We start from the raw sequence: 55,739 nt of genomic DNA on the forward strand, positions 1-55,739 counted from the left end.
CCCCCCCCCCCCCCCCCCCCCCCCCCCCCCCCCCCCCCCCCCCCCCCCCCCCCCCCCCCCCCCCCCCCCCCCCCCCCCCCCCCCCCCCCCCCGCTGCCGTCACAGCCGTGTGTCAGGGCCGGTCGTCGTTCCCGGGGGGTTCCTCCTCGGCCGCCTTCGCCTCGACCTCGGGGTCGAGCGTGGACTCGCCGCTGCCGTCCACCGACGTCAGCGTGGCCGACTCCGAGACGTCCGTGGCGTTCGGCGGTTCCACCAGCCAGTCCGGGTTGGCCTGCTTGTCCCACCACTTCCAGGCGGCGAAGACGCCTCCTGCGACGGCGCCCACGACCAGGAGCGTCTTCGCGGCCCGGCCGGCCCGGGCCCGCCGCTGCTGCTTGCGGGCCAGCTTCTGGATCTGCTGGGCCGTGACCTGGCTGCGCAGCGCGGCCAGGGCGGCGGCACTGCGGGCCGCGGCCTCCTCCTTGGCGGGCACGGCCACGGCCAGCGCCTGCTCGATCTTCGGCCGGGAGTACTCCGCCGTCTGCCGGGCGACCTTGCGGGTGCGGACGGCGGCCTCGTGGGCGGCATGGTCGAACTTCGGCGGCACGTGCGTCCGGGCCTGTTCCAGGTACGGCTGCACATAGGCGCCGTACTGGGCGCGGGCCTGCCCGGCGGCCTGCGTCACCTTGGGCGCCAGCCGTACGCGTGCCTCCTGTGCGTAGTGCGCGGCCCTGACCTTGGCCGAGTCGGCGTAGGGCGCCACCACGTCCGCGGCGTGCAGCACGCTCTCCTTCGCCGAACCGGTCGCGGCGCGCACGCTGTCGATGCGGGTCACGGGTTCCTCCTCCTCGGTGGCGTACGGTATTTCGACTTTCCACCCTTTTACGGATCATGCCTGCCGCGGCGCCGCGGGGCATGCGCGGACGGGCATCCGGGTGCCGTCGAGGCCGATCAGTGGTGGCACCGAGTGCGGTGGCGGACGGATCCGGTGCACCGGAAACCCGGTGCCGGCCCTGCCACGGGTGCGCCGCCGTGTGCCCCCGCCACGGGAGTACCCGGCCGGTTCGTCCGCAAGCGGAACAGCTGGGCCGCCCCTGGGCGGGCGGGCGACGGACGACTGCGCGCCCCGTCCGTGCGAGGATCGGGGAGTCACGGAAAGACAACGGAAGGCACATCGTGGCTGAGCAGCTCTACGCCACCCTGAAGACCAATCACGGCGACATCGAGGTTCGGCTCTTCCCGAACCAGGCGCCGATCACGGTCAAGAACTTCGTCGAGCTCGCCAAGGGCGAGCGGGAGTGGACCCACCCGCAGACCGGTGCGAAGTCCACGGACAAGCTCTACGACGGCACGGTCTTCCACCGGGTGATCAGCGGTTTCATGATCCAGGGCGGTGACCCGCTGGGCAACGGCACCGGCGGTCCCGGCTACCAGTTCGAGGACGAGTTCCACCCGGACCTGCGCTTCGACAAGCCCTACCTGCTGGCGATGGCCAACGCCGGCCCGGGCACCAACGGCTCGCAGTTCTTCATCACCGTCGCCCCGACGGCATGGCTGAACCGCAAGCACACCATCTTCGGCGAGGTGGCCGACGCCGCCAGCCAGAAGGTCGTGGACACCATCGCCTCCACGCAGACCAACCCGCGCACCGACCGTCCGCTGAACGACGTCGTGATCGAGTCGGTCGAGATCCGCGAGGGCTGAGCACCTCGTCCCCGAAGCGCGGGAGTCCGCGGAGGGGAACCAATCGCCCCGCCCATCCGTAAGGATGGGCGGGGCGGGGCTTTTCCACACGATCGAGGGGTGCCCATGGACGACCAGGCCGCCGGCAGTCCGCAGGACGCCCGGAGCGTCCCCGTCTGCTATCGCCACCCGGACCGCGAGACCGGCGTTCGCTGCACCCGCTGCGAGCGCCCGATCTGCCCCGAGTGCATGGTCGACGCCGCGGTCGGCTTCCAGTGCCCGGAGTGCGTCCGCACCGGCTCGGGCACGGGACACGCGCCCACGGCCTCCCTGCCCCGCACGATCGCCGGCGGCACCGTCGCCGCCGACCCCCGGCTGGTCACGAAGGTCCTTCTCGGGATCAATCTCGCGGTGTTCCTCGCCGTGCAGGTCAGGCCCTCGCTCCTGCGTGACCTGTACCTCGTCGGAGTCTGGCCGCCGGCGCCGTTCCTGCCCGCCGAGGGGGTGGCCGACGGTGAGTGGTACCGCTTGTTCACCTCGATGTTCACGCACGAGGAGATCTGGCACGTCGCCTTCAACATGCTCGGCCTGTGGTGGCTCGGCGGACCGCTCGAGCAGGCCCTCGGCCGTGCGCGCTACCTCGCGCTCTACCTGGTCTCCGGGCTGGCGGGCGGTGCGCTGACGTATCTGCTGTCCTCCGGGACCACGGCCACGCTCGGTGCCTCCGGGGCCGTCTTCGGCCTCTTCGGCGCGATGGCCGTACTGATGCGCCGCCTCGACTACGACATGCGTCCGATCGTCGCCCTGCTGGTGATCAACCTGATCTTCACCTTCGCCCCGGGCTTCAACATCGCCTGGCAGGCTCACATCGGGGGGCTCGTCGCCGGCGTCGTGATCGGTTACGCCATGGTCCACGCCCCGCGCCGGCGGAGGGCGCTGGTCCAGTACGGCACCTGTGCACTGGTACTGGTCGTGGTCGTGGTGCTGGTCCTGTCGAGGACGGCGCAGCTCACCTGAGCGTCAAAGTTGTCCACAGTGGGTGCTGAATCTTGTGCACAGTGTGCGGAGGCCGTGGTGTGCATCGCGGCCGACCTTGATTTGTGCAGGTCAGGCGGTTGGCGAACAAACTTTCGGTTGCCGGTGGTCTTGTCGTACCGGCGTCAGCCTCTGATGAGTTATCCACAGATCGGGGTTTGATTTCCCCATGTGGAAAACCCTGTGGATAACTTAGTGGACAGCCCTGTCCAGAGCCTGTGGACGGCTCTGTCCAGGGCTTGTGGACAGCACCGGGCGGAGCCGTGCTCACCGCACGGCGTGCCCTACTTCCACTGCGTCGAGACGCCGAACCCGGCGGCGATGAAGCCGAAGCCCACCACGATGTTCCAGTTGCCCAGGGTGTCGAGGGGCAGCGAGCCGTCGGTGACGTAGAAGACGACGATCCAGGCCAGCCCGATGAGGAACAGGGCCAGCATCACCGGCGCGACCCAGGCGCGGTTGGTCAGCTTGAGAGCGGTCGTCTGCTTCGCCGGCGGCGGCGTGTAGTCGGCCTTCTTGCGGATACGTGACTTCGGCACGAGGGTCTCTCCTGTCGATGCGCTGCGTGGCCGCGCAGGGAACTGGGTCGGCCTCGGAGCAGCGTACAAGGGGACTCTGAGCGCTCCCCCGGGCGTCCGTTAGCGTAGTGCTTCCGCGGCGCCGAAGGAGATAAGGGTACGTTGAGCAATTCTGCCGACTTCCCCGGGACGGAATCCAGCCCTGTCCGCCGACACCGTTTCCGGCCCGTGCGCGTCCTCACCGCGGGGGTCTTCGCGCTCGCGGGGCTCATCTTCTTCACCAGTTTCCACACGGCCAGGGGCACCGACATCCGCACGGACGCCTCGCTGCTGAGGCTGTCCGACCTGATCCACGAGCGCAGCCGCGAGAACGGCGAGCTGGAGGAGTCCAACAGCGCGCTGCGCGAGGAGGTGGAGGCCCTCGCCGAGCGCGACGACGGCAGCACCCGGGCGGAGGACGACAGGCTCGCCGACCTGGAGAAGCGCGCGGGCACACGGGAACTCGAGGGCGAGGCGATCACGGTCACGCTCAACGACGCCCCGCCGGACGCCACCGCGAGGCTCCCCGGCTACCCCGAACCGCAGCCCGACTACCTGGTCATCCACCAGCAGGACCTCCAGGCCGTGGTGAACGCGATGTGGCAGGGCGGGGCCGAGGGCATCAAGGTCATGGACCAGCGGCTGATCTCCACCAGCGCGGTGCGCTGCGTGGGCAACACCCTGATCCTCCAGGGCCGCGTCTACTCGCCGCCGTACAAGATCACGGCGGTCGGCGATCCGGAGAAGCTGAGGAAGGCGCTCACGGCCTCCCCGGCGATCCAGAACTACATGGTGTACGTCAATGTCTACGGGCTCGGCTGGAAGGTCGAGGACAACGGGAGGGTGACGCTGCCCGGCTACTCGGGCACGGTGGACCTGCACCACGCGGAGCCCGTCGGGTAGCGGCGGGGGAGCCGCGGGAGACCGCGGCCGCGGGAATCGAGGCGATCGCCCCCGCGCCGCGTACTCCCGGGTGCACGCACCCGGCCCGTCCGGTCCGTACACAGCCTGTGGACACCGGGGAACCGGAGGCGCCGCGCCGCTAGTCTGGTGGCCACGGCGTGGGTCTGGTGCCGTGGCGCGACGGAAGGGACGGCATGTACAGCTGGATCTGGCGGCATCTGCCGGGGAACGGATGGGTGAAGGCGCTCATCTCACTCGTGCTGGTCACCGCCGTGGTCTACCTCCTCTTCCAGTACGTCTTCCCGTGGGCCGAGCCGCTGCTGCCCTTCAACGATGTGACGGTGGACAACCAGTGAGCGCGCGCATTCTCGTCGTGGACAACTACGACAGCTTCGTCTTCAACCTGGTCCAGTACCTGTACCAGCTGGGTGCCGCATGCGAGGTGCTGCGCAACGACGAGGTGTCGACGGCGCACGCCCGGGAGGGCTTCGACGGTGTGCTGCTGTCCCCCGGACCCGGCACGCCCGAGGAGGCCGGTGTCTGCGTGGACATGGTGCGGCACTGCGCGTCGACCGGGGTGCCGGTCTTCGGGGTCTGTCTCGGCATGCAGTCGATGCAGGTGGCGTACGGCGGGGTGGTGGACCGCGCGCCCGAGCCGCTGCACGGCAAGACCTCGCCGGTCGAGCACACGGGCCGGGGCGTCTTCGCCGGTCTGCCCTCCCCCTTCACGGCGACCCGCTACCACTCGCTGGCCGCCGAACCGGCCACCGTGCCCGCGGAGCTGGAGGTCACGGCCAGGACGCCGGACGGCATCGTGATGGGCCTGAGGCACCGTGAGCTCCCGGTGGAGGGCGTGCAGTTCCATCCGGAGTCGGTGCTGACCGAGCACGGGCACCGGATGCTGGCCAACTGGCTGACGGAGTGCGGTGACGAGGACGCGGTGGCGAGATCGGCGGGGCTCGCCCCGGTGGTGGGCAGGGCCACGGCGTGACCGCGCTGCGCCCCGAGCGCGAGTCCGGCGCCGGATACGGGGAGTCCTTCACGGACCACCCGGGACACGGCGTCGGCGGCGAGCACGGGACCCCGTACGGGCAGCAGCCGTACGGGGCGCCCGGCACGTTCGGGGACGGCTGGTACGACGGCGTCCCGCAGGACCCCTACGGCGTCGGCGCCCCGCAGGACCACCACGGCACCGGCGCTCCGCCGGACCTCCACGACGGTGCCGCCGACGGCACCGCTCACCTGCCGCCCGTCGACGAGGAGACGGTGGCGCTGCGGATCCCCGGTCCGCCCGGCCCCCCCGGGGCACCGGAGCGCTCGGCCCGCGAGACCCGCGAGGAGCCCACGGCGGCTCCGGGGGGCCGGGCGGCCCGCAGGAAGGCCGCGAAGCGGCGTCAGGGGCGGCGTGGAGGCTCCCGCAGGACCGAGGGGGCTTCGGGGGGCACCGCGAGGGCGGCGAGGGCCCCTGAGGGGCCCTCGGACGCGCCGCTGTCGCGGACGGAGGCGCGCCGGCGGGCCCGGGCCCGCCGGGCGAGCCCCGCGGTCGTCGCGAGCCGCGCGATAGGCGAGGTGTTCATCACCACCGGCGTGCTGATGCTGCTGTTCGTCACCTACCAGCTGTGGTGGACGAACGTGCGGGCACAGGCACAGGCCGGCAAGGAGGTCAGCGACCTCCAGAGCGACTGGGCGAACGGCAAGCGCAATCCGGGGGCCTTCCAGCCGGGGCAGGGGTTCGCGCTGCTGCACATCCCGAAGCTGGACGTGGTGGTACCGATCGCCGAGGGCATCGACAGCAAGAAGGTGCTCGACCGGGGCATGGTGGGCCACTACGCGGAGGGCGCGCTGAAGACGGCGATGCCGGACGCGAAGACCGGCAACTTCGGGCTGGCGGGCCACCGGAACACGCACGGTGAGCCGTTCCGGTACATCAACCGGCTGGAGCCGGGCGATCCGATCGTCGTGGAGACGCAGGACACGTACTTCGTCTACAAGATGGCGTCGATCCTGCCGGTGACCTCACCGAGCAACATCAGCGTCCTCGAGCCGGTCCCGAAGGGATCGGGCTTCGAGGAACCCGGCCGCTACATCACGCTGACCACCTGCACGCCGGAGTTCACCAGCAAGTACCGCATGATCGTCTGGGGCAAGATGGACGAGGAACGGCCGCGCAGCAAGGGCAAGCCGGATGCGCTCGTCAGGTAAGGGCAGAGGAAACGTGGCAGCGACCGCCGACGACACCGGACAGCACACCGACGGGCCCGCGCCACCGCCGCCCGCGGCACGCCGCCGCACGAGCCCGGTGGCGGCCGTGGTCAGCGTCTTCGGGGAACTCCTCATCACCGCGGGGCTGGTGCTGGGCCTGTTCGTCGCCTACTCGCTGTGGTGGACGAACGTCGTCGCCGACCGCGCGGCGGGCGAGCAGGCGGACAAGGTCCGTGACTCCTGGAACCGGGAGTCCGACGGCGGCGGGGGGCCGGTCTCCTTCGACAGCAAGGACGGCATCGGCTTCCTCCACGTGCCCACCATGGCCGGGGACGAGATCCTCGTCGAGAAGGGCACGTCGATGGAGGTCCTCAACGACGGCGTCGCCGGCTACTACACCGACCCCGTCAAGGCGACCCTGCCGACCTCCGGCAAGAAGGGCAACTTCTCGCTCGCGGCCCACCGGGACGGCCACGGGGCCAAGTTCCACGGCATCCACAAGATCGAGAAGGGCGACCCGATCGTCTTCGAGACGAAGGACACGTGGTACGTCTACAAGGTCTACGGCATCCTCCCCGAGACCTCGAAGTACAACGTCGACGTCCTCGCCCCGGTCCCGGAGGAGTCCGGGAAGAAGGAGGCCGGCCACTACATCACGCTGACCACCTGCACGCCGGTGTTCACCAGCAAGTACCGCTACATCGTCTGGGGCGAACTGGTCCGCACGGAGAAGGTGGACGACGAGCGGACGCCGCCCGCGGAACTGCGCTGACCGCCTCCTGGCCGGGCGGCCGGCCCCGGCCAGGGGAGGGGCCCGGAGCCGCGACGCCCACGGGGACGCAGGCCCGGTCGCGGCTCCGGGCCCTTCTTCCGCCGGACGGGCACACGACGCGCGGGCCCGGCACCCGGCGTCCCACGGCGGCGCGCGAAGGCCTGGGCGCGAGCGGGGACGGGTGGTCCGGGACGGCCCCCGTGAATGATCCGGGACGGCCCCACGAAGGAGCCCCGGCACCCTCTGGAGAGAGGGTGCCGGGGCTCCTGGCGTACCGGGTCCGGGCGGTCAGCCGTCCCCGCGGCCGCCCGGCAGGCCGCCGAAGAAGCCGCCGCCGTTGTTGCCGCCGTTGTCGCCGCCGCCCGGGCCCACGGTGACCAGGTTGACCACGGTCCCCCGGTCGACCGGGTTGCCCTGGCCCGGGTCGGCGACGATGACGCGGGAGTTCTCGTCCTGGGAACCGTCGACGCTGCCGACGGCGAGCCCGGCCTCCTCGATCAGCCTGCGGGCCTCCTTGAGGGGCTGGCCGATGACGTTCGGGACCGTGACCTGCTGGTTCTCCTTGGCCTTGCCGACGACGATCTGGACCTGGGAGCCCTTGTCGGCCGGGGAGTTGGCGCTCGGCGTGGTCGAGATGACCTTGCCGACCTGGTTCGGGTCGTCGGTCTCCTGCTCGGTGCAGTTGCCCACCAGGTTGTTGGCCGACATCTGGGCCCTGGCCTCGTCACAGGACTTGCCGATGACGTCCGGGACGGTGGACCTGGCCTCCGCCTTGGCGATCACCAGGGTGATCGTGGAACCCTTCTCCACCTCCTTGCCGGAGGGCGGGTTCTGGTCGAGGACGCTGTTCGGCTCCTCCGAGGACTCCCGGGTCTCCGTCTCGACCTTGAGCTGGTAGTCGTCGCCCTCCAGCTTGGCCCTGGCGTCGTCCAGGCCGAGGCCGATCACACTCGGCACCGCCACCTTCGGGGCCCCGGTGGACACCACCAGGTTGACGGTGTCCCCCTTCTTGACCTCGGTCCCCGCGGTCGGGTTCTGGGAGCAGATCCTGCCCTTGCTCTGGTCCTCGCAGGGCTTCTCCTCGAAGGAGAGCTGCAGCTCCCCGTTCTCGGCGACCTGCTGGGCGTCCGCCTTCGTCTCGCCCACGAAGTTCGGGACCGCGACGGCGTCGTTGCTCACGCCGTCGCCGCTGAAGGCCCAGCGGCCGATCAGGATCGCGCCGATCAGGACCAGGACACCCGCCAGGACCAGCAATATCGTCGAGGTGTTCTTCTTCGGGCTCTGGCGGCGCCGGTCGGGGCGGTCGTCGTAGCCGTAACCGCCGTCGTCCGGGTTCATGGGCGGCAGCATCGAGGTGGCCGCGCCGGCACCGGGGTCCGAGCGCAGGGCCGTCGTCGCCTGGTCGCCGCCGTAGCCGCCGTAGCCCGCGGCGCCCATCGCCGCGGTGGCCGCGACCGGCTGGCCGTCGAGACAGGCCTCGATGTCGGCGCGCATCTCGTCGGCCGACTGGTACCGGTAGTCGGGGTCCTTGACCAGCGCTTTCAACACGATCGCGTCCATCTCGGGCGTGATCTCGGGGTCGAAGACGCTCGGCGCCTGCGGTTCCTCGCGCACGTGCTGGTAGGCGACCGCGACCGGCGAGTCGCCCACGAAGGGCGGGCGGACGGTCAGCAGCTCGTACAGCAGGCAGCCGGTGGAGTACAGGTCGGAGCGCGCGTCGACCTGCTCGCCCTTGGCCTGCTCCGGCGAGAGGTACTGGGCGGTGCCGATGACGGCGGCGGTCTGCGTCATCGTCATGCCGGCGTCACCCATCGCGCGGGCGATGCCGAAGTCCATCACCTTGACCTGGCCGTTGCGCGTCAGCATGACGTTGGCCGGCTTGATGTCGCGGTGGACGATGCCGGCCCTGTGCGAGTACTCCAGGGCCTGGAGGATGCCGATGGTCATCTCCATGGACCGCTCCGGCAGCAGCTTGCGGCCGCTGTGCAGGAGCTCACGGAGCGTGGAGCCGTCGACGTACTCCATGACGATGTACGGGATGGAGACCCCGTCGATGTAGTCCTCGCCCGTGTCGTAGACCGCGACGATCGCGGGATGGTTGAGCGAGGCGGCCGACTGGGCCTCCCGGCGGAACCGGGCCTGGAAGGACGGGTCGCGCGCCAGGTCGGCGCGCAGCGTCTTCACCGCCACGGTGCGGCCGAGACGGGTGTCATGCGCGAGGTAGACCTCCGCCATGCCACCGCGGCCGAGCACCTGGCCCAGTTCGTACCGGCCGCCGAGGCGACGCGGCTCTTCCATAGCTACCTACCAGCCCTCTCCGTCGGTCCCGGGCGACACACGCGTGCCGCCGGAGGCTGCAGTCCGGGCCTACGGTACCCGGCTCTTTTTGTGCGACCTGGTCAAGTGCGTCAGCCGATACAGGACCGGTACCGCAACGTGCACCGATGTGAAGCAGACGTGACCGGGCTCACTGCTTGCCCTTGATGACCGCCTCCATCACGTTCTTGGCGATCGGTGCCGCGAGGCCGCCACCGGAGATGTCACCCCGCACGGCGTTCTCGTCCTCGATGACGACCGCGACGGCCACCGGCGAGCTGCCGTCGGCGTTCTTGGCGTAGGAGATGAACCAGGCGTAGGGGTTCTCCTTGTTGTCCACGCCGTGCTGGGCGGTACCGGTCTTGCCGCCCACGGTGACGCCGGAGATGCGCGCCTTGCTTCCCGTGCCCTCCTCGACGACCGTCTCCATCATCGACTGGAGGATCTGGGCGTTCTTCGCCGACATCGGCCGGCTCATCTCCTCCGGGTCCGTCTTCTCGATGGGGTTGAAGCTCGGGTCCTGGAGCGTGTCGACCATGTACGGCTTCATCAGCGTGCCGTCGTTGGCGATGGCCGCGGTGACCATGGCCATCTGCAGCGGGGTCGCGGCGGTGTTGAACTGGCCGATGGAGGAGAGCGCGACCTGCGAGGGCTCCATGTCGTCGGAGAAGACCGAGGCGCTGGAGCGGACCGGGGTGAACTGCTCCTCGGTGAAGCCGAACTTCTTGGCCATCTCCAGCATCTTGTCGTTGCCGAGGTCGGAACCGATCTTGCCGAAGACGGTGTTGCAGGACACGCGCAGCGCCTCGCGCAGGCTGGCGTTCTCGCAGGGGAGGTCGCCGTCGTTCTTCAGCGGGGTCCTGGTGCCCGGCATGATCCACGGCAGGGGCGTCTCCGTCTTCTGGTCCGCTTCCGTGTAGAGCCCGTTCTCCAGCGCGGCGGCCGCGGTGAGGACCTTGAAGGTGGAGCCGGGGGGGTAGACCTCGCGCAGGGCCCGGTTGAGCATCGGGTCGTCGGGGTTGTTCTCCTTCTGGAGACTCTTCCACGCCTTGGCGTCCGAGGCGTCGTCACCGGCGATGGTGGACGGGTCGTAGGAGGGGAAGGAGGCCAGCGCCAGGATCTTGCCGGTGGACGGCTCGATGGCGACGACGGAGCCCTTGCCGCCCTGCTTCTTCAGACCGTCGTAGGCGGCCTTCTGCGCGGCGGCGTTGAGCGTGGTGACGACGTTGCCGCCTTCCTTGTTCTTGCCCGTCAGCATGTCGAGCGTGTTGCGGAAGAAGAGACGGTCGTCGTTGCCGGTGAGGATCCCGTCCTCGATGGACTCCAGCTGGTTGGCGCCGAAGGCCTGCGAGACGAAGCCGGTGACCGGCGCCCACATGGCGCCGTCCTTGTAGGTGCGCTTGTACTTGAAGTCGCCGTCGGTGGTCGTGTGCCCGGTGATGGGCTCGCCGCCGACGATGATGTCGCCGCGCGGTGAGGCGTACCGCTCGATGGCGACGCGGCGGTTGTGCTCGTCGGTCCTCAGCTCGTCGGCCTTGACGTACTGGAGCCAGTTGTCCCGGATCAGCAGGGTGAGCATGAGCAGGCCACAGAAGATCGCGATCCGGCGCAGGGGCTTGTTCACGGGCGGACCACCTGGGTCATCTCGGCGTCGGGATTGGCGGGAGCGGGCGCCGGGCGTCGGGCGGTGTCGCTGATTCTGAGCAGGATGCCGATCAGCGCCCAGTTGGCGATGACGGAGGACCCTCCGTACGCCAGGAAGGGCATCGTCATACCGGTCAGCGGGATCAGGCCCATGACGCCGCCGGCGACGACGAAGACCTGGAGCGCGAAGGCGCCGGACAGGCCGATGGCGAGCAGCTTGCCGAACGGGTCGCGGGCGGCGAGGGCGGTGCGCACGCCACGTTCCACGATCAGCGCGTAGAGCAGGAGCAGCGCCATGACGCCGGCCAGGCCGAGCTCCTCGCCGAAGGTGGCGAGGATGAAGTCGGAGTTGGCGGCGAAGCGGATGAGGTCGGAGTGGCCCTGGCCCCAGCCGGTGCCCAGGGTGCCGCCGGAGCCGAAGGCCCACAGGGCCTGCATGGCCTGCTCGGAGTGGCCGGCGATGCCCTCGCGGGAGAGCGTGTACTCCCTCATCGGGTCGAGCCAGGCGTCGACACGCTGCTGGATGTGCGGTTCGAAGGAGGCCACGCCGACGGCGCCGACCGCGGACATCAGCAGGCCGAAGACGATCCAGCTGGTCCGCTCGGTGGCGACGTACAGCATGATCACGAACATGCCGAAGAACAGCAGCGAGGTGCCGAGGTCGGTCTCGAAGACCAGGATGAGGATCGAGATCGCCCAGACGACGAGGATCGGGCCGAGGTCGCGGCCGCGCGGCAGGTACAGGCCCATGAAGCGGCGGCTGGCCAGCGCGAGCGCGTCACGCTTCACCATCAGGTAGCCGGCGAAGAAGACCGCGAGGACGATCTTGGCGAACTCGCCGGGCTGGATGGAGAAGCTGCCGACCTTGATCCAGATCTTGGCGCCGTAGATGTTCTGGCCGAGACCGGGCACCAGCGGCAGCAGCAGCAGGAACAGCGCGCCGACCATGGAGATGTAGGTGTAGCGCTGCAGGACGCGGTGGTCCTTGAGGAAGAACAGCACGGCGACGAACAGGGCGATGCCCATCGCGGTGTACATCAGCTGCCGGGGCGCGGCCGTGCCCGCCTGGTGGATCGACTGCAGCAGCTCGGACTGGTCGAGCCGCCAGATGGCGACGAGGCCGAGGCCGTTGAGCAGGGTGGCCAGCGGCAGCAGCAGCGGATCCGCGTACGGGGCGAACTTCCGCACCACGAGGTGCCCGACCCCCGCCAGCAGGCCGAGCCCCAGCCCGTAGGCGAGCAGCCCGGAGGGGACGGAGCCGTCGATGGCCAGACCGACGTTGGCGTAGGCGAAGACCGGGATGACCACGGCGAAGACCAGCAGCGCGAGTTCGGTGTTGCGGCGGCTGGGCGCGCCGATCGCACCGATCGTGGACGTGTGCTGCGGCGACGGGTTGGTTGTACTGCTCATCGTGTGACAGGGCCTCTCACGGCTTGCCTACTGCTTACCGCACAGCGAGACGACCTTCTGCTCTTCCTCCGAGAGGCTGGGGCCGGGGTTGGGGGTGGGTGCGGTGGTGGACGGGGACGTGGACTGCTGCGGGGCCTGCGTCGAGCCCGAGGGGTCCGGCGTCGGCGAGGCCTTGGACGTGAAGGAGGCGGGTGTGGTTCCCGTGGTGCCTCCTGCCTCGCCCTCGCCGGTCTTGGCGTTGCTCTCGCTCTCGGCGGTGCGCCGCTCGGCCTGCTTCCTGCACGCGGAGGCCTGGACGGACAGTTCCTCGATCTTCGCGCGGGCGCCCTGGAGGTCGCCCTCGGCGATGGTCGCCTCGACCAGCTTGCGCTGGTAGGGGGGCAGGTACTTGAGTTCGATCTCGGGGTGGTCCTTGACCACCTTCGACAACGACACCCAGGCCAGGTCCTGGCTGATGCCCCGGTACAGCGCGACGTGCTCGCCCTTGGTGCCGACGTAGTACTGCGTCTGCGTCCAGCGCCAGCCGCCGTACAGGCCGCCGCCGACGACGGCGAGGGCGAGCAGGCTGTAGACGGACCTCTTGAGCCACTTGCGGCCCTTGCGGGGTTTGACGAAGTCGTCGTCGCCGTAGTCGAAGCCGTCGGTGGGGATGAACCCGGTGACGTCACCGCTGCCGGGCGGCCCGAACTCGCCGCCGCCCCCCTCCCGGCGCCGGCGGCCGAGGCCGGCGGCGCGTCCGGCCGGGGTCTGCATGATGCCGTTGTCGTGCTGCTGGTTCTGGTTCTCGGCGACGGCGCCCACCACGACCGGGGTGTCGGACAGCTGCCCGGCGAGGGTGTCCCCGGTGTCGAGGTCCAGGACGTCGGCGACGATCACGGTGATGTTGTCGGGGCCGCCGCCGCGCAGCGCGAGCTCGATCAGGGTCTGCACGGTCTCCTGGGGACCCTGGTAGCTGGCCAGGGCCTCCTCCAGGGTCTGGTGGGAGACCACACCGGACAGGCCGTCGGAGCAGATCAGGTACCGGTCGCCGGCCCGGACCTCGCGGATGGACAGGTCGGGCTCGACGTGTTCGCCGCTGCCGAGGGCCCGCATGAGCAGGGACCGCTGGGGGTGGGTGGTCGCCTCCTCCTCGGTGATCCGGCCCTCGTCGACCAGGCGCTGCACCCAGGTGTGGTCCTGGGTGATCTGGGTGAGGACGCCGTCGCGCAGGAGGTAGGCGCGGGAGTCGCCGACGTGCACCATGCCGAGGCGCTGGCCGGTCCACAGCAGGGCGGTCAGGGTGGTGCCCATGCCCTCGAGCTGGGGGTCCTCCTCGACCATCATGCGCAGCTGGTCGTTGGCCCGCTGCACGGCCGAGCCGAGCGAGGTGAGCAGGTCGGAGCCGGGGACGTCGTCGTCGAGCGCGACGATGGTGGAGATCGCCTCGGAGGAGGCGACCTCCCCGGCCGCGGCGCCGCCCATGCCGTCGGCGATGGCGAGCAGGCGCGGACCGGCGTAACCGGAGTCCTCGTTGCCCTCCCGGATCATCCCCTTGTGCGATCCGGCGGCGAAGCGCAGGGACAGACTCATGCGCACCTCGCCTGTCGGCTCCGGGTACAGCCGGTCGTGTCGAGCCACACTGCCCACCCTCCGGTCGGGAGCGCGCCGGGACCCCGAGGGGGCGCCCCCACTGCGTGCTCGCTCCGCTCGCTCATTGTCGTACTACTTCCGCAGCTCGATGACGGTCTTGCCGATGCGGATCGGCGCACCCAGCGAAATTGGCGTGGGGGTCGTCAGCCGGGTCCGGTCCAGGTAGGTGCCGTTCGTGGAGCCCAGGTCCTCGACGATCCACTGGCCGTCGTGGTCCGGGTAGATCCTGGCATGGCGGCTGGAGGCGTAGTCGTCGTCCAGCACGATGGTGCTGTCGTGAGCCCGGCCCAGGGTGATGGTCTGGCCCTGGAGCGCGACGGTGGTGCCGGTGAGGGTGCCCTCGGTCACGACCAGCTTGGTGGGGGTGTTCCGGCCGCGGCGGCCGCCGGACTGCTGGCGCTGCGGCGGAGGCGCCTGCCGGGCGGCCTGCTGCGGCCGGCCGGCGTCCCGCCGTGCTCCGCGCTGGGTGATGCGGGTGCCGAACAGGTCACTCCGGATGACCTGCATGGCCATGATCACGAACAGCCACAGAACGGCCAGGAAACCCAGCCGCATGACCGTGAGGGTCAGCTCTGACATTGCCCCCGCTTCACCCTTCGGCTTGCCTATAGATAACGGTGGTGCTGCCCACGACGATCCGCGAGCCGTCGCGGAGCGTAGCGCGGGTGGTGTGCTGCCCGTCCACCACGATGCCGTTGGTGGATCCGAGATCCTGGATCGTCGAGGGCGTTCCGGTCCGGATCTCGCAGTGCCGGCGGGAGACGCCGGGGTCGTCGATCCGCACGTCGGCGTCGGTGCTGCGGCCCAGCACCAGCGTGGCGCGGGAGATCTGGTGGCGGGTGCCGTTGATCTCGATCCAGTGGCGCGTGCGCCCGCCGGGTGCGGCGGGGGGGCGCTGGACGCCCGCGGCCGGCGGATAGCCGTAGCCGCCGGGCCGGGCACCGGGGGGCGGCGCGGCCGGCATGGGCGGGGCACCCGCGGGGGCGGCCGGCGGGTAGCCGTAGCCGCCGGGGCGGCCGGCCGGCGGGGCGGCGCCGGGGCCCGCGGGCGCCTGGCTGGCGGAGGAGGCGAGGGTGCGGCTGCGCACCCGGTACAGACCGGTGTCGAGGTCCTCGGCCTTCTCCAGGTGCACCTTGATGGGGCCCATGAAGGTGTAGCGCTGCTGCTTGGCGTAGTCGCGCACCATGCCGGCGAGCTCGTCGCCGAGCTGGCCGGAGTACGGACTGAGCCGTTCGAAGTCCGGGGTGCTCAGCTCGACGATGAAGTCGTTGGGGACGACGGTGCGGTCGCGGTTCCAGATGGTGGCGTTGTTGTCGCACTCCCGCTGGAGCGCTCCCGCGATCTCCACGGGCTGCACCTCGGACTTGAACACCTTGGCGAAGGTGCCGTTGACCAGACCTTCGAGACGCTGCTCGAATTTCTTCAGGACTCCCATGGGGCACCTCCTCCGTCGCTGCCGTCCTGTGTACTGCGCCGCGCACCGTGTCGTGCACTGTTTACCTGGTACTGCTTACTGATCGTATCCACGCGCGGGTCGATCGACTGGTTCCCCCTGTCCGCCCGGCCGACGGGTGTCGACGCCTGACGAAGTTCCCTCCGGGGCCCTTCTTCGAACTCCTCCGGCCGTGCTGGTGCACGTGGTTCTGCCATGGATCGTAGAGGGGGCCACAGACCAGTGTCCCGCACCCGGCTGCGGACTCCGACCGGCTCCCGGGAAGACGGGGGCCACCGGTGCGGGGTTGAGTCGGCGCGTGAGGGGGCCCGCCGTCGAGGGGACGGCGCCCGACCGGGAACGGGGGAGGCCGGCCTCCGGGCGGAAGCGCTGATCAGGGCGGGTGGGAGCGGGAAAGGGGCAGGTGGGCGCGGGGGGCGGGGGAAAGGGATGTGAACCCACCCCGGACGGCGTGCTAATGTTCTGGGTGTCGGAAGGCGCCGGGCCCCACGGGGACGCGGCCCGAGGACACACCCAATGCGCGGGTGGCGGAATAGGCAGACGCGCTGGATTCAGGTTCCAGTGCCCGCAAGGGCGTGGGGGTTCAACTCCCCCCTCGCGCACAGAGAAACCGAGTGAACGGGTCTCTGCAGGTGACGGAAGTCACGGCAGGGGCCCGTTCCTCGTGTACCGGCATTCGTGGGGCGTCGCGCGGTCCGGGGAGGGCCGCCGGTCCACCATGTGAGCTATTTCATGGGGCGTCTGCCGCGGTGCGGCGTGCCGGGGGAGCGCCCCACGGCGGGGACGCCACGGGGCGGACGCGGGTCGCCGGTCCGCGGAGTCCGGACGTGCCGGCCGCGTGCATGCCGGCGGACACGCGGCCGGCGCGGTCCGTGACGCGGGCCCAGGTCACTTGAAGGCCGCGATGTTGCGCGCCGCCCACGCGCCGAAGGGGCGCGCCGGGCGGCCGACCAGCCGCTCGACGGCCGGGCTCACCCGCTGCTCGCGCGGCTGCGGCCTGCCCAGGACGTCGAGCGTGCCCTCCACGACGGGCTCGGGCATGAACTGCAGCATGCCCTCCACGACGGGCTCGGGCATGAACTGCAGTATGTCCTCCCGCGCCTGCTCACGGGTCAGTTCGACGAAGTCGACGGGTTCGCCCAGGACCCGGGTGATCTCCTCGGCCTGCCGGCGCGGCGTGATGGCCTCCGGCCCGGTCAGTTCGTGGACGCCGCCGGAGTGTCCGCCGTCGCGCAGGAGGACGTCCGCCGCCGCGGCGATGTCGGCGGGGTCGACGAGGGGGAGGGCGACGTCGGCGAAGGGCGCCGCGATCGTGCGCCGGGTGCGCACGGACTTTGCCCACGCGAAGGCGTTGGAGGCGAAGCCGCCCGGGCGCAGGACGTCCCACTCGAGGCCGGACTGCCGGACGGCCTCCTCGAACCGGCGCAGGCGGCCGTACGAGACGGCGTCGGGACGGGTTCCGACGAGCTGCGAGGACACCAGGACGACGCGCTTCACGCCGCTGGACCTCACCACGCTCAGGAGCGTCTCCGGGCTTTCATCGAGGCGTTGAGCCGCCCCCCGAGGAGGACGAGCAGCGCCTCGGCGCCCTCGAGCGAGGGACGCAGGCTCTCGGCGTCGCCCAGGTCGGCCCGCTGGTGGGTGACGCCCTCGGGGAGCGCGGAACCGGGCTTGTCGCGGGAGACGGCCGTCACCCGTTCGCCGGCCTCCGCGAGCAGCGAGACGAGCGGACGGCCGATGTTCCCCGTGGCTCCCGTGACTACGGTCATGATCTCCCCCAGGGCGGTGTGGGTGTCGTGGTGACCGAGGCCCGGTGATCGAGACGGCCGCACGCGACACGTCACCGTCACGGCTCGTCGCCGTCACGGCTCGTCACTCACCGTGACGGCCGCCACGCTAACAGTCGCGTCCCGGTGGGTACCTGGGGGAAAGTGACTGACCATCAGTGGCTGTTGGCTTGAACTCGCCGTACACGGAGGCGAGTTTCACGGCCGGCCGCGCGAGCCGCTCCCGCGCCGCGGGCGGCTCCAGGACCTCGATCCGTGCGCCGAGACCGGCCGGCTGCGCGACCAGGACGTCGAGGGAGGGCCCGTCCGCCTCGATGGCGACCCAGCCGTCGTCCCGTCTCCCCCCGACGCGCAGCCGCCCGCCCAGGAGCCGCTCCAGGAGGGGCAGGGCGTTCGGTTCCGCCCGGGCCCGGACGGTCGCGGCCAGCATGCGCTCCTCCAGCCGTGCGGCCAACGAGCGCCAGGCGGTGGTGAGTTCGAAGCCGTCGGGCCGTTCCACGGGGGCGTCGGTGATCTCGACGGAGGTGATGCGGTCCAGGCGGAAGGGCCGCAGCCCCTGGTCCGTGCCGGCGACGAGGTACGTGTGACCGGCCTTGGCCGCGAGGCCCAGCGGGTGAACGGTCCGCTCCCCGGGCGGTGTGCCGGGGCGCGCGTACCCGAGGCGGATCCGCCGGCCCGCCAGCACCGCGTGCTCCAGCGCCGCGCGGTGCGGGCCGTCGGCCGCGACGGCGCCGCGGGACCAGTCCAGGCCGTCGGTCACGCGCGCCTTGGCCGCGGCCTCGGCGTCCGGCCGCATCGGCGCGGGCACCGCCCGCGTCACCTTGCGCAGCGCCGAGCGCAGTCCGGGGGAGGGGGACGAGGCCCCGGCGGCGAGGAAGAGCGCCCTCACCTCCCGTGCGGACAGTCCGGTGAGGTCGGTCCGGGCTCCGCCCACCAGGGCCCAGCCGCCTCCCCGCCCGCGCTGCGAGTGGACGGGGATGCCGGCGGCCGCCAGCGCCTCCAGGTCACGGCGCGCGGTGCGTTCCGACACCTCGAGTTCCGCGGCCAGGTCCGCGGCCGTCACGCGACCCCGCGCCTGCAGGACGAGCAGGGCGGCTACCAGACGGTCAGCCCTCATGCCCGGTCATCCTTCCCGCAAACCGGCCGGAGGGTGGCCTGTTCGGCCGGGATGCTGGCGGCATGACCGAAACCACGACCAGTGCCGGTTCCGCCGGCTCCCTGTCCGGAACCGGCCCCCGAGGCGGCCTCTCCCAGGCCGTCGGGCCGGCCGGGCGCACCGTCGTCGCGCACGGCCGCCGCGCCCGTGCGGCGGCCGTGCGGCCCGAGCAGGCCTGTCCGGTGGCCCCGGTCCTCGACATCGTCCTCAGCCGCTGGACCACGCCGATCCTGTGGACGCTCCACGAGTACGGCAGGCAGCGCTTCGCGGAGCTGCAGCGCACCATCGCCACGATCACGCCGAAGGCCCTCACCCAGCGGCTGCGGCAGCTGGAGCGCGACGGTCTGGTCGTGCGTACCTACCACCCGGAGGTCCCGCCCCGGGTGGAGTACGAGATCAGCGACCTGGGACGCAGTCTGGCGCCGCTCTTCGCCGCGCTGTCCGCGTGGGCGCGGGACCATCTGGCCGAGGTGGAGCGGGCGCGCCGGGAGTTCGACGTGGCGCAGGAGCGTTTCGCCGGTCGGCGGGGGTGACCCGGCCGGCGGTGCTCGGGGCGCCGCGCCGGGTCCGCTGCAGACGGTCCTCGGCGCCTCCGTCCCGGACGTCGCCGTCCGGTCCGTGACCGCGTCCGCCGGCCCGGTTCTGCCGGTCGCCCCGGGTGCGGGGCCTGGACGCCTTTCCGCGCCGACGGGCTTCTCCACACCACTGGAGTTGTCCACAGGACCTGCCGTGTTTCGGCCACCGGCGGTACGGTCGACACGATCGGGTGATGCCCGGCCGCGTGTCGCCCTCGGGCCCGGGTCGGAAGAACGTGTCACCGGAAGAACATGTCATGGGCACGCGTGCGGGTGCGGGCGTGCGGGGTGTGGGGGAGGCGGTTGGCGTGGCCGAGAGCGTCGCGGGGACGACCGGTACGGAAGGTGCGACCGGTACGGAAGGTACGACCGGTACGGCGGGCACGGGTGAGCCGCGGCGGCTGCCGCGGGTGCCGGGCTTCGCCGAGTGGCCGGCCGCGGGCAACCCCAGGGCGGAGGGCAAGGCCCTGCGCCGCCGGGTCCCGCGCGGCGCGCACGCCGGCCTCGACCCGGACGCCTCCCGCCCCGGCGCGGTCGAGGCCGTCGAGGAGTCCGGTCGCGGCCGGCTGCCCGGGCTGACCCCGATCCGGGTGGGCCGGATGGCCGCGACGCCGTTCGCCTTCCTGCGCGGATCGGCGGGACTCATGGCGTACGACCTGGCCCGCACTCCCGTGACCGGGATACGCGCCCAGATATGCGGCGACGCGCACGCGGCGAACTTCGGTCTGTACGGGGACGCGCGCGGCGGACTGGTCATCGACCTGAACGACTTCGACGAGACGGTGACGGGCCCCTGGGAGTGGGACCTGAAGCGGCTCGCCGCCTCGCTGGTGCTCGCGGGCCGGGAGGCCGGCGCGGACGAGGACACCTGCCGTGCGGCGGCCCACGACGCGGCGGGCGCCTACCGCCGCACGATGCGGCTGCTGTCCAGGCTGCCGGCGCTGGACGCCTGGAACGCGATCGCGGACGAGGAACTGGTCTCCCACACCGACGCCCACGATCTGCTGGGCACGCTGGAGCGGGTCTCCGAGAAGGCCCGCTCGAACACCAGCGGCCGCTTCGCGGCCAAGTCGACCGAGGCGACGGCGGACGGCGGCCGCCGTTTCGTCGACGCGGCGCCGGTGCTGCGCCGTGTCCCGGAGGAGGAGGCCGCCGCGGTGGCCGCCTCCCTGGAGCAGTACCTCGGCACGCTCCCGGAGGACCGCCTCCCGCTGCTGGCCCGGTACGCGGTGCACGACGTGGCGTTCCGCGTCGTCGGCACGGGCAGCGTGGGCACCCGCTCGTACGTCGTGCTGCTCCTCGACCACCGGGGCGAGCCGCTGGTCCTGCAGGTGAAGGAGGCCCGCCCCTCGGCCCTGGTGCCGCATCTGGCGACGGCCGGCTTCGACGCCCCGGAGGCGGGCCACGAGGGCAGGCGCGTGGTCCAGGGCCAGAAGCGGATGCAGGTGGTGAGCGACGGCCTGCTGGGCTGGACGACGGTCGACGGCCTGCCCTACCAGGTGCGCCAGTTCCGCAACCGCAAGGGCAGCGTCGACCCGGTGGCCCTGGCCGCCGACCAGGTCGACGACTACGCCCGGATGACCGGCGCCCTGCTGGCCCGGGCCCACTCCCACAGCGCGGACCCCCGCCTGATCGCCGGGTACTGCGGCAAGAACGACGAGCTGGACGAGGCGGTGGCGGCCTTCGCGGTCGCCTACGCCGACCGCACGGAGGCGGACCACGCGGACCTGGTGGCGGCGGTGCGGTCGGGACGGATCGCGGCGGAGCTGGGAGTGTGAGGGGCGGGCGGTGGCCTACGCTGTCCGGGTGACGACCCCGGAAGGTGAGCAGGGTGGCGGCGCCGGCGCGCGGACGCCGGGCGACGGTGGTGCCGCGCGGCCCGAGGAGCGGCTGGAGCAGGCCGTACGGGCCGCCGAGCAGGCGCTGATCGAGTTCGAGATCGCGGTGGAGACCTTCCGCGTCGAGGTCGAGAACTTCTCCCGGCTGCACGAACAGAAGCTCGGCCCGGTGTACGCCCGCCTCGAGGAGCTGGACGCCCGGATCCTGGAGGCCAGGGCGGCCCGCACCGGTGACCCCGAGGACCGGCGCCGCGCCGACGAGGCGCGCGCCCGGCTGATGCCGATCCCCGGGGTCGAGGAACTGCTGAACGGCTGGATGGACGGCGACGGCCTCTTCCCGGAGGCCACGGCCATGCTCACGGACCAGCCGGTCCGGCCCCCGCAGCGGGTGCGGCCCAGCGAGGAGGCCCGCAGGCTCTACCGCGACCTCGCCCGCAAGGTCCACCCGGACCTGGCGCAGGAGGAGAAGGAGCGTCTGCGCCGGGAGGAGTTCCTCACCCGCGTCAACGCCGCCTACGCCCGGGGCAACGAGGACGAGCTGCGCGAACTCGCCGAGGAGTGGGCCGCCGGCCCGGAGCTGAAGCGTGCCCCGAGCGCCGCCGAGGAGCTGTACGCCCGCCTCGAATGGCTGGCCGAGCGCAAGGAACTGCTCACGCTGGTCGCCAAGGAGCTGGAGGAGAGCGCCATCGGGGCGATGCTGCGCCTCGCCCCGGACGACCCCGACCGGCTGCTGGAGGAGATCGCCGAGCAGCTGCGGGCGCAGGTGACCGAGCGCGAGGCGGAGCTGGCGGAGCTGCTGGGCTGAGCCGTGGCCCCGCCGGTCGGGTAGCGTCGGGGGCATGAGTTTTGGAGCCGGGGTGCCCACGGTCGCGGTCGCGGACCTCAAGGACGGCGACTTCCTGCTGGACGTCCGTGAGGACGACGAGTGGAAGGCCGGTCATGCCGAAGGGGCACTGCACATCCCGATCAGTGAGTTCGTGGCCCGCTACGGCGAGCTGACCGAGGCCGTCCCGCAGGACGGCCGGGTGCATGTGATCTGCCGCTCCGGCGGGCGGTCGGCCCAGGTCACCATGTACCTGGCCCAGCAGGGCATCGACGCCGTGAACGTGGACGGCGGCATGCAGGTGTGGGAGGCCGCCGGCCGCCCGGTCGTCACCGACGACGGGCAGCCCGGCCACGTGCTGTAGGCGTTCCGCAGGGACGCCGGGGCCCGGCCCGGGCCGGCGCGGAGGGCCGGGTCGGCCGGAGCCGGGAGCGGGACGGTCCCTACCGGTCGAAGTCCAGTTCCACCCTCTCCGTCACCGGATGCGACTGGCACGCCAGGACGTAGCCTGCCTCGGTCTCCTCCGACTCCAGTGCGAAGTTGCGGTCCATCCGCACCTCGCCCGAGACGAGGAAGGCGCGGCAGGTCCCGCACACCCCGCCCTTGCAGGCGTAGGGCGCGTCGGGCCGGTTGCGCAGCACCGTCTCCAGCAGGGACTCGCCGTCCTGGACGGGCCAGGTGCCGCCGCGTCCGTCGAGCCGGGCGGTGACCGTGCTGTGCACGGGCGCCGGCGCCGGCGCGGCCGGTGCCGTGCCGCTGTCCACGTGGAAGATCTCCTGGTGGATGCGGGAGCGCGCGACCCCCAGCCCGCGCAGCGCCCGCTCGGCTCCCTCGACCAGTCCGTACGGACCGCACAGGAACCAGCCGTCCACCCGGTCCACGGGCAGCAGCGCGGGCAGCAGCCCGGTCAGCCGCTCGTGGTCCAGCCGCCCGGACGGCAGGCCCGTTTGCTGTTCCTCCCGGGAGAGCACCGTCACCAGCTGGAGCCGCTCGGGGTAGCGGTCCTTCAGGTCGGCGACCTCCTCCAGGAACATCGTCGAGGCGGACGTCCGGTCGCTGCGTATCAGGCAGAAGCGGGCGCGGGGCTCGCGGGCGAGGAGGGTCGAGACGATCGACAGCACCGGGGTGATGCCGCTGCCGCCGACGATCGCCGCGTACCGGCCGGGAGCGGGGCGGAGGGTGAAGCGGCCGGCCGGGGGCATCGCCTCCAGCTCGTCGCCGATGCCGATCTCCTTCAGCGCGTAGGTCGAGAAGGCGCCGCCGTCGACCAGCCGCACGCCGACCCGGAGCGTGCTCGGTCCCTCGCCGTCGGGCGCGGGGGAGCAGAGGGAGTAGGTGCGCCGTACGTCGGTGCCGTCGACGGTGCGCCGCAGGGTCAGGTGCTGGCCGGGCACGTACCGGTACTCCTCGCGCAGGTCCGGGGGGACGGCGAGGGTCAGGGCGACGGAGTCGTCGGTGAGCCGGTCGACCGCGGCCACCCGGAGCCGGTGGAAGCGCGCCATCACAACTCCTTGAAGTGGTCGAACGGTTCGCGGCAGGCCAGGCACCGGCGCAGCGCCTTGCACGCGGTGGAGGAGAAACGGCTGAGCAGCTCGGTCCCGGCGGATCCGCAGTGCGGGCAGCGCACGGGGCCGAGGTCCTCCTCCGGATCCCTCGAGTCGCCCGGGACCTCCGGGGCGGAGCGGGTGCGGGTCGGCCCGAGTTCCACCCGGACCGGCCCGGACGCCGACCGCACGCGCGGCGGGGCGATGCCGAACTCCCGGAGCTTGCGTCGCCCTTCCTCGGTGATGTCGTCGGTCGACCAGGCGGGCGCGAGCACCGTGCGGACGGTGACCTCGCGCACCCCGTGCTCGCGCAGCACCCGCTCTATGTCCAGGCTCATCGCCTCGACGGCCGGGCAGCCGGTGTACGTCGGGGTCAGCTCGACCTCGACGGTGTCCCTCCCGCGCGCGTGCACCGCGCGCACGACACCCAGCTCGCGCAGGGTCAGCACGGGCAGTTCGGGGTCGGGCACCGAGCCGGCGAGCTCCAGGAGTTCCGCCTCCAGCGGGGTGGTGGTCACCACGTCGCCCCCGGGTGGCTGCGGTGCAGGTGCTGCATCTCGGCGAGCATGCGGCCGAAGGGCTCGGTGTGCAGGCCCTGACGGCCCGCGCCGGCCGCCCACGCCCCGGTCCGCGGGCTCTCGGGCACCGTGAGCGTGGCGCGGCGCAGCACCTCGCCGGTCCGCTCCAGCCAGGCCGTCTCCAGGCCGCTCCAGTCGGCGTCGACGCCTTCGACCGGCTGGAACATCTCGCCGGTGTAGCGCCACAGCGCGTCCGCGGCACGCTGCATCCGCGTGTGGCTCTCGTCGGTGCCGTCCCCGAGCCGCAGGGTCCACTGCTCGGCGTGGTCGCGGTGGTAGGCGGTCTCCTTGGCTGCCTTGGCGGCCAGGGGCGCGAACGGGCCTTCGCCGGCCGCGAGTTCGGTGTACAGGAGGTGCTGGTAGGTGGAGAAGTACAGCTGGCGGGCGATGGTGTGGGCGAAGTCGCCGTTGGGCTGCTCCACCAACTGCAGGTTGCGGAAAGCGCGTTCCTCGCGCAGGTAGGCGAGCTCGTCCTCGTCGCCGGCCATCGACAGCAGCACCCGGGCCTGGCCCAGCAGGTCCAGCGCGATGTTGGCGAGGGCGACCTCCTCCTCGAGGACGGGGGCGTGGCCGGCCCACTCGCCCAGGCGGTGGGAGAGCACCAGCGCGTCGTCCCCGAGGGCGAGCGCGGCCGTCGTGAGGGCGGAGCCCTCGGCGGGGGTCGTCGTCACAGGTGCTGTACCCCCTCGGGGATCTCGTAGAACGTCGGATGCCGGTAGGCCTTGTCGGCGGCCGGTTCGAAGAACGGGTCCTTCTCGTCGGGCGAGGAGGCGGTGATCGCGGACGACGGCACGACCCAGATCGAGACGCCCTCGCCGCGCCGGGTGTAGAGGTCGCGGGCGTTGCGCAGGGCGAGCTCCGCGTCGGGCGCGTGCAGGCTGCCGGCGTGGGTGTGGGACAGTCCGCGGCGCGAGCGCACGAAGACCTCCCACAGGGGCCAGTCGGTGTGGGTCATGCGCGCGTCGCTCCTGTCTCGCCGTTCGCCGGCACGGTTCGGCCGGTTCCGTTCGCGGGCCGGGCGGAGCCGTTCGTGGTGCCGCCGGTGCCGCGGGTGTGCTTGGCCGCGTGGGCGGCTGCCGCCTCCCGGACCCAGGCACCCTCCTCGTGGGCCCGCCTGCGCCGGGCCAGCCGCTGCTCGTTGCACGGGCCGTTGCCCTTGAGGACCTCCCAGAACTCCGTCCAGTCGATCGGGCCGAAGTCGTAGTGCCCGCGCTCCTCGTTCCACTTCAGGTCCGGGTCGGGGAGGGTGAGGCCGAGCGACGCGGCCTGGGGGACGCAGATGTCGACGAAGCGCTGGCGCAGCTCGTCGTTGGAGTGCCGCTTGATCTTCCAGGCCATCGACTGGGCGGAGTGCTGGGACTCGTCGTCGGGCGGACCGAACATCATCAGCGACGGCCACCACCAGCGGTCCACCGCGTCCTGCGCCATCGCGTGCTGCTCCGGCGTGCCCCGGCTCAGGGCGAGCAGCAGCTCGTAGCCCTGGCGCTGGTGGAAGGACTCCTCCTTGCAGATGCGGACCATGGCGCGCGCGTACGGGCCGTAGGAGCAGCGGCACAGGGGCACCTGGTTGGTGATCGCCGCGCCGTCCACGAGCCAGCCGATCGCGCCGACGTCGGCCCAGGTCAGCGTGGGGTAGTTGAAGATCGAGGAGTATTTCTGGCGGCCGGAGTGCAGCTTGTCGAGCAGTTCGTCGCGGCTGACGCCGAGCGTCTCGGCGGCGCTGTAGAGGTACAGGCCGTGCCCGGCCTCGTCCTGCACCTTGGCCATCAGGATCGCCTTGCGGCGCAGCGAGGGCGCGCGCGTGATCCAGTTGGCCTCCGGCTGCATGCCGATGATCTCGGAGTGGGCGTGCTGCGCGATCTGCCGGACGAGCGTGGCCCGGTAGGCGTCCGGCATCCAGTCGCGCGGCTCGATCCGCTCGTCGGCGGCGACGGCCGCGTCGAAGGCACGCGCGTGCTCGGCGGTGCCGGCGGCGTCCGGTGCGTCGTGCGCCTGGCTGCGGGCCGTATCGCGGACGGCTGCTGTCGCCATGTCTCCCCCTCGACCTGGACTCTTCTCGGAGCACGCTCCCGACCGATCGTTCGGTTCGTGCGATTCCATGGTGAGACGGGCGCCGCGAGGTGTCAACCGCTGTGGATAACCTGCGGGTGACGCCCGTGGACGACGGTCGCGGAACGGGTGGCCCGCCGGGGCTGTGCCCGGACGGGCGGTCCTGAGTACCGTTCCGTGCGGCGGGGCGGCCGTGCGGCGACGGCGGGGGACGGCGCGACGCCCTCGCCGTCGCGCGCAGGCGGGGGCGGTGAAGGACGGACCGGGTGCGGACCGGGACCGGGATCGGGGAGCAGGGCGGACATGGACGCGTACGACGAGGGCCCGGACGCCCGGCACGGGCCGAGCGGGCCGGGCCCGCGCCGCGCCCTGCCCGGCCCCGGGCCCGCCCCCGGCGGCCCGGCGGACGCACCGGGCCGCCGGACGGGCCCGCCCCTTCCCGGCGACCCGGGTGACTCAGGGGGCTCAAGCGGTTCGGGTGACTTCGGTGACTTCGGTGACACGGATGGTCCAGATGACCTGGGCGGCCCGGGCGGCCCGGAGGGCCCCCTGACGGCCGCCGAGGGCCCGGCGGACGTCCCGTCCGCGCCGCGCTCCCCGTCCGCGCCGCGCTCCCCGTCCGCGCCGCGCTCCCCGGCGGGCGGTGCCGACCGTCCTCCGGCCGGTGCGCCGACGGCCGGCCCGCCCGCCGGGCCCCGCACCGGTGTGGCCGCCCTCTCCCTCCCCTACCGGATCGGCGCCGCGGTGGCGCTCGCGGTCGTCGCGGCCGGGGCCTGTGTGCACCTCGGCATGGCGTTCCTGCACGTGGCGCCCGCGAACACGGTCAGCAAACAGCACAGCCGGACGATCGAGGACTGGATCTACCCGGAGTTCGAGCAGAACTGGAAGCTGTTCGCGCCGAACCCGCTGCAGCAGAACATCGCCGTCCAGGTGCGCGCCGAGATCCGGACGGGGGACGGTGGGGTGCGGACCACCGGCTGGTACGACCTGTCCGCGCAGGACGGCCGGGCCATCGACGGCAACCCGCTGCCCAGCCACACCCAGCAGAACGAACTGCGGCGCGCCTGGGACTTCCTGGTCGGGACGCACGACGACGACAACCGCCCGGTGGGCCTGCGCGGGGCGCTCTCCGAGGCGTACCTGCGCCGGATCGCGGTGCTGCGCCTCGACCGGGTGGACGCGGCCGGCCGGGACGGTGCCATCGACCGGATCCAGGTCCGCTCGCGCACCACCGACGTGCCGCCGCCCGAGTGGAGCGGGGAACAGGTCTCCACCACGCCCGAGTACCGCACGCTGCCCTGGTGGCCGGTGCCGGAGGACGAGGCCCGGGGAGGCATCGGGTGAACCGCCTCCCGCCGGCCGTCTCCCGCGCCGTCACCCGCGTCACCGACCGCGCGCTCGGCCCCCACCAGACCGCGGTCATACGCATCGGCTTCAGCCTGACCTGGCTGCTGTTCCTGCTGCGCGAGTTCCCCCACCGCCAGGAGCTGTACGGACCCGACAGCCCCTGGGGCTGGGACCTCGCCGACCAGCTCGTCGGGACCAACGGCGCCTTCACCGCGTTGCTGTGGTCGGACGGCCAGGTCTGGTTCGAGACCGTCTACGCGCTCGCCGTGCTGTGGAGCCTGCTCCTGCTGCTGGGCTGGCGCACCCGCACCATGTCGGTGCTGTTCATGGTGGGGGTGCTGACGCTGCAGAACCGCAGCGTCTTCATGGGGGACGGCGGCGACAACGTCCTGCACCTGATGGCGATCTACCTCGTGTTCACGCGCTGCGGCCGGGTCTGGTCGCTGGACGCCCGGCGCGCCCGGCGCGAGAGCGCGGCACGCGCGCGCGGGGAGCGGCCGCGGGACCGGGTCGGACCGGTGCTGTGGGGAGTGCTCGGGTTCCTGCTGCTCCTGGCGACCCTGGCGGGCCGGCTGGACGGCGACCGGTTCATACCGGCGCTGCTGTGGTCCGTGTGGGCGGCCCAGGCGCTGTGGTGGCTGGTCGGACGCCGCGCGCGGACCGGGCAGCCGCGGATCCTGCTGGACGTGATCGCGAACATCGTGCACAACGGCGCCCTGCTGGTGATCATGGCCGAGGTGTGCCTGATCTACGCCACCGCCGGCTGGTACAAGGTGCAGGGATCCCGCTGGCAGGACGGCACCGCGGTCCACTACCCGCTGCACCTGGAGTACTTCTCCCCCTGGCCGGCCCTCGCCGACCTGCTGTCGGCCAGCGGCACCCTGGTGATGCTGATGACCTACGGGACGGTCGCCGTGCAGGTCGCCTTCCCCTTCACGCTGTTCAACCGGCGGGTCAAGAACGTCCTGCTGGCCCTCATGATGACCGAGCACGCGGTGATCGCCGTCGTCCTCGGCCTGCCCTTCTTCTCCCTGGCGATGCTCGCGGCCGACGCGGTCTTCCTGCCGACGGCCTTCCTGCGCCGCCTGGGCGCCCGGGCGGCGCGCCTGCACGGCCGCCTGCGTCCGCGCGGTGGCGGTACGCCGGTGCCCGGGCCGCGGCGCCCGGATCCCCGCGCCGACGGGGCGGGGGCGGCGGAGGTGACGGAGGAGCTTCCCGCGCCCGGGGGAACCCCGGCGCCGCGCACGTAGGCTGCACGGCATGACCGATCCCGTCGCCCTCTGGCACCGGCACAGCGGCACCGCGGTGCTGCTGGACGGCTTCCACGCCCTCAAGCACGCCGTGCGCTTCCGGGCGGAGGTCCTGGTGGCGGTCACCGCCGACCGGGCCGCCGCGCTCGCCCTCGCCGACGAGCTGGCCCCGGACGTCCGGGACACCCTGGCGGCGCTGCTGACCGAGGTGCCGCACACGGCGTACGCCTCGCTCGTCCCGCGCCCGCACCCCACCGCCGTGGCCGCCCTGGCCGTACGCCCTTCCCGCGCGGACAACCTCGAGAGGCTCGCCCGGACCCCGCGCACCGCTCCCGTGGTGGTCCTGGACCACCCGCGCAACCTGGGCAACGCCGGGGCCGTGATCCGGCTGGCCGCCGGGTTCGGGGCGACCGGGGTCGTCACCACCGGCACGCTCGACCCCTGGCACTCCACCGTGGTGCGCGGCGGGGCCGGGCTGCACTTCGCCACCGCGGTGGAGCGGACGGCCGCCGGGGAGCTGCCGCCCGGCCCGGTCTTCGCGCTCGACCCGGAGGGCGAGGACATCCGCCGGACGAAACTTCCCGACGACGCCCTGCTCGCCTTCGGGTCCGAGCGCACCGGGCTCTCGCCGGAGCTGCGCGCGCGGGCCGACCACCTGATCGCACTGCCGATGCGCCCCCAGGTCTCCAGCTACAACCTCGCCACCAGTGTGGCCATGACGCTGTACCACTGGAGCGCCACCGGGGGCGCACCCGTCTGAGGGCGCCCCCGGAACGGGCCCTACGCCTCCCGGCGCACCTCGACCACCCGGAAGCGGTTGGCCACGAACGCGCCGTCGGTGAGAGTCGCGTTGGCCGCCGGGTTGCCGCCGGAGCCGTGGAAGTCGGAGAAGGCGGCCGTCTGGTTGACGTACACCCCGCCGGTGAGGTTGAGGGAGAGCTGGGCGGCCTCCTCCAGGCAGACCTCCCGCACCGCCTCCTCGACCTCGGGGGAGGTGGTGTACGCGCCGACCGTCATCGCGCCCTTCTCGCGGACGGTGCGCCGCAGCAGCTCCACCGCGTCACCGGCCGAGTCGACCGCGACGGCGAAGGAGACCGGGCCGAAGCACTCGCTCATGTAGGCGGCCTCGTCGTCCGGCTTGGCGCCGTCCAGCTTCACGATCACCGGTGTGCGGACCACCGCGCCGGGGAACTCCGGGTGGGTGATCTCGCGGGAGGCGAGGGCGACCTCGCCGAGCGAGGCGGCGGCCTCCAGGCGTGCCTTGACGTCCGGGTTCACGATCGCGCCCAGCAGGCCGTTCGCGCGGGCGTCGTCGCCGAGCAGCGCGTCGACCGCCTTCGCCAGGTCGGCGGCGACCTCGTCGAAGGACTTCGGGCCCTGGTCGGTGGCGATGCCGTCGCGCGGGATCAGCAGGTTCTGCGGCGTGGTGCACATCTGGCCGCTGTACAGGGACAGGGAGAACGCCAGGTTGGAGAGCATCCCCCGGTAGTCGTCCGTCGACTCCACGACCACCGTGTTGACGCCGGCCTTCTCGGTGTACACCTGCGCCTGGCGGGCGTGGGACTCCAGCCAGTCGCCGAACTCCGTGGAGCCGGTGTAGTCGATGATCCGGATCTCCGGGCGGGTCGCCAGCGACTTGGCGATGCCCTCGCCCGGCCGCTCGGCGGCCAGCGCCACCAGGTTCGAATCGAAGCCGGCCTCGGTGAGCACCTCGCGCGCGACGCGCACCGTGAGGGCGAGCGGCAGCACCGCGCGCGGGTGGGGCTTGACCAGGACCGCGTTGCCGGTGGCGAGGGAGGCGAACAGGCCCGGGTAGCCGTTCCAGGTGGGGAAGGTGTTGCAGCCGATGACCAGGCCGATGCCGCGCGGGACCGGGGTGAACCGCTTGGTCAGCTTCAGCGGGTCGCGCTTGCCCTGCGGCTTGGTCCACTCGGCCTCGCCGGGCGTGCGGACCTGCTCCGCGTACGCGTAGGCCACCGCCTCCAGGCCGCGGTCCTGCGCGTGCGGGCCGCCCGCCTGGAACGCCATCATGAACGCCTGGCCGGAGGTGTGCATGACCGCGTGGGCGAACTCGTGCGTCCGGTCGCTGATCCGCTTGAGGATCTCCAGGCAGACCACCGCGCGCGTCTCGGCGCCCGCGTCCCGCCAGGCCCGCATCCCGGCCCTCATGGCCGGCAGCAGCACGTCGGGGTCCGCGTGCGGGTAGCTCACGCCCAGCTCGATGCCGTACGGGGAGACCTCGCCGTCGACCCAGCCGTCCGTGCCGGGCTGGCCGAGGTCGAGGCGGGTGCCGAGCAGGGCGTCGAAGGCCGCCCTGCCCGCCGCCGGGTCCAGACTGCCGTTCTCCCCGTAGGCCTTGGGGTGCTCGGGGTGCGGGGACCAGTACGCGCGCGTGCGGATCGCTTCCAGGGCCTGGTCCAGGGTGGGACGGTGCCGGGTGATCAGCTGGTGTGCGGTGAGTTCGGCGGCCATGGGGACCAACTCCTTGTCTCAGGAACTCTTCCTCGAGTTCATGGACCGGGCGGGAAGACGGGCGAAGGCGTGGGCGGGAAGAACAGGGGGCGGGGTACGGAGCGCCTCGTTCGGGGCGATGACGGGTGACGGACGTGCGGTCAGAGTTAGAGTAACCGAACGATCGGTCGGGACAAGGGGGACCGCCGCATATGTGGAAAACGCCGTGCGGGAGGATCGCGCACATGACAGCACTCGACCTCAGCAGCCCCGTGGCCGTCGTCGGCACCGGCACCATGGGCCAGGGAATCGCCCAGGTCGCGCTGGTCGCGGGCCATCCCGTCCGGCTCTACGACGCCGTTCCCGGCCGCGCCCGGGAAGCGGCCGACGCGATCGGCGCCCGGCTCGACCGGCTGGTGGAGAAGGAGCGGCTCACCGCGGCCGACCGGGACGCCGCGCGCGCCCGCCTGCTGCCCGTCGACCAGCTCACCGGCCTCGCCGGCTGCGCCCTGGTCGTCGAGGCCGTCCTGGAGCGGCTCGACGTCAAGCAGGAGCTGCTGCGCGCGCTGGAGGACGTCGTCCCCGACGACTGCCTGCTCGCCACCAACACCTCCTCCCTCTCCGTCACCGCGATCGGCGGGGCCCTGCGCGTCCCGGGCCGCTTCGTGGGCCTGCACTTCTTCAACCCCGCGCCGCTGCTGCCGCTGGTCGAGGTCGTCTCCGGGTTCGCCACCGACGTCTCGTACGCCACGCGCGCGTACGAGACGGCCCGCGCCTGGGGCAAGACCCCGGTCGCCTGCGCCGACACCCCCGGCTTCATCGTCAACCGCATCGCCCGGCCCTTCTACGCCGAGGCCTTCGCGGTGTACGAGTCCCAGGGCGCCGACCCGGCCACCATCGACGCGGTGCTGCGCGAGTCGGGCGGCTTCCGGATGGGCGCCTTCGAGCTGACCGACCTCATCGGGCAGGACGTCAACGAGTCCGTCACCCACTCGGTGTGGCGGTCCTTCTTCCAGGACGTGCGCTTCACCCCCTCCCTCGCCCAGCGCCGGCTGGTGGAGTCCGGCCGCCTCGGCCGCAAGAGCGGCCGGGGCTGGTACGACTACCGGGACGGCGCCGAGCGCCCCGAGCCGCACACCGCCGAGCCCGCCGAGCCGCCCGCGTACGTGGTCGCCGAGGGCGACCTGGGGCCCGCGTCGGACCTGCTCGCCCTGATCCGCGAGGCCGGGATCCAGGTGCGCGAGGAGGACGAGGACGAGGGCACCCGGCTGGTCCTGCCCGGCGGGGGCCAGCTGGTGCTCGCCGACGGCCAGACCTCCGTGGAGTTCCGTGACGTCGTCTACTTCGACCTCGCCCTCGACTACCGCACGGCCCCGCGCGTCGCCCTGTCCCACTGCCAGGACACCTCCGCGCGGACCGTCGCCGAGGCCACCGGCCTGTTCCAGGCGCTGGGGAAGAAGGTCAGCGTCATCGGGGACGTCCCCGGCATGATCGTCGCGCGCACGGTGGCGCGGATCATCGACCTGGCGCACGACGCCGTCGCCAAGGGCGTCGCCACCGAGGAGGACGTCGACACCGCGATGCGGCTGGGTGTGAACTACCCCCTCGGCCCCTTCGAGTGGAGCCGCCGCCTCGGCCGCGGCTGGGCCGGCTCCCTCCTCGAGGAACTGCACGAGCGCGACCCGTCGGGCCGCTACGCGCCGTCCCTCGCGCTCGGCCGGCACGCCTACGCCTCCGACAACCGGGAGGACACCCCGTGACCACCGCCAGACGCGACACCTACACCCCGGAGACGCTGTTGTCCGTCGCCGTGCGGGTGTTCAACGAGCGCGGCTACGACGGCACCTCCATGGAGCACCTCTCCAAGGCGGCCGGCATCTCCAAGTCGTCGATCTACCACCACGTGGCCGGCAAGGAGGAACTGCTGCGCCGCGCGGTGAGCCGGGCGCTGGACGGGCTCTTCGGCATCCTCGACGAGGAGCGGGCCCGCACGGGACGGGCCGCCGAGCGGCTGGAGTACGTCGTCCGGCGGACGGTCGAGGTGCTGATCGCCGAGCTGCCGTACGTGACGCTGCTGCTGCGGGTGCGCGGCAACACGGACACCGAGCGGTGGGCGCTGGAGCGGCGGCGCACGTTCGACCACCGGGTCGCCGAGCTGCTCAGGGCCGCGGCGGCCGACGGGGACGTGCGCGACGACGTGGAGGTGCGCCTGGCGACCCGGCTGGTCTTCGGGATGATCAACTCGGTCGTCGAGTGGTACCGGCCGGACGGGCGCGGCACGGACGAGCGCGAGGTGGCCGACGCGGTGGCGCGGCTGGCCTTCGAGGGGCTGCGCAAGGCGCCCTGAGGGCTTTCACCCCTGGGGCTCCAGGTCCTCCTCCTCGAACACCAGCAGGGTGCGGGTGCTGAGCACCTCGGGGATGGCCTGGAGCCGGGTGAGCACCAGTTCGCGCAGCGCCCGGTTGTCGGGCGTGTGCACCAGCAGCAGGACGTCGAAGTCCCCGCCCACCAGGGCGATGTGGGAGGCGCCGGGGAGCTGTCTGAGCTGCTCGCGGACCGTGCGCCAGGAGTTCTGGACGATCTTCAGGGTGATGTAGGCGGACGTCCCGTGACCGGCCCGCTCGTGGTCGACGCGGGCGCCGAAGCCGCGGATGACGCCGTCCTCGACGAGCCGGTTGATGCGGGCGTAGGCGTTCGCGCGGGAGACGTGGACCCGCTCGGCGACCGAGCGCACGGACGCCCGGCCGTCCGACTGGAGCAGGCGCAGGATGGCCTGGTCGACGGCGTCCAGCGGACGCGGGGGCAGAAGCCGCCCGGCCCCCTCCCGGCTCTCGGCCGCCCCCTCCGGCCCCCCGGCCATTTGTTCAGCTGCCACCCGCCCCCGCCTCTCCGCCATGGACGCCCTGTCTCCATCTCAGGCTGTGGAGAACCGTTTGTCCACAGCCTGGTGCCACCCATAGCCAAAATGTGCCGACGACCGAACAATCGGTTGGTGAGGCACGTCACAGGAGCCGTGTCTCCGTCAGTCGTCCCACGAGGAGGTGCCGTCATGACGGTCACGGAGCAGCGGGGGGCCTACCGGCCCGCCCCGCCGCCCGCCTGGCAGCCCCGTACCGACCCCGCGCCGCTGCTGCCCGACGCGGAGCCGTACCGGGTCCTCGGCACCGAGGCGGCCGCGAAGGCCGACCCGGAGCTGCTGCGCCGGCTGTACGCGGAGCTCGTGAAGGGCCGCCGCTACAACGCGCAGGCCACCGCCCTCACCAAGCAGGGCCGTCTCGCGGTCTACCCCTCCAGCACCGGCCAGGAGGCCTGCGAGGTGGCCGCCGCACTCGTCCTGGCGGAGCGCGACTGGCTCTTCCCGAGCTACCGCGACACCCTCGCCGTCGTCGCGCGCGGCGTGGACCCCGTCGAGGCCCTCACCCTGCTGCGCGGCGACTGGCACACCGGCTACGACCCCCACGAGCACCGGGTGGCCCCGCTGAGCACCCCGCTCGCCACCCAGCTCCCGCACGCGGTCGGCCTCGCCCACGCCGCCCGCCTCAAGGGCGACGACGTGGTCGCCCTCGCCCTGGTCGGCGACGGCGGCACCAGCGAGGGCGACTTCCACGAGGCGCTGAACTTCGCCGCCGTCTGGCAGGCCCCGGTGGTCTTCCTCGTCCAGAACAACGGCTTCGCGATCTCCGTACCGCTCGCCAAGCAGACCGCGGCCCCGTCGCTGGCCCACAAGGCCGTCGGCTACGGCATGCCCGGCCGGCTGGTCGACGGCAACGACGCGGCCGCCGTGCACGAGGTCCTCACCGACGCCGTACGGCACGCGCGCGCGGGCGGCGGCCCGACCCTGGTCGAGGCGGTCACGTACCGCCTGGAGGCCCACACCAACGCCGACGACGCCACCCGCTACCGCGACGACGCCGAGGTGGAGGCCTGGAAGCAGCACGACCCGATCGCGCTGCTGGAGCGGGAGCTCACCGCGCGCGGCCTGCTCGACGAGGACGGCATCGCCGCCGCCCGCCGGGACGCCGAGACCATGGCCGCGTCCTTGCGCTCCCGCATGAACCAGGACCCGGCGCTCGACCCCATGGACCTCTTCGCCCACGTCTACGCCGAGCCCACCTCCCAGTTGCTGGAGCAGCGCGAGCAGCTGCGGGCCGAGCTGGCGGCCGAGGCCGAGTCGGAAGGGGCCCAGCGATGACCACCGTCGCCGTCAAGCCGGCCACCATGGCGCAGGCGCTCACGCGCGCGCTGCGCGACGCCCTGGCCGCCGACCCGTCCGTGCACGTCATGGGCGAGGACGTCGGCACCCTCGGCGGCGTCTTCCGCATCACCGACGGGCTGGCGAAGGAGTTCGGCGAGGAGCGCTGCACGGACACCCCGCTGGCCGAGGCGGGCATCCTCGGCACGGCCGTCGGCATGGCGATGTACGGACTGCGCCCGGTCGTGGAGATGCAGTTCGACGCCTTCGCCTACCCGGCGTTCGAGCAGCTGGCCTCGCACGTGGCGAAGATGCGCAACCGCACGCGCGGCAGGATGCCCCTCCCCCTCACCATCCGCGTCCCCTACGGCGGCGGCATCGGCGGCGTCGAGCACCACAGCGACTCCTCCGAGGCGTACTACATGGCGACCCCGGGGCTCCACGTCGTCACCCCCGCGACCGTCGCGGACGCCTACGGGCTGCTGCGCGCCGCCATCGACTCCGACGACCCGGTGATCTTCCTGGAGCCCAAGCGGCTGTACTGGTCGAAGGACTCCTGGAACCCGGACGACCCGACGGCCGTCGAGCCGGTGGGCCGTGCGGTGGTGCGGCGCTCCGGCCGGAGCGCCACGCTCATCACGTACGGGCCGTCCGTGCCCGTCTGCATGGAGGCGGCCGAGGCGGCCCGGACCGAGGGCTGGGACCTCGAAGTCGTCGACCTGCGCTCCCTGGTGCCGTTCGACGACGAGACGGTGTGCGCCTCGGTGCGGCGGACGGGACGCGCGGTCGTCGTCCACGAGTCGGGCGGCTTCGGCGGCCCCGGCGGGGAGATCGCGGCCCGGGTCACGGAGCGCTGCTTCCACCACCTGGAGGCACCGGTGCTGCGGGTGGCCGGGTTCGACGTGCCGTATCCGCCGCCGATGCTGGAGCGCCACCACCTGCCCGGCGTGGACCGGATCCTGGACGCCGTGGGGCGCCTGCAGTGGGAGGCCGAGAGCTGATGGCACAGGTGCTGGAGTTCAAGCTCCCCGACCTCGGTGAGGGACTCACCGAGGCGGAGATCGTGCGCTGGCTGGTCGAGGTCGGTGACGTCGTCACCGTCGACCAGCCGGTCGTCGAGGTCGAGACGGCCAAGGCCATGGTGGAGGTGCCCTGCCCCTACGGCGGCGTGGTCACCGCCCGCTTCGGCGCGGAGGGCACGGAACTGCCCGTCGGCGCCCCGCTGCTGACGGTGGCGGTCGGGGAACCGGACGACGACCGCCCGGCAAAGGCGGCGGACGCCCCCGCCGCCCGGAGCGAGGATTCCCGGGCGGAGGGCCCCCGCACCGAGGGATCGGGCAACGTCCTGGTCGGCTACGGCACGTCACAGGCCCCGTCCCGGCGCCGCCGGGTGCGCCCGGCGCCCGCCGCGCCCGCCGCGCCCGCCGCGCCCGCGGTGAACGGGCGGGACCGGACGGCGGACCCGGACCGGGAGCGGCCCGCCGTCGGCGGGCGGGCCCCGGCCGGGCGGGCGGTGGACGGTCCCGTCCCCGTCATCTCGCCCCTGGTGCGCAGGCTGGCCCGGCAGAACGGCCTGGACCTGCGGGAGCTGGCGGGTTCCGGGCCCGACGGACTGATCCTGCGGGCGGACGTGGAGGACGCGCTGCGCGCCGCCGCCGCACGGGGCCGTACGGACCGGACGGATGACGAGCCGCAGCGGCGGACGGCGCCGGCCCGGCCGGCCCCCGCCGCTGCGGAGACCGCCCGGACCACCCGCGTCCCGCTCAAGGGAATCCGCGGCGCCGTCGCCGACAAGCTCTCCCGCAGCCGCACCGAGATACCGGACGCGACCTGCTGGGTGGACGCCGACGCGACCGAACTGATGCGCACCCGGGCCGCCATGAACGCGTCCGGCGGGCCGAAGATCTCCGTGCTCGCCCTGCTGGCCCGGATCTGCACGGCCGCCCTGGCCCGCTTCCCCGAGCTCAACTCCGCCGTGGACACGGAGGCCAGGGAGGTCGTCCAGTACGCGGACGTGCACCTCGGGTTCGCCGCGCAGACCGAACGGGGACTCGTCGTCCCCGTCGTCCGGGACGCACACGCGCGGGACGCGGAATCGCTGACCGCGGAGTTCGCCCGGCTGACCGAGGCGGCCCGGGCCGGGACGCTGACGCCCGCGGACCTCACGGGCGGCACCTTCACGCTGAACAACTACGGGGTCTTCGGCGTCGACGGCTCCACACCGATCATCAACCACCCCGAGGCCGCCATGCTCGGCGTCGGCCGCATCGTCCCCAAGCCGTGGGTGCACGAGGGCGAGCTGGCGGTGCGGCAGGTCGTGCAGCTCTCGCTCACCTTCGACCACCGGGTCTGCGACGGCGGCACGGCGGGGGGCTTCCTGCGGTACGTGGCGGACTGCGTGGAACAACCGGCGGTGCTGTTGCGGACGCTGTGATACCCGCCGTCCGTCCCCTTCCTCCCCTTCCTTCCGTCCGTCCCGCCCCTCCCGCTCCCTCCGTGCCCCCGCGTTCCTCGTGATCGCGGGGGCACGCATACTCGGGGGGTGACCGAGTTCGAGCGTCCCGGCGATCCCGGAGCCGGCACCGACCCCGCGCGCAGGACGCCGCCCGCCGCGGACGACACCGCGTACGACGCCGTCGTGCTCGCCGGTGGCGCCGCCCGGCGACTCGGCGGCGCGGACAAGCCCGGGGTGCGCGTGGGCGGGCGTGCGCTGCTCGACCGGGTGCTCGCGGCCTGCGCCGCCGCCCGGACCACGGTGGTCGTCGCCGATCCCCGGCCCACCGGACGGCCCGTCGTCTGGGCCCGCGAGGAGCCACCGGGCGGCGGACCGCTCGCCGCGCTCGACGCCGGGCTCCGGCACACCACGGCGGACCGCGTCGTCCTGCTCTCCGCCGACCTGCCGTTCCTCGGCCGGCGCACCGTCGAAGGGCTGGTGGAGACCCTCGGCCGCACCACGGCCGACGGCGTGGTGCTGACCGACGCCGAGGGCCGGGACCAGCCGCTCGTGGCCGCGTACCGGAGCCCGGCCCTGCGCCGCGGACTGGCCGCGCTCACCGGCCGGCACGGCGGACTGACCGGGCTGCCCCTGCGCCGGCTGACCGCCTCGCTCGACCTCGCCCGCGTCGTGGACCCGGTGGCGTCCTTCGACTGCGACACCTGGGACGACATCGCCACCGCCAGAGCACGCATCAGGGAGCATGGGCACGTGTTGGACGAATGGATTTCCGCGGTCAAGGACGAACTGGGCATCGACCTGGACGTCGACACCGGTGTGCTGCTCGACCTGGCCCGCGACGCCGCCCACGGCGTGGCCCGGCCGGCCGCGCCGCTGACCACCTTCCTCGTCGGCTACGCGGCCGCCCGGGCGGGCGGTGGCCGGGAGGCCGTCGCCGAGGCGGCCCGCAGGGCCGAGGCCCTCGCGCTGCGCTGGGCGGACGAGGAGGCCGCCGCCGCTCCGTCCCCGGACGCCGCGCCGGACGCGACCCCCGACAGCCGCCCGGACGCGGAATGACCGCGCACGCCGCCGGGACCGACGCGGACGCCGACGATCTCGGCGTCGAGGAGGCGCTCGCCCTCGTGAACGAAGATCCCGGCCACCTCCCCGGCGCCTCCCGCTCCCCGCACCACCGTCACCGGGCCACCGTCTGGACCGAGGCCCGCGCCCTCGCCGAACGTGCCGCACGCCACGGCCGCCGTGCCGGTCACCGGACCCCGGTGGCCACGCCCCTGACCGAGGCCCTCGGCCTCACCCTGGCCGCCCCCCTCACGGCCCTCACCGACCTGCCCTCGTTCGACACCTCGGCGATGGACGGATGGGCGGTCTCCGGCCCGGGCCCCTGGCGCGTCCGGGACGAGGGGGTCCTCGCCGGGCACGCCGCGCACGCTCCGCTCACCGACGGCGAGGCCGTCCGCATCGCCACCGGTGCCCGTATCCCCCCGGACACCACCGCCGTGCTCCGCAGCGAGCACGGGCGCACCGACGCCACGGGCCGTCTGCACGTCACCGCGGCCCCCGGAGCACCGCACACGGTCACGCACGGCCAGGACATCCGCCCCCGCGGCCAGGAGTGCCGCAGCGGGGACCAACTGCTGCCCGCCGGTACCCAGGTGACCCCGGCCGTCCTGGGCATGGCCGCGGCGGCCGGGTACGACACGCTCCACGTCGTCCCCCGCCCCCGCGTCGACGTGTTCGTCCTCGGCGACGAACTGCTGAACGAGGGCCTGCCGCACGACGGACTGATCCGGGACGCCCTCGGCCCGCTGCTGCCGCCCTGGCTGCGCGCGCTCGGTGCCGAGGTCACCGCCGTCCGCCGGGTCGGCGACGACGAGGACGCGCTGCACGGGGCGCTCGCGGCGTCCGGCGCGGAGGTCGTCGTCACCACCGGCGGCACCGCCGCCGGCCCGGTCGACCACGTCCACCCCGTGCTGCGCCGCATCGGCGCCGAACTCCTCGTGGACGGCGTCAGGGTGCGTCCCGGCCACCCCATGCTCCTGGCCCGCACCCGGGAGGACCAGCATCTCGTCGGCCTGCCCGGCAACCCCCTCGCCGCCGTCTCCGGCCTGCTCACGCTCGCCGAGCCCCTGCTGCGGACCCTCGCCGCCCGCCCCGCCCCGGAGCCGTACGCGCTGCCGCTTCGGGACGCGGTGCAGGGGCACCCGTACGACACCCGGCTCGTCCCCGTCTCCCTGCGCGGCGACCGGGCCCTGCCGCTGCTCTACAACGGTCCCGCCATGCTGCGCGGCATCGCGGCGGCCGATGCGCTCGCCGTCGTCCCTCCGGGCGGGGCACGACCCGGCGAGAAGACGGAACTGCTCGATCTGCCGTGGGCGTCCGGGGGAATCGGGGTGTGTTTCACGTGAAACTTCCGGGTCAGGACGCCATAGCGCGCCAGGCGGACGAACACCTGGTGACCCACCGGGTGAAGCTCCCGCGGAAGATGGTGGAGCATCCGATCCGCCAGGTCGCCAAGCGGTTGTCGATGGCACTGGTGGTGCTCGTGGTGACGGCGCTCATCGTGTACGCCGACCGCGACGGCTACACCGACAACTCCGACGGGCCCGTCGATCTCCTCGACGCCTTCTACTACGCGACCGTCACCCTCTCCACCACCGGGTACGGCGACATCACGCCGGTCAGCGACGGCGCCCGTCTGACCAACATCTTCGTCATCACGCCGCTGCGCGTGATGTTCCTGATCATCCTGGTCGGCACCACCCTCGAGGCCCTCACCGAACGCACCCGGGAGGAGTGGCGACTGAACCGCTGGAGGTCCACGTTGCGCGATCACACCGTTGTCGTCGGGTTCGGCACCAAGGGCAGGTCCGCGATCAAGACCGTCTGTGCCACGGGGCTGCGGAAGGACCAGGTCGTGGTGGTCGACCCCAGTGAGAAGGCGATCGACGCGGCCGCGGCGGACGGCTTCGCGGGCGTGATAGGGGACGCCACGCGCAGCGAGGTGCTGAAGCGGGCCGAGGTGTACCGGGCGAAGCAGATCATCATCGCCACGCAGCGCGACGACACGGCCGTGCTGGTGACGCTGACGGCCCGCCAGCTCAACCGGAACGCGAAGATCGTGGTCGCCGTGCGCGAGGAGGAGAACGCGCCGCTGCTGAAGCAGTCCGGGGCCGACGCGGTCATCACCAGCGCCAGCGCGGCCGGCCGGCTGCTCGGTCTGTCCGTGCTCAGCCCCGCGGCCGGCATGGTGATGGAGGACCTCATCCAGCAGGGCACGGGACTCGACATCGTCGAGCGGCCGGTCATAAAGGCCGAGGTGGGCAGGACACCGCGGGAGGTGGACGATCTGGTGGTGAGCGTGGTGCGCGGGCACCGGGTGCTCGGCTACGACGACCCGGACGTCGGGACCCTGGAGCTGACGGACCGGCTGATCACCATCGTGCGGGTGACACCGGGCACGCAGATCGCGCCCGACATCCGCCCGCTCCCCCGGCCCTGAGCACGGCCCCGGCCACGGCCCGCGGGGTCCGGCACCCCGCGGGCTCCCGGGGCCCGGCCCGACCCGCCGGACCCGGCGTCCCGCGTGCCCCCGGCCCCCGCCCGGCGCCCCGCGTGCCCCCGGCCCCCGGGAGCACGCGGGATGCCGGGTCCCGGGCCGCCGCCGTCACTTGCGGTTGTACAGCCGCATCGTGACCGGCCCGAAGACCAGCACGAACAGGCCCGACCACCCCAGGGACCAGGCGATCTCGTCCGCCGGCCAGTCGCCCGCCATCAGTCCGCGCACCGCGGACGCGAGGTGGGTGACGGGGCTGTTGTTGACGAACGCTTGGAGCCAGCCCGGCATGGTCCTCGGGTCGACGAAGACGTTGGACAGGAAGGTGAGCGGGAAGATCACCATCATGCTGACGCCCATCACCGACTTCTCGGTGCGCAGCATGAGTCCGAACATCGTCCAGATCCACGAGAACGCGAACGCGAAGGCCACCAGCAGCACGATGCCGACGAGCACGCCGGCGACCCCGCCGCCGGGGCGGTAGCCGAGGACCATGCCGACGGTCAGGATCACGACGGAGGCGACGGTGTAGCGCAGGGCGTCGCCGAGCAGGTAGCCGACCATCGTCGACGGCCGCCAGATCGGCAGGGTGCGGAACCGGTCGAAGACGCCCTTCTCGATGTCCGTGTTGACCGAGACGCCGGTGTACATCGTGATCATCACGACCGACATCACCAGGACGCCCGGCAGCAGGAACTGGATGTACTCCTTCGGCGACCCGGCCAGCGCCCCGCCGAACAGGTAGGTGTACATCAGCACCATCATGATCGGGAACGCGGTGACGTCGAAGAGCTGCTCCGGCACGTGCTTGATCTTCAGGACCGCGCGCCAGCCGAAGGTCATCGAGGCCGACCAGGCGCCGGGCCGCGGCGGGCGCTCCCCGGCGACCAGCAGCGCGGCGAGGGAGTCGGCGCTGACCGGGGCGAGTTCGGTGCTTTTGACGGTCGTCGCGGTGCTCATGCCGCCACCTCGTCCTTCGGGTCGTGGGGGTGGTCGGAGCCGGAACCGGATGCGTGGGTGTCGTGGCCGGTGAGGGCGAGGAACACCTCGTCCAGGCTGGGCTGGCCGAGGGAGAAGTCGTCGACGGTGACGCCGGCGCGGGCCAGTTCGCCCAGTGCGCGGGCGGCCTGTCCGGCGGCGGTGTCGTGGCGCGCGGACGCACCGAGGCGGGCGGTCAGCGCCACCGGGTCGGGGTCCTCCTGCACCTGTGTGCCGAGGACGCGGCGCAGCAGGTCCGCGGCGAACGGCCGCCGGCCCGGGTCCCGCAGCCGCAGACGGACGGAGCCGGCGCCGACGGACGCCTTCAGCTCGCCCTTGGTGCCCTCGGCGATCACCCTGCCGCGGTCGATGACGGCGATCCGGGACGCCAGCTGGTCGGCCTCGTCCAGGTACTGGGTGGTCAGCAGCACGGTCGTGCCCTGGGCGACGACGGCGCGCACGATGTCCCACACCTGGTTGCGGCTGCGCGGGTCCAGACCGGTCGTGGGTTCGTCCAGGAACAGCAGGTCGGGGGTGTTGAGGATGGACGCGGCGATGTCGATGCGCCGTCGCATGCCCCCGGAGTAGTGCTTGACCTGCTTCCCGGCCGCTTCGGTGAGGCCGAAGGCCTCCAGGAGCCGGGCGGCGCGGGCGCGGGCGGCGGACTTGCCGTGGCCCAGGAGCCGGCCCAGCAGGACCAGGTTCTCGGTGCCGGTGAGGTCCTCGTCCACGGAGGCGTACTGGCCGGTGAGGCTCACCCGGCCGCGCACCTCGTCGGCCTCGCGCACGACGTCGTGACCGAAGACGTGGGCTTCGCCGCCGTCCGGCCGCAGGAGGGTGGCGAGCATCTTCACGGTGGTGGTCTTGCCGGCGCCGTTCGGTCCGAGGACCCCGTACACCGTGCCGGCCGGTACGACGAGGTCGACGCCGTCGACGGCCCGGGTCCCACCGAAGGTCTTGACCAGGCCGGCGGTCTCGATCGCCGGGCCGGACGTCTGCGTGCTCATGCCGGGAATCCTTCCGCGTGCGGGGGCTGCGTCAGGGGAGACCCTCACCGGCGCGCGAACTCATCGCTCCCGCACGGGCCGCTCCCCACGAACCGGTCGCACGGCCGGGGCGGGCCCGCCCCCGGGCGCGGGACACCCGGCCCGCGACCCTCCCGCCCGTCCCCGGAGGCCTCCGCCGCGCCCCGGGAGTCCTGCCGCCGGGACTCCCGCCCCGGGGGGTACCGTCCCCCTCATGCATGCGATCACGATTCCCGAACCCGGTGGGCCCGAGGCGCTGGTGTGGGACGAGGTCCCCGATCCCGTGCCCGGCGAGGGCGAGGTCCTGGTCGAGGTGGTGGCCGGGGCCGTCAACCGGGCCGACATCCTCCAGCGGCAGGGCTTCTACGACCCCCCGCCCGGCGCGTCCCCGTACCCCGGCCTGGAGTGCTCCGGACGGATCGTCGAGGTCGGCCCCGGCGTGGGCGGATGGGCGGTCGGCGACGAGGTCTGCGCGCTGCTGGCCGGCGGCGGCTACGCCGAGAAGGTGGCCGTCCCGGCCGGTCAGCTGCTGCCCGTCCCCGCGGGGCTCGACCTCAGGCGGGCGGCGGCGCTCCCGGAGGTCGTCTGCACGGTCTGGTCGAACGTCTTCATGGTCGCCCACCTCCGCCCCGGCGAGACCCTCCTCGTGCACGGCGGCTCCAGCGGCATCGGCACCATGGCGATCCAGCTCGCCAAGGCCGTCGGCGCCAGGGTCGCCGTCACCGCGGGGACCGGGGAGAAGCTGGACCGCTGCGCCGAACTCGGCGCCGACATCCTGATCAACTACCGCGAGCAGGACTTCGTCGCCGAGCTGATGCGGGCCACCGACGGCGCCGGCGCGGACGTCATCCTGGACAACATGGGGGCCAAGTACCTGGACCGCAACGTCCGGGCCCTCGCCGTCAACGGCCGGCTCGCGATCATCGGCATGCAGGGCGGCGCCAAGGGCGAGCTGAACATCGGGGCCCTCCTGAGCAAGCGGGCCGCCGTCAGCGCGACCTCGCTGCGGGCCCGGCCGCTGGAGGAGAAGGCGGCGATCGTGGCGGCCGTACGGGAACACGTGTGGCCGCTCATCGCCGACGGTCACGTCCGCCCCGTCGTCGACCGCGAGGTCCCGATGCCGGACGCGGCGACCGCCCACCGGGTCGTGGAGGACAGCGGCCACGTCGGAAAGGTGCTGCTGGTCACGGCGCGCTGAGCGGCGCCGGGCCGGGACCCGGTCCGGGGCGGGCGCTTCGGACCGGGTTCAGGACAGTCCGCTGCCCTGGCGCATGCGCAGCGCGACGATGGCGAGTCCCAGGCCGAGGCCGATGAGCACCAGGCCACTGCCGAGCGGCAGGATCCGCAGGACGGGCTCGGCGGGGTGCCGGGCGCTCGCGGCGGAGTCCGGCGCGGACGTCCGGGACGGCGCGGAGGACACGGGAGCCGCTTCCCGCGAGGCCGGTGCCCAGGGGGCGGTGTCGTCGTCCCTCCCGCGCGGCCCGTCGGGCCGGCCTCCGACGTCCGCCGCGTCCGGCCTCCCGGCATCGGGGCCCGGTTTCCTCGGCGGGACGTCCGGGTCCGGGTCGTCCGCCTCGTCCGGGTCCCGGTCGTCCGCCTCGTCCGGGTCGCCCCTCTCCCGTTGCCAGGTGTCGCGCGGGGTCTCCTCGGCCGTCTCCCGCCGTCCGGGCCGTTCCCGCCCCTCACCGGCCAGGCTCCCGGCCCGGGACGGCTCCCCGGAGGGGGAGGCGGAGGGGGAGGAGGACGAGGACACGGCGCCGGCGTCCGGCGCCTCCCCGGCCGCGTGTGCCGCATAGGGGCCGAAGGGCGCCACGACGGAGCCGTACGGCACCGCCACCGCCCCCGCCTCCAGGGCGAGCCCCGCTCCCAGGGCGAGCCCCGCCCGCAGGGCGAGCCCCGCCCCCGTCGCCCCCCTTGCGCGCAGCCATGGCGTCATGGCCGTGACCTCCCGTGCCGACCGGTGCGCGTGCACCCCGCCGGCCAGATGGGACGGATGGACGCCAACAGCCTGGCATTCCCCCGCGGGGCGGTCATCTCCGGTGCGTCCGTCGGGGTGATCCCGCACGGCGGGGGCGCGTCCGGCCGCGCCGGTCCGGCGGACCGCGCTTCTGCGGGGGGCACCGCCCCGGGGAGTCCCCGGGGTGCGAGAGAATGTCGGTATGGAGATGCCGAGGAACGAACGGTCGTCGGAGAAGCCGCAGATCCTGGTCGTGGGCCAGGACGGTATGGCGCTCGGTGGCGGGGCCGGGGACGAGGACTCCCGTGAGACACCGGTGACGGAGCAGGTGGAGCAGCCCGCGAAGGTCATGCGGATCGGCAGCATGATCAAGCAGCTGCTGGAGGAGGTGCGCGCCGCTCCTCTGGACGAGGCCAGCCGGGCCCGGCTCAAGGAGATCCACGCCAGCTCGGTGAAGGAGCTGGAGGACGGTCTGGCACCGGAGCTGGTCGAGGAGCTGGAGCGGCTCTCCCTGCCCTTCACGGACGAGGCGACCCCGAGCGACGCCGAACTGCGGATCGCGCAGGCCCAGCTGGTGGGCTGGCTGGAGGGCCTGTTCCACGGCATCCAGACCACGCTCTTCGCCCAGCAGATGGCCGCGCGCGCCCAGCTGGAGCAGATGCGCCGCGCCCTGCCGCCCGGTCTCAGCGGCGACAGCCACGAGGAATCCCACCCGGGCGCCCGCTCGGGCGGACCGTACCTGTAACCGTCACCCGCACCCGGTCCGCACGGACCACGCGGAAGGGGCCCGGCGTCGGACGCCGGGCCCCTTCGTCGCACCGGGTGCGGGCCGGGGTCAGGACGGGGGGTTGCCCGTCGAGACGTAGAGCTGGATCCTGGGCACGTCGTCCTCGTCGACATCCGTGTCCGCGGCCGGGACCTGCCGCATGACCGCGCCGTCGCCGTAGGTGTTCTCGTCGACGGGGAGCACCTCGTACTGCCAGCCGGCCGCCTGGAAGCACTCCTTGACCGACGCGATGTTCTTGAACTTGAAGTTCGGGAGCCGGATCTTGTCGGGGTCGTTGTACGACTCCTTCGGCTCCTCGCACTCCTCCTTGTCCATGGTCTTGGACAGGTCCGGTCCGCGGTAGCCCGCCGCCTTGCCCGCCGACGCCGACGGCGAGGCACCGCCGTCCCCGGCCCGGTCCTCCTCGCCGCCGCCGTTCAGCGTCAGCGCCGCGACCAGGCCGCCGACGGCGAGCAGGGACACGACGATCGAGCCGATGACCACCGGCTTGTTGTTCCGGCCGCCGCCCGGGCCGCCCTGGACCGAGGTCTGGGGCGAGATGGTGTACGGCGGCGGGGTCGACGGACCCGGCTGCGGGGAGTACGCCGACGGGGCGGGGTGCGTCGGGTAGCCGCCCTGCTGCGGATACCCGTACGCGGGGGACGGCGCCGGGGCGCCGGGGGTGCCGTACGGATGCGCGTGCGGGGCCGGCTGGTACGGCGTTCGGACGTGGCCCGCGGGGGCCGGGTCCGTCCGGTCGACCGGCGGGAACACCGCGGAGCCGACGCCCGCGCCGCTGGGCGCCCGGGTGCCCGGGACGATGCTCGGCGGGGCCGCCTGGAAGGACTGCGCCACCCGCAGGCACTCGCCGCGCATGGCCTCCGCGCTGGGGAAGCGCTCGTTCGGGTTCTTCTTCAGGGCACGGGCGATCAGCGCGTCCACGGCCGGCGGCAGCGAGCGGTTGACCGAGGACGCCGTCGGCGGCTCCTCCTGCACGTGCGCGTACGCGATGGCCAGCGGCGAGTCCGCGTCGAACGGCAGCCGGCCGGTGACCAGCTGGAACAGCATGATGCCGACCGAGTACAGGTCGCTGCGCGCGTCCACGCCCCGGCCGAGCGCCTGCTCCGGCGAGAGGTACTGCGGGGTGCCGACGACCATGCCGGTCTGGGTCATCGACGTCACGCCGGACTGCATGGCGCGGGCGATGCCGAAGTCCATCACCTTGACCACGCCGCGCCTGGTCATCATCACGTTGCCCGGCTTGATGTCCCGGTGGACCAGCCCCATCTCGTGGCTGATCTCCAGGGCCGCCAGCACGTCCGCGGTGATCCTCAGCGCCTTGTCGGCGGGCATCGCGCCGTGCTGCCGCACGTCCTCGTCGAGCACCGAGCCCAGCGGGCGGCCCTCGACGTACTCCATGACGATGTACGGCGTCGTCATGCCGTCCACGTCGTCCTCGCCGGTGTCGAAGACCGAGACGATGTTGGTGTGCGTGAGCTTCGCCACGGCCTGGGCCTCGCGGCGGAAGCGCTCGCGGAAGGCCTGTTCCCGGCCGAGTTCCGTGTGCAACGTCTTGATGGCGACCTGCCGGTCGAGCACGCTGTCGTAGGCGAGGTGCACCGAGGCCATGCCGCCCTGGCCGAGCAGGTCCCGCAGCTGGTACCGCCCGCCGGCGAGAGTCCGCCCCGCGTCCCGGCCCTGTGCGCCGTCCTGGCTCATGTTCCCCGTCCCCCGTAGCCTTCTCCGGCGCCGCCGTCGGTGACCTGTCCGTCGTGGATCCCACGTGCTATTCCCGGCCAAGTCTGCCCCAGGCCATCGGCACGTCAAGCACGGGGCCCGTTCCGTGACCGTACGCGAGGGAAGTGTCGCGGAAGCGTTACAGGGGCCGTGCGACCGGCACCCGGAATTTGCACGACGGTACGGAGAGCGGGTTTCATGACCGGTCCGTCTCGTGCCGGTCCCGGCAGCCCGTCCCGGACCGGAGGCTTGCGCGGAGGCTGTAGCGTGGCCGACGGAGACCGTGACAACACCGCGCGCACCGCGGGCAGAAACGACGGCGAGGACTGATGGCACAGCAGCAGCGCGCTCAGGGCCCGTCCGACCCCGAGGCGACTGGCGGCGGCATGTCGGACGCGCCGGACACCTGGGGCAACGGCGGGCTCGTCGGCGACGGCCGGTACCGGTTGACCCACAGGCTCGGCCGGGGCGGCATGGCCGAGGTGTTCGCGGCCGAGGACGTGCGCCTCGGACGCACGGTCGCCGTCAAGCTGCTGCGCTCCGACCTCGCCGAGGACCCGACCTCCAAGGCCCGCTTCACGCGCGAGGCGCAGTCGGTGGCCGGTCTCAACCACCACGCCATCGTCGCCGTGTACGACTCCGGCGAGGACACCGTCGGCGGCCAGTCGGTCCCGTACATCGTGATGGAGCTGGTCGAGGGCCGCACCATCCGCGACCTGCTGATGAACGCCGAGGCGCCGGGCCCCGAGCAGGCGCTGATCATCGTCTCGGGCGTCCTGGAGGCGCTGGCCTACTCGCACCAGCACAACATCGTGCACCGCGACATCAAGCCGGCCAACGTGATCATCACCAACAACGGCGCCGTGAAGGTGATGGACTTCGGCATCGCCCGCGCCATGCACGGCGCGTCCACGACGATGACGCAGACCGGCATGGTCATGGGCACCCCGCAGTACCTCTCGCCGGAGCAGGCGCTCGGCAAGGCCGTCGACCACCGCTCCGACCTGTACGCCACCGGCTGCCTGATGTACGAACTGCTGGCGCTGCGCCCCCCGTTCACCGGTGAGACGCCGCTGTCGGTGGTCTACCAGCACGTCCAGGACATCCCGACGCCCCCGTCGGAGGCCTCGGACGCCTGCCCGCCCGAGCTGGACGGGCTGGTCATGCGCTCCCTCGCCAAGGACCCGGACGACCGGTTCCAGACGGCCGAGGAGATGCGCGGGCTGGTCCAGTACGCGCTGCAGATGCTCTACGAGCAGGGCGGCCACACCGGCACCTGGAACACCGGCCCGGTGGGCACGCACGAGGGCCGGCACACCCCGGCGGCGGGCTTCGCGGGCACCAGCGTGATGCCGCACCCGGACGTCTCCGGCACGGCGGCGATCCCGCAGCCGATCCTGCCCGCCGGGTACGGCAGCGGGGACGACGGCGGTTTCGAGGGCCACGGCAACCAGGGCGGCGGGCGCGGCAAGCTGTGGCTGCTCGCGGTGCTCGCGGTGATCGCCGTCACGGCGGGCGTCGCGCTGGCGCTGAACGGCGGCGGCGGGGGCGACACCAAGGAGAAGCCCTCCACCTCCCCGTCCGTCTCGCAGAGCGCCGAGGAGGACCCGGCCGACGAGGAGAGCCCGAAGGACGAGGAGACCGAGGACCCGACCGACCGGAACCCGGGCACCGGCACCGGCAACGGCAACGGCAACGGCTCGAGTTCCGGCGGCGGCTGGAACCAGCCGTACACGCCGTCCGAGACGCCGTCGCAGCCGCAGTCCCAGGAGCCGAGCAACCCGCTGCCGAGCACGCAGCCGACCGAGACGGGCGGCACCGGCCCCGGCGGCACGGGCCCCGGCGGCACGGGCCCCGGCGGCACGGGCCCCGGCGGCGCGGACTCCGGTGGCACGGACAGCGGCGGCACGGGGGACGGCGGGGCCGACGCGGGCGGCGCCGACGCCGGCGGGGCGAACGCCGGGGCGGGCGACCCCGGCGGGCTCCCGGGCTGACCCGCCCGCCGGCGGGCGGGTCCCTCACCCCGCGAACGCCCCGCACACCGCGTCGTACTCCCGGGTCCACCACACCGCCAGGGCCGCGGCGGCCGGGAACTGGGAGTCCGCGCGGGTGTCCCCGCGTTCGTAGTGCCAGCGGAGCATCCAGAAGTCGTTGAGGCGCTCCCACCACACCCGGTGCACCGCCGCCGCCAGCTGGGAGGGCGTCGCCCCCGAGGCGCGCCGGTACGCGCGCGCGTAGGACCGCACCCTGCGCAGGTCGAGCGCGCCCGTCGGCCGGACGAAGAAGATCGCCGCGGCGCGCACCGCCTCCTCCGCGCGGGGCCGCACGCCCAGCCGGTCCCAGTCGACGATCGCGGCGGGCGCGTCCCCCCGGTAGAGCACGTTGAACGGGTGGAAGTCCCCGTGCACCCACCCCACCGCGCCCCCGCGCGGCGGACGCCGGTCGGCGTGCCGCTCCAGGAGGGCGCGGCGCTCGAGCAGGCGGTGCCGGGCGAGGGCGTCGAAGGAGCCGGCGGGCCGGTGCCGGCGCACGCGGGTGAGCAGGTCGTCGATGAGCGCGAAGGTGTCCGCCGGATCGGCGCTCTCCGGGGGAGCCGACCCGGCGCGCGAGTGCGCCGGCATCACGCGCTCCAGTCCGGCGTGCACCACCCCCAGCAGCGACCCCAGCCGTGCGCACTGGCCCGGCGTGAGCTGCCCGCCGTGCCGGTGCCGGCCGTCGACCCACGGGTGCAGGGCGTACGCGTGACCGCCGACGACCGCGACGGTGCGCCCGTCCCGGCCGGGCAGCGGCGGGGCCACCGGCACCCCGAGGCCGGCCAGGCGCCGGGTGGCCCGGTGCTGGCGGACGATGGCCGCCGGGTCGGCGGTCTCGGGGTCGAAGTGGTGCTTGAGGAAGAACCGGCCGCGCGTCGTGCGCAATCGGTAGCCGCGGTTGAGCAGGCCCTCCTCGACCGGGCGGCAACTGAGGGGCGAGCCGGCGGCGTAGCGGCGCAGCAGTGCGCCCAGCGGGGGCGCGTGCGGTACGGGGGGTGGTACACGGAGGGGCGACACGCGGCAGATGCTAGGGCAACCCGAGGGACCCCTGAGCTGGCCCTTGTCACACACGGTCATTACCGATCACGTAGGGTGCTCCAATCGACGCCGGTCGTGGGGCGCGGCTCTTCCCGTGCCCGGGGTGACCGGGATAACGTGCCGTTGCTCCGGCCTCCTGCGAGGCTGTGACCAGTGCGCCTTCCAGCTCTTGTGGATTTACTTGGAAATCCAAGCAAAAACGCAGGTCAGGGAGGGTTTCACAGATATGTGGAGCACTGGGTAACGTGCTTGTTGCAGGGCGCTCGCCGGGGCACCTGTCACGCCTGTTCCCGGTCGAGCGGCACCCACCCCGTGCCCGGTGGTCGAGAACAGGTGAGCCTCCCCACGCTCCAACGAGCAGGGGGGACCCCCAGGCCCACCGGCAACCCCGGGGGCCGGATCGACGGAGGAGCACACGTGACCGTGGAGAGCACTGCCGCGCGCACACCGCGACGCAGCGCCGGAACCAAAGCCGGCGCCACCGGCACCCAGCGCACCACCAGCACCACCAAGAAGGCCACCGGCGCCAGGAAGGGCGCCGGGAAGAGCACCGGGAGGAGCGGCGAGCCCGCCCTCGTCCAGTTGCTGACGCCCGAGGGCAAGCGGGTCAAGAACGCCGAGTTCGACCCGTACGTCGCCGGCGTCACGGCCGAGGAGCTGCGCGGTCTGTACCGCGACATGGTGCTCACCCGCCGCTTCGACGCCGAGGCCACCTCCCTGCAGCGCCAGGGCGAGCTGGGCCTGTGGGCCTCGCTGCTCGGCCAGGAGGCGGCGCAGATCGGCTCCGGCCGGGCCCTGCGCGACGACGACTACGTCTTCCCCACCTACCGCGAGCACGGCGTCGCCTGGTGCCGCGGGGTGGACCCGACCAACCTGCTCGGCATGTTCCGCGGCGTCAACAACGGCGGCTGGGACCCGAACGGCAACAACTTCCACCTGTACACGATCGTCATCGGCTCCCAGGCGCTGCACGCCACGGGCTACGCGATGGGCGTCACCAAGGACGGCGCGGACAGCGCGGTCATCGCCTACTTCGGCGACGGCGCCTCCAGCCAGGGCGACGTGGCCGAGGCCTTCACCTTCTCCGCGGTCTACAACGCCCCCGTGGTGTTCTTCTGCCAGAACAACCAGTGGGCGATCTCCGAACCCACCGAGAAGCAGTCCCGCGTCCCGCTGTACCAGCGCGCGCAGGGCTTCGGCTTCCCGGGCATCCGGGTGGACGGCAACGACGTCCTGGCGAACCTGGCCGTCACCCGGTGGGCCCTGGAGCGGGCCCGCGCCGGCGAGGGCCCGACGCTGGTCGAGGCGTTCACCTACCGCATGGGCGCCCACACCACCTCCGACGACCCCACCCGCTACCGGGGCGACGAGGAGCGGCTGGCCTGGGAGGCCAAGGACCCGATCCTGCGCCTGCGCCGCTACCTGGAGTCCTCGAACCACGCGGACGAGGGGTTCTTCGCGGAGCTGGAGAGCGAGAGCGAGGCGTTGGGCAAACGGGTGCGCGAAGCGGTCCGCGCCATGCCGGACCCGGACCTCTTCGCCATCTTCGAGAACGTGTACGCGGACGGGCACGCCCTCGTGGACGAGGAGCGGGCGCAGTTCGCGGCCTACCAGGCGTCGTTCGCCGACGCGGACGGGGGGAAGTGAGATGGCGCAGACCATGACCTCCAAGAACATGGCCCTGGCCAAGGCGATCAACGAGTCGCTGCGGCGTGCCCTGGAGGAAGACCCCAAGGTCCTCGTCATGGGCGAGGACGTCGGCAAGCTCGGCGGCGTGTTCCGGGTGACGGACGGGCTGCAGAAGGACTTCGGCGAGAGCCGCGTCATCGACACCCCGCTCGCCGAGTCGGGCATCGTCGGCACGGCGATCGGCCTGGCCCTGCGCGGCTACCGCCCGGTGGTGGAGATCCAGTTCGACGGCTTCGTCTTCCCGGCGTACGACCAGATCGTCACGCAGCTCGCGAAGATGCACGCCCGCTCGCTGGGCAAGGTCAAGCTCCCGGTCGTCGTGCGCATCCCCTACGGCGGCGGCATCGGCGCGGTGGAGCACCACTCCGAATCCCCCGAGGCCCTGTTCGCGCACGTGGCGGGCCTGAAGATCGTCTCCCCGTCGAACGCGTCGGACGCGTACTGGATGATGCAGCAGGCCATCCAGAGCGACGACCCGGTGATCTTCTTCGAGCCCAAGCGGCGCTACTGGGACAAGGCCGAGGTGGACACCGAGGCGATCCCCGGCCCGCTGCACGCCGCGCGCGTGGTCCGCGGGGGCACGGACCTCACCCTGGCCGCCTACGGCCCGATGGTGAAGCTGTGCCAGGAGGTCGCGGCCGCGGCGGCCGAGGAGGGCCGCTCCCTGGAGGTGCTGGACCTGCGCTCGGTCTCCCCGATCGACTTCACCGCGATCCAGGCGTCGGTGGAGCGGACGCGCCGGCTGGTCGTCGTCCACGAGGCCCCGGTGTTCTTCGGTTCCGGCGCGGAGATCGCCGCGCGGATCACGGAGCGCTGCTTCTACCACCTGGAGGCCCCGGTGCTGCGGGTGGGCGGCTACCACGCCCCGTACCCGCCGGCCCGCCTGGAGGAGTCCTACCTCCCGGACCTCGACCGGGTGCTGGACGCCGTCGACCGCTCGCTGGCGTACTGAGGAGAGGGCCGTGACGACGATGACGAACGCGTCCGTACGCGAGTTCAAGATGCCGGACGTGGGCGAGGGCCTCACCGAGGCCGAGATCCTCAAGTGGTACGTCCAGCCCGGTGACACGGTCACCGACGGCCAGGTGGTCTGCGAGGTCGAGACGGCGAAGGCGGCCGTCGAGCTGCCGATCCCCTACGACGGCGTGGTCCGCGCGCTGCACTTCCCCGAGGGCACCACGGTGGACGTGGGCACGTCCATCATCGCGGTGGAGGTCGCGGGCGGCGCGGCACCGGCGGCCGAGGTCCCCGCGCCCGCGGCACAGCCCGCCGCGGCCCCGCGGGAGCCGGAGGCCGAGGGCTCGGGCCGCCAGCCCGTGCTGGTCGGCTACGGCGTGGCGGCGTCCTCCACGCGCCGCCGCCCGCGCAAGACCGCACCGGAGACCGCCCCCGCCCCGCAGGCGGCGGCGTCCGCGCAGACGGAGCTGAACGGCCGCGCCCCGGCCCCCGAGCCCGTCGCCGCGGTCGCCGAGCCCGCTCCGGACCGGTCGCGCCCGCTGGCCAAGCCGCCGGTGCGCAAGCTGGCCAAGGACCTCGGCATCGACCTGGCCACGGTCACCCCGACCGGCCCGGACGGCATCATCACCCGCGAGGACGTCCACGCGGCGGTCTCCGCGGCGCAGGCGACGCGGGCTCCCGAGCCGGAGGCCCAGGCCCCCGCCCCGGCGCCCGCCGCCCCCGCGCCGGTGTCGTACGACACCGCCCGCGAGACCCGCATCCCGGTCAAGGGCGTCCGCAAGGCCACGGCGGCGGCGATGGTCGGTTCGGCGTTCACCGCGCCGCACGTCACGGAGTTCGTGACGGTCGACGTGACCCGCACGATGAAGCTGGTCGAGGAGCTCAAGCGGGACGAGGAGTTCGCGGGCCTCCGCGTGAACCCCCTCCTGCTGATCGCCAAGGCCCTGCTGGTCGCGATCCGGCGCAACCCCGACATCAACGCCTCCTGGGACGAGGCGGCCCAGGAGATCGTGGTCAAGCACTACGTCAACCTGGGCATCGCGGCGGCCACCCCGCGCGGCCTGATCGTCCCGAACATCAAGGACGCCCACGCCAAGACGCTGCCCCAACTCGCCGCATCCCTCGGCGAACTGGTGTCCACGGCACGGGAGGGCAAGACCTCCCCGTCCGCGATGCAGGGCGGCACGGTCACCATCACCAACGTCGGCGTCTTCGGCGTCGACACGGGCACGCCGATCCTCAACCCCGGCGAGTCCGCGATCCTCGCGGTCGGGGCGATCAAGCCCCAGCCGTGGGTCCACAAGGGCAAGGTGAAGCCCCGTCAGGTCACCACCCTGGCCCTCTCCTTCGACCACCGCCTGGTCGACGGCGAGCTGGGCTCCAAGGTGCTGGCCGACGTGGCCGCGGTCCTGGAACAGCCGAAGCGGCTGATCACCTGGGCGTGAGCCCGTGGGCCGAGGAGGCTCGTCACCGGAGGGGCGCCGCACGTTCGCGTGGCGACGCCCCTCCCGCCGTTCCCGGAGCCCGCCGTTCCCGGGCCAGACCCGGTGGAGCACGTACACCGGAGCCCCGTCCCCGGCCCCGCCCCGCGCGTGGACGCAGGCGTGCGCGCGCGGCAGCCGGAGGCACGCGTCAGGGAGGGGCGGAGCGCACGTGCCACCCGGTTCGGGGATGTTCACGATCGCGAGCGAAGAAGATCGAGAACGGTCGTACCGGCTGAACGGAGTGTGCACGACGGACGGCGCGGCGCCGGCCCGGTCGGCCCCGGGCCCGGCGGACCCGGGGAGCGTCCGCTACGGGCGCGGTTCCACGGTGACGTGCGGAGCCAGTGCGCGGAGGAAGTCGGGGGCGTCGAAGATCTCGCCGGCGGAGGCGACCCCGGTCGTCCTGGTCCGTGCGGTGAGGATGCGGTCGACCGCCTCCACCGCGAGCGGCGCGGTGACGGCGTAGATGTCCCGGCCCCGCGCCACGGCGCGCCGTTCGACGGCGCCGGAGCGGACCACGGCGTCGACGAGGAAGGTCTGCGCGGACCGCCCGTGCCCGTCGGCCGGGGCCGGCGCCGGGGTGTCGGGGGCCGCGACGTCCCTGGCCGCCTCGACCGTCATGTAGGTGCGCACCTCGGGGACGGGCAGGTGGCTGGGGACGGTGACGACGTCGGCCATGGTGAAGTCCCCGAGGACGGTCCGGGGGCCCATCGGGGCGGGGAAGGACCATTCCAGGGCGGGCAGTTCGTCCCGGTGGTACTCCAGCCGGCCGTTGCGGTGGCGGACGCTCCGGCCGTCCCGCCGCCGGCGGGAGACCGCGCCCGCGGCACGCGTCCCGGCGGTGGGGTGCCAGCCGCTCAGCCCGTAGGCGACGTGCACCTCGTCGGCGGCCGT

General features: G+C 73.1%; 50 protein-coding genes, 1 tRNA gene and 1 pseudogene (1 of these 52 running past the window's edge). 29 read left to right on the top strand and 23 right to left on the bottom strand.

The annotated features are described in order from the left end of the window. Window positions 1-112: 112 nt before the first annotated feature. A complete protein-coding gene (locus ACZ56B_RS17190; protein WP_468790633.1) occupies window positions 113-814 on the bottom strand; it encodes a DUF5324 family protein in 702 nt (233 codons plus the stop codon). A 341-nt stretch (window positions 815-1,155) separates the two neighbouring features. Between ACZ56B_RS17190 and ACZ56B_RS17195 the strand changes: the two genes are divergently transcribed. Both ACZ56B_RS17195 and ACZ56B_RS17200 read left to right on the top strand, forming a co-directional pair. Next, window positions 1,156-1,683 (top strand): peptidylprolyl isomerase, encoded by a 528-nt coding sequence (locus ACZ56B_RS17195; protein WP_468790635.1) that lies wholly within the window; start codon window positions 1,156-1,158, stop codon window positions 1,681-1,683. Between the two features lie 105 nt (window positions 1,684-1,788). After that, window positions 1,789-2,679 (top strand): rhomboid family intramembrane serine protease, encoded by an 891-nt coding sequence (locus ACZ56B_RS17200; protein WP_468790637.1) that lies wholly within the window; start codon window positions 1,789-1,791, stop codon window positions 2,677-2,679. A 302-nt stretch (window positions 2,680-2,981) separates the two neighbouring features. Here the strand turns inward: ACZ56B_RS17200 and crgA are convergent, their stop codons facing one another. Then, window positions 2,982-3,236 carry a cell division protein CrgA gene (gene crgA / locus ACZ56B_RS17205; protein ID WP_468790639.1) on the bottom strand — a complete coding sequence of 85 codons (255 nt, stop codon included), beginning with the start codon at window positions 3,234-3,236 and terminating at the stop codon, window positions 2,982-2,984. 141 nt (window positions 3,237-3,377) lie between these two features. Between crgA and ACZ56B_RS17210 the strand changes: the two genes are divergently transcribed. The 5 genes from ACZ56B_RS17210 (at window position 3,378) to ACZ56B_RS17230 (ending at window position 7,131) form a co-directional block, all read left to right on the top strand. Then, the gene (locus tag ACZ56B_RS17210; RefSeq protein WP_468790641.1) at window positions 3,378-4,157 is read left to right on the top strand and encodes a DUF881 domain-containing protein; all 780 of its coding nucleotides are present in this window, start codon (window positions 3,378-3,380) and stop codon (window positions 4,155-4,157) included. 194 nt (window positions 4,158-4,351) lie between these two features. Beyond that, on the top strand, window positions 4,352-4,513 hold the full coding sequence (locus tag ACZ56B_RS17215) for a hypothetical protein (RefSeq protein ID WP_468790643.1): 162 nt from the start codon (window positions 4,352-4,354) through the stop codon (window positions 4,511-4,513). Next, on the top strand, window positions 4,510-5,148 hold the full coding sequence (locus tag ACZ56B_RS17220; protein ID WP_468790645.1) for an aminodeoxychorismate/anthranilate synthase component II: 639 nt from the start codon (window positions 4,510-4,512) through the stop codon (window positions 5,146-5,148). Before ACZ56B_RS17215 ends, ACZ56B_RS17220 begins: the two co-directional genes overlap by 4 nt. Beyond that, the gene (locus tag ACZ56B_RS17225; RefSeq protein ID WP_468790647.1) at window positions 5,145-6,359 is read left to right on the top strand and encodes a class E sortase; all 1,215 of its coding nucleotides are present in this window, start codon (window positions 5,145-5,147) and stop codon (window positions 6,357-6,359) included. The genes ACZ56B_RS17220 and ACZ56B_RS17225 overlap by 4 nt, the downstream gene beginning before the upstream one ends. A gap of 13 nt (window positions 6,360-6,372) precedes the next feature. Further along, window positions 6,373-7,131 (top strand): class E sortase, encoded by a 759-nt coding sequence (locus tag ACZ56B_RS17230; RefSeq protein ID WP_468790649.1) that lies wholly within the window; start codon window positions 6,373-6,375, stop codon window positions 7,129-7,131. A gap of 288 nt (window positions 7,132-7,419) precedes the next feature. On the opposite strand, the gene pknB is transcribed toward ACZ56B_RS17230, so the two are convergent. From pknB to ACZ56B_RS17260, 6 genes are all read right to left on the bottom strand, one after another. Further along, window positions 7,420-9,429: a Stk1 family PASTA domain-containing Ser/Thr kinase gene (pknB, locus tag ACZ56B_RS17235; RefSeq protein ID WP_468790651.1), complete on the bottom strand. Its 2,010-nt coding sequence runs from the start codon at window positions 9,427-9,429 to the stop codon at window positions 7,420-7,422. Between the two features lie 169 nt (window positions 9,430-9,598). After that, a complete protein-coding gene (locus ACZ56B_RS17240; protein WP_468790653.1) occupies window positions 9,599-11,071 on the bottom strand; it encodes a peptidoglycan D,D-transpeptidase FtsI family protein in 1,473 nt (490 codons plus the stop codon). Continuing rightward, window positions 11,068-12,501, bottom strand: a complete 1,434-nt coding sequence (locus ACZ56B_RS17245) for an FtsW/RodA/SpoVE family cell cycle protein (protein WP_468790655.1) — start codon at window positions 12,499-12,501, stop codon at window positions 11,068-11,070. Before ACZ56B_RS17245 ends, ACZ56B_RS17240 begins: the two co-directional genes overlap by 4 nt. A 27-nt stretch (window positions 12,502-12,528) precedes the next feature. Next, window positions 12,529-14,070 (bottom strand): Stp1/IreP family PP2C-type Ser/Thr phosphatase, encoded by a 1,542-nt coding sequence (locus tag ACZ56B_RS17250; protein ID WP_468790657.1) that lies wholly within the window; start codon window positions 14,068-14,070, stop codon window positions 12,529-12,531. 132 nt (window positions 14,071-14,202) lie between these two features. Beyond that, window positions 14,203-14,709, bottom strand: coding sequence for an FHA domain-containing protein FhaB/FipA (locus ACZ56B_RS17255; RefSeq protein ID WP_468790659.1), 507 nt, complete (start codon window positions 14,707-14,709; stop codon window positions 14,203-14,205). 10 nt (window positions 14,710-14,719) lie between these two features. After that, complete coding sequence (locus tag ACZ56B_RS17260) at window positions 14,720-15,565, bottom strand: FhaA domain-containing protein (protein ID WP_468790661.1); 846 nt, start codon at window positions 15,563-15,565, stop codon at window positions 14,720-14,722. Between the two features lie 536 nt (window positions 15,566-16,101). Here ACZ56B_RS17260 and ACZ56B_RS17265 point away from each other — a divergent pair. Next, window positions 16,102-16,185 (top strand) — tRNA-Leu (locus tag ACZ56B_RS17265). A gap of 286 nt (window positions 16,186-16,471) precedes the next feature. On the opposite strand, the pseudogene ACZ56B_RS17270 reads toward ACZ56B_RS17265, so the two are convergent. Together ACZ56B_RS17270 and ACZ56B_RS17275 are read right to left on the bottom strand one after the other, a co-directional pair. Then, window positions 16,472-17,352 (bottom strand): annotated as a pseudogene (locus ACZ56B_RS17270) (NAD(P)H-binding protein). Window positions 17,353-17,479: 127 nt separating this feature from the next. Beyond that, on the bottom strand, window positions 17,480-18,487 hold the full coding sequence (locus ACZ56B_RS17275; protein ID WP_468790663.1) for a helix-turn-helix transcriptional regulator: 1,008 nt from the start codon (window positions 18,485-18,487) through the stop codon (window positions 17,480-17,482). Between the two features lie 62 nt (window positions 18,488-18,549). Here ACZ56B_RS17275 and ACZ56B_RS17280 point away from each other — a divergent pair, with 62 nt between their 5' ends. From ACZ56B_RS17280 to ACZ56B_RS17295, 4 genes are all read left to right on the top strand, one after another. Then, window positions 18,550-19,059: a winged helix-turn-helix transcriptional regulator gene (locus tag ACZ56B_RS17280; RefSeq protein WP_468790665.1), complete on the top strand. Its 510-nt coding sequence runs from the start codon at window positions 18,550-18,552 to the stop codon at window positions 19,057-19,059. Between the two features lie 299 nt (window positions 19,060-19,358). Beyond that, window positions 19,359-20,879, top strand: a complete 1,521-nt coding sequence (locus ACZ56B_RS17285) for a DUF2252 domain-containing protein (RefSeq protein WP_468790667.1) — start codon at window positions 19,359-19,361, stop codon at window positions 20,877-20,879. 28 nt (window positions 20,880-20,907) lie between these two features. Then, window positions 20,908-21,744 carry a hypothetical protein gene (locus ACZ56B_RS17290; protein ID WP_468790669.1) on the top strand — a complete coding sequence of 279 codons (837 nt, stop codon included), beginning with the start codon at window positions 20,908-20,910 and terminating at the stop codon, window positions 21,742-21,744. A 52-nt stretch (window positions 21,745-21,796) separates the two neighbouring features. After that, window positions 21,797-22,126, top strand: a complete 330-nt coding sequence (locus ACZ56B_RS17295) for a rhodanese-like domain-containing protein (protein WP_468790794.1) — start codon at window positions 21,797-21,799, stop codon at window positions 22,124-22,126. A gap of 79 nt (window positions 22,127-22,205) precedes the next feature. Here the strand turns inward: ACZ56B_RS17295 and ACZ56B_RS17300 are convergent, their stop codons facing one another. Genes ACZ56B_RS17300 through paaA form a run of 5 tightly spaced genes read right to left on the bottom strand, consistent with a single transcriptional unit; the run spans window position 22,206 to window position 25,915 of the window. Beyond that, on the bottom strand, window positions 22,206-23,264 hold the full coding sequence (locus tag ACZ56B_RS17300; RefSeq protein WP_468790671.1) for a 2Fe-2S iron-sulfur cluster-binding protein: 1,059 nt from the start codon (window positions 23,262-23,264) through the stop codon (window positions 22,206-22,208). Continuing rightward, window positions 23,264-23,827 (bottom strand): 1,2-phenylacetyl-CoA epoxidase subunit PaaD, encoded by a 564-nt coding sequence (gene paaD, locus ACZ56B_RS17305; protein WP_468790673.1) that lies wholly within the window; start codon window positions 23,825-23,827, stop codon window positions 23,264-23,266. Before paaD ends, ACZ56B_RS17300 begins: the two co-directional genes overlap by 1 nt. Continuing rightward, window positions 23,821-24,555: a 1,2-phenylacetyl-CoA epoxidase subunit PaaC gene (gene paaC, locus ACZ56B_RS17310; protein WP_468790675.1), complete on the bottom strand. Its 735-nt coding sequence runs from the start codon at window positions 24,553-24,555 to the stop codon at window positions 23,821-23,823. The genes paaD and paaC overlap by 7 nt, the downstream gene beginning before the upstream one ends. Continuing rightward, window positions 24,552-24,839 (bottom strand): 1,2-phenylacetyl-CoA epoxidase subunit PaaB, encoded by a 288-nt coding sequence (gene paaB, locus ACZ56B_RS17315; protein WP_468790677.1) that lies wholly within the window; start codon window positions 24,837-24,839, stop codon window positions 24,552-24,554. Before paaB ends, paaC begins: the two co-directional genes overlap by 4 nt. Continuing rightward, window positions 24,836-25,915 carry a 1,2-phenylacetyl-CoA epoxidase subunit PaaA gene (paaA, locus tag ACZ56B_RS17320; RefSeq protein ID WP_468790679.1) on the bottom strand — a complete coding sequence of 360 codons (1,080 nt, stop codon included), beginning with the start codon at window positions 25,913-25,915 and terminating at the stop codon, window positions 24,836-24,838. Before paaA ends, paaB begins: the two co-directional genes overlap by 4 nt. A 321-nt stretch (window positions 25,916-26,236) precedes the next feature. On the opposite strand from paaA, the gene ACZ56B_RS17325 reads away from it, so the two are divergent. From ACZ56B_RS17325 to ACZ56B_RS17335, 3 genes are read left to right on the top strand one after another with little or no spacing between them, the layout of a single operon-like run. Then, window positions 26,237-27,277 carry a DUF5819 family protein gene (locus tag ACZ56B_RS17325; RefSeq protein ID WP_468790681.1) on the top strand — a complete coding sequence of 347 codons (1,041 nt, stop codon included), beginning with the start codon at window positions 26,237-26,239 and terminating at the stop codon, window positions 27,275-27,277. Next, window positions 27,274-28,530: an HTTM domain-containing protein gene (locus tag ACZ56B_RS17330; protein ID WP_468790683.1), complete on the top strand. Its 1,257-nt coding sequence runs from the start codon at window positions 27,274-27,276 to the stop codon at window positions 28,528-28,530. The genes ACZ56B_RS17325 and ACZ56B_RS17330 overlap by 4 nt, the downstream gene beginning before the upstream one ends. 10 nt (window positions 28,531-28,540) lie before the next feature. After that, entirely contained in the window at window positions 28,541-29,290 is a 750-nt protein-coding gene (locus ACZ56B_RS17335; RefSeq protein ID WP_468790685.1) for a TrmH family RNA methyltransferase, read from the top strand. A 20-nt stretch (window positions 29,291-29,310) separates the two neighbouring features. On the opposite strand, the gene paaN is transcribed toward ACZ56B_RS17335, so the two are convergent. After that, the gene (paaN, locus tag ACZ56B_RS17340; RefSeq protein ID WP_468790687.1) at window positions 29,311-31,002 is read right to left on the bottom strand and encodes a phenylacetic acid degradation protein PaaN; all 1,692 of its coding nucleotides are present in this window, start codon (window positions 31,000-31,002) and stop codon (window positions 29,311-29,313) included. Between the two features lie 224 nt (window positions 31,003-31,226). Between paaN and ACZ56B_RS17345 the strand changes: the two genes are divergently transcribed. Next, complete coding sequence (locus ACZ56B_RS17345; RefSeq protein ID WP_468790689.1) at window positions 31,227-32,741, top strand: 3-hydroxyacyl-CoA dehydrogenase; 1,515 nt, start codon at window positions 31,227-31,229, stop codon at window positions 32,739-32,741. Next, window positions 32,738-33,328, top strand: a complete 591-nt coding sequence (locus ACZ56B_RS17350) for a TetR/AcrR family transcriptional regulator (RefSeq protein ID WP_468790691.1) — start codon at window positions 32,738-32,740, stop codon at window positions 33,326-33,328. Before ACZ56B_RS17345 ends, ACZ56B_RS17350 begins: the two co-directional genes overlap by 4 nt. A gap of 6 nt (window positions 33,329-33,334) precedes the next feature. Here ACZ56B_RS17350 and ACZ56B_RS17355 read toward each other — a convergent pair whose 3' ends face one another. Next, on the bottom strand, window positions 33,335-33,841 hold the full coding sequence (locus tag ACZ56B_RS17355; RefSeq protein WP_468790796.1) for an Lrp/AsnC family transcriptional regulator: 507 nt from the start codon (window positions 33,839-33,841) through the stop codon (window positions 33,335-33,337). A 189-nt stretch (window positions 33,842-34,030) separates the two neighbouring features. On the opposite strand from ACZ56B_RS17355, the gene pdhA (ACZ56B_RS17360) reads away from it, so the two are divergent. From pdhA (ACZ56B_RS17360) to ACZ56B_RS17385, 6 genes are all read left to right on the top strand, one after another. Further along, a complete protein-coding gene (gene pdhA, locus ACZ56B_RS17360; protein ID WP_468790693.1) occupies window positions 34,031-35,173 on the top strand; it encodes a pyruvate dehydrogenase (acetyl-transferring) E1 component subunit alpha in 1,143 nt (380 codons plus the stop codon). Then, the gene (locus tag ACZ56B_RS17365; protein WP_468790695.1) at window positions 35,170-36,174 is read left to right on the top strand and encodes an alpha-ketoacid dehydrogenase subunit beta; all 1,005 of its coding nucleotides are present in this window, start codon (window positions 35,170-35,172) and stop codon (window positions 36,172-36,174) included. The genes pdhA (ACZ56B_RS17360) and ACZ56B_RS17365 overlap by 4 nt, the downstream gene beginning before the upstream one ends. Next, on the top strand, window positions 36,174-37,607 hold the full coding sequence (locus ACZ56B_RS17370; RefSeq protein ID WP_468790697.1) for a dihydrolipoamide acetyltransferase family protein: 1,434 nt from the start codon (window positions 36,174-36,176) through the stop codon (window positions 37,605-37,607). The genes ACZ56B_RS17365 and ACZ56B_RS17370 overlap by 1 nt, the downstream gene beginning before the upstream one ends. Before the next feature lie 108 nt (window positions 37,608-37,715). Then, window positions 37,716-38,684, top strand: coding sequence for an NTP transferase domain-containing protein (locus ACZ56B_RS17375; RefSeq protein WP_468790699.1), 969 nt, complete (start codon window positions 37,716-37,718; stop codon window positions 38,682-38,684). Further along, on the top strand, window positions 38,681-40,033 hold the full coding sequence (locus ACZ56B_RS17380) for a molybdopterin molybdotransferase MoeA (protein WP_468790701.1): 1,353 nt from the start codon (window positions 38,681-38,683) through the stop codon (window positions 40,031-40,033). The genes ACZ56B_RS17375 and ACZ56B_RS17380 overlap by 4 nt, the downstream gene beginning before the upstream one ends. Next, entirely contained in the window at window positions 40,030-41,127 is a 1,098-nt protein-coding gene (locus ACZ56B_RS17385; RefSeq protein WP_468790703.1) for a potassium channel family protein, read from the top strand. The genes ACZ56B_RS17380 and ACZ56B_RS17385 overlap by 4 nt, the downstream gene beginning before the upstream one ends. A gap of 165 nt (window positions 41,128-41,292) precedes the next feature. Here the strand turns inward: ACZ56B_RS17385 and ACZ56B_RS17390 are convergent, their stop codons facing one another. Both ACZ56B_RS17390 and ACZ56B_RS17395 read right to left on the bottom strand, forming a co-directional pair. Further along, window positions 41,293-42,141, bottom strand: coding sequence for an ABC transporter permease (locus ACZ56B_RS17390; protein ID WP_468790706.1), 849 nt, complete (start codon window positions 42,139-42,141; stop codon window positions 41,293-41,295). Further along, window positions 42,138-43,166, bottom strand: coding sequence for an ATP-binding cassette domain-containing protein (locus ACZ56B_RS17395; protein WP_468790708.1), 1,029 nt, complete (start codon window positions 43,164-43,166; stop codon window positions 42,138-42,140). Before ACZ56B_RS17395 ends, ACZ56B_RS17390 begins: the two co-directional genes overlap by 4 nt. A gap of 232 nt (window positions 43,167-43,398) precedes the next feature. Between ACZ56B_RS17395 and ACZ56B_RS17400 the strand changes: the two genes are divergently transcribed. Continuing rightward, window positions 43,399-44,382 carry an NAD(P)H-quinone oxidoreductase gene (locus ACZ56B_RS17400; protein ID WP_468790710.1) on the top strand — a complete coding sequence of 328 codons (984 nt, stop codon included), beginning with the start codon at window positions 43,399-43,401 and terminating at the stop codon, window positions 44,380-44,382. A 48-nt stretch (window positions 44,383-44,430) separates the two neighbouring features. On the opposite strand, the gene ACZ56B_RS17405 is transcribed toward ACZ56B_RS17400, so the two are convergent. Continuing rightward, window positions 44,431-45,120 carry a hypothetical protein gene (locus tag ACZ56B_RS17405; RefSeq protein WP_468790712.1) on the bottom strand — a complete coding sequence of 230 codons (690 nt, stop codon included), beginning with the start codon at window positions 45,118-45,120 and terminating at the stop codon, window positions 44,431-44,433. A 223-nt stretch (window positions 45,121-45,343) separates the two neighbouring features. Between ACZ56B_RS17405 and ACZ56B_RS17410 the strand changes: the two genes are divergently transcribed. Continuing rightward, the gene (locus ACZ56B_RS17410) at window positions 45,344-45,886 is read left to right on the top strand and encodes a bacterial proteasome activator family protein (RefSeq protein ID WP_468790714.1); all 543 of its coding nucleotides are present in this window, start codon (window positions 45,344-45,346) and stop codon (window positions 45,884-45,886) included. A gap of 90 nt (window positions 45,887-45,976) precedes the next feature. Here ACZ56B_RS17410 and ACZ56B_RS17415 read toward each other — a convergent pair whose 3' ends face one another. Further along, a complete protein-coding gene (locus ACZ56B_RS17415) occupies window positions 45,977-47,626 on the bottom strand; it encodes a protein kinase domain-containing protein (RefSeq protein WP_468790716.1) in 1,650 nt (549 codons plus the stop codon). A gap of 347 nt (window positions 47,627-47,973) precedes the next feature. Between ACZ56B_RS17415 and ACZ56B_RS17420 the strand changes: the two genes are divergently transcribed. Then, a complete protein-coding gene (locus ACZ56B_RS17420; RefSeq protein WP_468790718.1) occupies window positions 47,974-49,638 on the top strand; it encodes a protein kinase domain-containing protein in 1,665 nt (554 codons plus the stop codon). 24 nt (window positions 49,639-49,662) lie between these two features. Here the strand turns inward: ACZ56B_RS17420 and ACZ56B_RS17425 are convergent, their stop codons facing one another. Beyond that, window positions 49,663-50,694 (bottom strand): phosphotransferase, encoded by a 1,032-nt coding sequence (locus tag ACZ56B_RS17425; RefSeq protein WP_468790720.1) that lies wholly within the window; start codon window positions 50,692-50,694, stop codon window positions 49,663-49,665. 438 nt (window positions 50,695-51,132) lie between these two features. Between ACZ56B_RS17425 and pdhA (ACZ56B_RS17430) the strand changes: the two genes are divergently transcribed. The 3 genes from pdhA (ACZ56B_RS17430) to ACZ56B_RS17440 are packed head-to-tail and all read left to right on the top strand — an operon-like array spanning window position 51,133 to window position 54,806. Next, a complete protein-coding gene (gene pdhA, locus ACZ56B_RS17430) occupies window positions 51,133-52,362 on the top strand; it encodes a pyruvate dehydrogenase (acetyl-transferring) E1 component subunit alpha (RefSeq protein WP_468790722.1) in 1,230 nt (409 codons plus the stop codon). Between the two features lies 1 nt (window position 52,363). Beyond that, entirely contained in the window at window positions 52,364-53,356 is a 993-nt protein-coding gene (locus tag ACZ56B_RS17435; protein WP_468790724.1) for an alpha-ketoacid dehydrogenase subunit beta, read from the top strand. Window positions 53,357-53,366: 10 nt separating this feature from the next. Continuing rightward, entirely contained in the window at window positions 53,367-54,806 is a 1,440-nt protein-coding gene (locus ACZ56B_RS17440; RefSeq protein ID WP_468790726.1) for a dihydrolipoamide acetyltransferase family protein, read from the top strand. Window positions 54,807-55,154: 348 nt separating this feature from the next. Here ACZ56B_RS17440 and ACZ56B_RS17445 read toward each other — a convergent pair whose 3' ends face one another. Further along, on the bottom strand, window positions 55,155-55,739 hold the 3' portion of the coding sequence (locus ACZ56B_RS17445) for a saccharopine dehydrogenase family protein (protein WP_468790728.1). It continues 444 nt past the right edge of the window; only the last 585 of its 1,029 coding nucleotides appear in the window; its start codon lies beyond the right edge, outside the window — the gene reads right to left on this strand; the stop codon is at window positions 55,155-55,157.

The sequence above is a fragment of the Streptomyces sp. NPDC034670 genome, assembly GCF_055574875.1.

Bases quoted from the DNA above. Each gene is read 5' to 3' on its own strand.
- ACZ56B_RS17200 (WP_468790637.1), top strand. From the start codon at position 1,789: ATGGACGACCAGGCCGCCGGCAGTCCGCAGGACGCCCGGAGCGTCCCC.
- ACZ56B_RS17215 (WP_468790643.1), top strand. From the start codon at position 4,352: ATGTACAGCTGGATCTGGCGGCATCTGCCGGGGAACGGATGGGTGAAG.
- pknB (WP_468790651.1), bottom strand. From the start codon at position 9,429: ATGGAAGAGCCGCGTCGCCTCGGCGGCCGGTACGAACTGGGCCAGGTG.
- ACZ56B_RS17245 (WP_468790655.1), bottom strand. From the start codon at position 12,501: ATGAGCAGTACAACCAACCCGTCGCCGCAGCACACGTCCACGATCGGT.
- ACZ56B_RS17250 (WP_468790657.1), bottom strand. From the start codon at position 14,070: ATGAGTCTGTCCCTGCGCTTCGCCGCCGGATCGCACAAGGGGATGATC.
- ACZ56B_RS17255 (WP_468790659.1), bottom strand. From the start codon at position 14,709: ATGTCAGAGCTGACCCTCACGGTCATGCGGCTGGGTTTCCTGGCCGTT.
- ACZ56B_RS17260 (WP_468790661.1), bottom strand. From the start codon at position 15,565: ATGGGAGTCCTGAAGAAATTCGAGCAGCGTCTCGAAGGTCTGGTCAAC.
- ACZ56B_RS17275 (WP_468790663.1), bottom strand. From the start codon at position 18,487: ATGAGGGCTGACCGTCTGGTAGCCGCCCTGCTCGTCCTGCAGGCGCGG.
- ACZ56B_RS17280 (WP_468790665.1), top strand. From the start codon at position 18,550: ATGACCGAAACCACGACCAGTGCCGGTTCCGCCGGCTCCCTGTCCGGA.
- ACZ56B_RS17285 (WP_468790667.1), top strand. From the start codon at position 19,359: ATGGGCACGCGTGCGGGTGCGGGCGTGCGGGGTGTGGGGGAGGCGGTT.
- ACZ56B_RS17300 (WP_468790671.1), bottom strand. From the start codon at position 23,264: ATGGCGCGCTTCCACCGGCTCCGGGTGGCCGCGGTCGACCGGCTCACC.
- paaB (WP_468790677.1), bottom strand. From the start codon at position 24,839: ATGACCCACACCGACTGGCCCCTGTGGGAGGTCTTCGTGCGCTCGCGC.
- paaA (WP_468790679.1), bottom strand. From the start codon at position 25,915: ATGGCGACAGCAGCCGTCCGCGATACGGCCCGCAGCCAGGCGCACGAC.
- ACZ56B_RS17325 (WP_468790681.1), top strand. From the start codon at position 26,237: ATGGACGCGTACGACGAGGGCCCGGACGCCCGGCACGGGCCGAGCGGG.
- ACZ56B_RS17335 (WP_468790685.1), top strand. From the start codon at position 28,541: ATGACCGATCCCGTCGCCCTCTGGCACCGGCACAGCGGCACCGCGGTG.
- paaN (WP_468790687.1), bottom strand. From the start codon at position 31,002: ATGGCCGCCGAACTCACCGCACACCAGCTGATCACCCGGCACCGTCCC.
- ACZ56B_RS17345 (WP_468790689.1), top strand. From the start codon at position 31,227: ATGACAGCACTCGACCTCAGCAGCCCCGTGGCCGTCGTCGGCACCGGC.
- ACZ56B_RS17355 (WP_468790796.1), bottom strand. From the start codon at position 33,841: ATGGCCGGGGGGCCGGAGGGGGCGGCCGAGAGCCGGGAGGGGGCCGGG.
- pdhA (WP_468790693.1), top strand. From the start codon at position 34,031: ATGACGGTCACGGAGCAGCGGGGGGCCTACCGGCCCGCCCCGCCGCCC.
- ACZ56B_RS17365 (WP_468790695.1), top strand. From the start codon at position 35,170: ATGACCACCGTCGCCGTCAAGCCGGCCACCATGGCGCAGGCGCTCACG.
- ACZ56B_RS17370 (WP_468790697.1), top strand. From the start codon at position 36,174: ATGGCACAGGTGCTGGAGTTCAAGCTCCCCGACCTCGGTGAGGGACTC.
- ACZ56B_RS17380 (WP_468790701.1), top strand. From the start codon at position 38,681: ATGACCGCGCACGCCGCCGGGACCGACGCGGACGCCGACGATCTCGGC.
- ACZ56B_RS17390 (WP_468790706.1), bottom strand. From the start codon at position 42,141: ATGAGCACCGCGACGACCGTCAAAAGCACCGAACTCGCCCCGGTCAGC.
- ACZ56B_RS17395 (WP_468790708.1), bottom strand. From the start codon at position 43,166: ATGAGCACGCAGACGTCCGGCCCGGCGATCGAGACCGCCGGCCTGGTC.
- ACZ56B_RS17400 (WP_468790710.1), top strand. From the start codon at position 43,399: ATGCATGCGATCACGATTCCCGAACCCGGTGGGCCCGAGGCGCTGGTG.
- ACZ56B_RS17405 (WP_468790712.1), bottom strand. From the start codon at position 45,120: ATGACGCCATGGCTGCGCGCAAGGGGGGCGACGGGGGCGGGGCTCGCC.
- ACZ56B_RS17410 (WP_468790714.1), top strand. From the start codon at position 45,344: ATGGAGATGCCGAGGAACGAACGGTCGTCGGAGAAGCCGCAGATCCTG.
- ACZ56B_RS17415 (WP_468790716.1), bottom strand. From the start codon at position 47,626: ATGAGCCAGGACGGCGCACAGGGCCGGGACGCGGGGCGGACTCTCGCC.
- ACZ56B_RS17420 (WP_468790718.1), top strand. From the start codon at position 47,974: ATGGCACAGCAGCAGCGCGCTCAGGGCCCGTCCGACCCCGAGGCGACT.
- ACZ56B_RS17435 (WP_468790724.1), top strand. From the start codon at position 52,364: ATGGCGCAGACCATGACCTCCAAGAACATGGCCCTGGCCAAGGCGATC.